General features: G+C 39.3%; 66 protein-coding genes and 1 riboswitch (1 of these 67 only partly in view). Of the genes, 57 read left to right on the forward strand and 9 right to left on the reverse strand.

Translation table 11 applies throughout. The features are described from left to right. The first annotated feature begins 4 nt into the window (after positions 1-4). Together AAGS61_RS02375 and AAGS61_RS02380 are read left to right on the forward strand one after the other, a co-directional pair. Positions 5-769 carry a metallophosphoesterase gene (locus AAGS61_RS02375; protein ID WP_391366875.1) on the forward strand — a complete coding sequence of 255 codons (765 nt, stop codon included), beginning with the start codon at positions 5-7 and terminating at the stop codon, positions 767-769. 220 nt (positions 770-989) lie between these two features. Continuing rightward, entirely contained in the window at positions 990-1,946 is a 957-nt protein-coding gene (locus AAGS61_RS02380) for a YpdA family putative bacillithiol disulfide reductase (RefSeq protein WP_391366877.1), read from the forward strand. Positions 1,947-2,008: 62 nt separating this feature from the next. Here the strand turns inward: AAGS61_RS02380 and AAGS61_RS02385 are convergent, their stop codons facing one another. Next, a complete protein-coding gene (locus AAGS61_RS02385) occupies positions 2,009-2,977 on the reverse strand; it encodes an asparaginase (protein WP_391366878.1) in 969 nt (322 codons plus the stop codon). Between the two features lie 89 nt (positions 2,978-3,066). Here AAGS61_RS02385 and prsW point away from each other — a divergent pair, with 89 nt between their 5' ends. The 34 genes from prsW (at position 3,067) to AAGS61_RS02555 (ending at position 32,385) form a co-directional block, all read left to right on the forward strand. Further along, on the forward strand, positions 3,067-3,741 hold the full coding sequence (gene prsW / locus AAGS61_RS02390; RefSeq protein WP_391366880.1) for a glutamic-type intramembrane protease PrsW: 675 nt from the start codon (positions 3,067-3,069) through the stop codon (positions 3,739-3,741). A gap of 95 nt (positions 3,742-3,836) precedes the next feature. Next, complete coding sequence (gene sleB / locus AAGS61_RS02395; RefSeq protein ID WP_391366882.1) at positions 3,837-4,601, forward strand: spore cortex-lytic enzyme; 765 nt, start codon at positions 3,837-3,839, stop codon at positions 4,599-4,601. Between the two features lie 9 nt (positions 4,602-4,610). Further along, positions 4,611-5,861 carry a PepSY1/2 domain-containing protein gene (locus tag AAGS61_RS02400; RefSeq protein WP_391366884.1) on the forward strand — a complete coding sequence of 417 codons (1,251 nt, stop codon included), beginning with the start codon at positions 4,611-4,613 and terminating at the stop codon, positions 5,859-5,861. An 81-nt stretch (positions 5,862-5,942) separates the two neighbouring features. After that, on the forward strand, positions 5,943-6,599 hold the full coding sequence (locus AAGS61_RS02405; protein WP_391366886.1) for a flagellar brake protein: 657 nt from the start codon (positions 5,943-5,945) through the stop codon (positions 6,597-6,599). Between the two features lie 150 nt (positions 6,600-6,749). Then, positions 6,750-7,424, forward strand: a complete 675-nt coding sequence (gene cmk / locus AAGS61_RS02410) for a (d)CMP kinase (protein ID WP_391366888.1) — start codon at positions 6,750-6,752, stop codon at positions 7,422-7,424. A gap of 105 nt (positions 7,425-7,529) precedes the next feature. Then, complete coding sequence (rpsA, locus tag AAGS61_RS02415) at positions 7,530-8,675, forward strand: 30S ribosomal protein S1 (RefSeq protein WP_391366889.1); 1,146 nt, start codon at positions 7,530-7,532, stop codon at positions 8,673-8,675. A 160-nt stretch (positions 8,676-8,835) separates the two neighbouring features. After that, complete coding sequence (gene der / locus AAGS61_RS02420; RefSeq protein ID WP_391366891.1) at positions 8,836-10,146, forward strand: ribosome biogenesis GTPase Der; 1,311 nt, start codon at positions 8,836-8,838, stop codon at positions 10,144-10,146. Between the two features lie 21 nt (positions 10,147-10,167). After that, on the forward strand, positions 10,168-11,181 hold the full coding sequence (locus AAGS61_RS02425; RefSeq protein WP_391366893.1) for an NAD(P)H-dependent glycerol-3-phosphate dehydrogenase: 1,014 nt from the start codon (positions 10,168-10,170) through the stop codon (positions 11,179-11,181). Positions 11,182-11,299: 118 nt separating this feature from the next. Continuing rightward, positions 11,300-11,551, forward strand: coding sequence for a DUF2768 domain-containing protein (locus AAGS61_RS02430; RefSeq protein ID WP_391366894.1), 252 nt, complete (start codon positions 11,300-11,302; stop codon positions 11,549-11,551). Positions 11,552-11,571: 20 nt separating this feature from the next. Further along, on the forward strand, positions 11,572-12,324 hold the full coding sequence (locus AAGS61_RS02435) for a hypothetical protein (RefSeq protein WP_391366896.1): 753 nt from the start codon (positions 11,572-11,574) through the stop codon (positions 12,322-12,324). Positions 12,325-12,430: 106 nt separating this feature from the next. Next, positions 12,431-13,909: a stage IV sporulation protein A gene (gene spoIVA / locus AAGS61_RS02440; RefSeq protein ID WP_391366898.1), complete on the forward strand. Its 1,479-nt coding sequence runs from the start codon at positions 12,431-12,433 to the stop codon at positions 13,907-13,909. 200 nt (positions 13,910-14,109) lie between these two features. Next, entirely contained in the window at positions 14,110-14,382 is a 273-nt protein-coding gene (locus AAGS61_RS02445) for an HU family DNA-binding protein (RefSeq protein ID WP_036154459.1), read from the forward strand. 164 nt (positions 14,383-14,546) lie between these two features. Beyond that, positions 14,547-15,116: a GTP cyclohydrolase I FolE gene (gene folE / locus AAGS61_RS02450; RefSeq protein ID WP_391366900.1), complete on the forward strand. Its 570-nt coding sequence runs from the start codon at positions 14,547-14,549 to the stop codon at positions 15,114-15,116. A 59-nt stretch (positions 15,117-15,175) separates the two neighbouring features. Further along, entirely contained in the window at positions 15,176-15,397 is a 222-nt protein-coding gene (mtrB, locus tag AAGS61_RS02455; protein WP_391366902.1) for a trp RNA-binding attenuation protein MtrB, read from the forward strand. 87 nt (positions 15,398-15,484) lie between these two features. Next, positions 15,485-16,219 (forward strand): heptaprenyl diphosphate synthase component 1, encoded by a 735-nt coding sequence (locus AAGS61_RS02460; protein ID WP_391366904.1) that lies wholly within the window; start codon positions 15,485-15,487, stop codon positions 16,217-16,219. Positions 16,220-16,250: 31 nt separating this feature from the next. After that, positions 16,251-16,955 (forward strand): demethylmenaquinone methyltransferase, encoded by a 705-nt coding sequence (locus tag AAGS61_RS02465; protein WP_391366906.1) that lies wholly within the window; start codon positions 16,251-16,253, stop codon positions 16,953-16,955. Between the two features lie 19 nt (positions 16,956-16,974). Further along, positions 16,975-17,949 carry a heptaprenyl diphosphate synthase component II gene (hepT, locus tag AAGS61_RS02470; protein ID WP_391366908.1) on the forward strand — a complete coding sequence of 325 codons (975 nt, stop codon included), beginning with the start codon at positions 16,975-16,977 and terminating at the stop codon, positions 17,947-17,949. An 87-nt stretch (positions 17,950-18,036) separates the two neighbouring features. Further along, the gene (gene ndk / locus AAGS61_RS02475) at positions 18,037-18,453 is read left to right on the forward strand and encodes a nucleoside-diphosphate kinase (protein ID WP_391366910.1); all 417 of its coding nucleotides are present in this window, start codon (positions 18,037-18,039) and stop codon (positions 18,451-18,453) included. Between the two features lie 209 nt (positions 18,454-18,662). Continuing rightward, positions 18,663-18,914, forward strand: a complete 252-nt coding sequence (locus AAGS61_RS02480) for a hypothetical protein (RefSeq protein ID WP_391366912.1) — start codon at positions 18,663-18,665, stop codon at positions 18,912-18,914. Positions 18,915-19,024: 110 nt separating this feature from the next. Further along, the gene (locus AAGS61_RS02485) at positions 19,025-19,795 is read left to right on the forward strand and encodes a CheR family methyltransferase (protein ID WP_391366914.1); all 771 of its coding nucleotides are present in this window, start codon (positions 19,025-19,027) and stop codon (positions 19,793-19,795) included. Positions 19,796-20,072: 277 nt separating this feature from the next. Then, positions 20,073-21,254, forward strand: a complete 1,182-nt coding sequence (aroC, locus tag AAGS61_RS02490) for a chorismate synthase (protein WP_391366916.1) — start codon at positions 20,073-20,075, stop codon at positions 21,252-21,254. Between the two features lies 1 nt (position 21,255). Continuing rightward, complete coding sequence (gene aroB, locus AAGS61_RS02495; protein ID WP_391366918.1) at positions 21,256-22,344, forward strand: 3-dehydroquinate synthase; 1,089 nt, start codon at positions 21,256-21,258, stop codon at positions 22,342-22,344. Next, positions 22,341-22,706: a chorismate mutase gene (gene aroH / locus AAGS61_RS02500; protein ID WP_391366919.1), complete on the forward strand. Its 366-nt coding sequence runs from the start codon at positions 22,341-22,343 to the stop codon at positions 22,704-22,706. The genes aroB and aroH overlap by 4 nt, the downstream gene beginning before the upstream one ends. 14 nt (positions 22,707-22,720) lie before the next feature. Then, the gene (hisC, locus tag AAGS61_RS02505) at positions 22,721-23,821 is read left to right on the forward strand and encodes a histidinol-phosphate transaminase (protein WP_391366921.1); all 1,101 of its coding nucleotides are present in this window, start codon (positions 22,721-22,723) and stop codon (positions 23,819-23,821) included. Continuing rightward, positions 23,818-24,915 carry a prephenate dehydrogenase gene (locus tag AAGS61_RS02510; RefSeq protein WP_391366922.1) on the forward strand — a complete coding sequence of 366 codons (1,098 nt, stop codon included), beginning with the start codon at positions 23,818-23,820 and terminating at the stop codon, positions 24,913-24,915. Before hisC ends, AAGS61_RS02510 begins: the two co-directional genes overlap by 4 nt. A gap of 54 nt (positions 24,916-24,969) precedes the next feature. Beyond that, entirely contained in the window at positions 24,970-26,256 is a 1,287-nt protein-coding gene (gene aroA, locus AAGS61_RS02515; RefSeq protein ID WP_391366924.1) for a 3-phosphoshikimate 1-carboxyvinyltransferase, read from the forward strand. 114 nt (positions 26,257-26,370) lie between these two features. Beyond that, positions 26,371-27,615 (forward strand): tetratricopeptide repeat protein, encoded by a 1,245-nt coding sequence (locus AAGS61_RS02520; protein WP_391366926.1) that lies wholly within the window; start codon positions 26,371-26,373, stop codon positions 27,613-27,615. 13 nt (positions 27,616-27,628) lie between these two features. Then, positions 27,629-28,186, forward strand: a complete 558-nt coding sequence (locus AAGS61_RS02525) for a ReoY family proteolytic degradation factor (RefSeq protein ID WP_391366927.1) — start codon at positions 27,629-27,631, stop codon at positions 28,184-28,186. Between the two features lie 22 nt (positions 28,187-28,208). Then, positions 28,209-28,655 (forward strand): YpiF family protein, encoded by a 447-nt coding sequence (locus AAGS61_RS02530; protein WP_391366929.1) that lies wholly within the window; start codon positions 28,209-28,211, stop codon positions 28,653-28,655. A gap of 161 nt (positions 28,656-28,816) precedes the next feature. Further along, positions 28,817-29,320 carry a ubiquinol-cytochrome c reductase iron-sulfur subunit gene (locus AAGS61_RS02535; protein ID WP_391366931.1) on the forward strand — a complete coding sequence of 168 codons (504 nt, stop codon included), beginning with the start codon at positions 28,817-28,819 and terminating at the stop codon, positions 29,318-29,320. A gap of 23 nt (positions 29,321-29,343) precedes the next feature. After that, the gene (qcrB, locus tag AAGS61_RS02540; RefSeq protein WP_391366932.1) at positions 29,344-30,018 is read left to right on the forward strand and encodes a menaquinol-cytochrome c reductase cytochrome b subunit; all 675 of its coding nucleotides are present in this window, start codon (positions 29,344-29,346) and stop codon (positions 30,016-30,018) included. Positions 30,019-30,061: 43 nt separating this feature from the next. Then, positions 30,062-30,853 (forward strand): menaquinol-cytochrome c reductase cytochrome b/c subunit, encoded by a 792-nt coding sequence (locus tag AAGS61_RS02545; RefSeq protein WP_391366934.1) that lies wholly within the window; start codon positions 30,062-30,064, stop codon positions 30,851-30,853. A gap of 195 nt (positions 30,854-31,048) precedes the next feature. Next, positions 31,049-31,648 carry a DUF1405 domain-containing protein gene (locus tag AAGS61_RS02550; RefSeq protein ID WP_391366936.1) on the forward strand — a complete coding sequence of 200 codons (600 nt, stop codon included), beginning with the start codon at positions 31,049-31,051 and terminating at the stop codon, positions 31,646-31,648. A 62-nt stretch (positions 31,649-31,710) separates the two neighbouring features. Then, positions 31,711-32,385 (forward strand): zinc metallopeptidase, encoded by a 675-nt coding sequence (locus tag AAGS61_RS02555; RefSeq protein WP_391367311.1) that lies wholly within the window; start codon positions 31,711-31,713, stop codon positions 32,383-32,385. 55 nt (positions 32,386-32,440) lie between these two features. On the opposite strand, the gene AAGS61_RS02560 is transcribed toward AAGS61_RS02555, so the two are convergent. Then, positions 32,441-33,307 (reverse strand): YitT family protein, encoded by an 867-nt coding sequence (locus AAGS61_RS02560; RefSeq protein WP_391366938.1) that lies wholly within the window; start codon positions 33,305-33,307, stop codon positions 32,441-32,443. A 150-nt stretch (positions 33,308-33,457) separates the two neighbouring features. Between AAGS61_RS02560 and AAGS61_RS02565 the strand changes: the two genes are divergently transcribed. The 9 genes from AAGS61_RS02565 (at position 33,458) to AAGS61_RS02605 (ending at position 41,213) form a co-directional block, all read left to right on the forward strand. Further along, positions 33,458-33,793 (forward strand): nucleotide pyrophosphohydrolase, encoded by a 336-nt coding sequence (locus tag AAGS61_RS02565; protein ID WP_391366939.1) that lies wholly within the window; start codon positions 33,458-33,460, stop codon positions 33,791-33,793. Beyond that, positions 33,786-34,580, forward strand: coding sequence for a 4-hydroxy-tetrahydrodipicolinate reductase (gene dapB, locus AAGS61_RS02570; protein ID WP_391366941.1), 795 nt, complete (start codon positions 33,786-33,788; stop codon positions 34,578-34,580). The genes AAGS61_RS02565 and dapB overlap by 8 nt, the downstream gene beginning before the upstream one ends. 13 nt (positions 34,581-34,593) lie before the next feature. Then, positions 34,594-34,998 carry a methylglyoxal synthase gene (gene mgsA, locus AAGS61_RS02575; protein ID WP_391366943.1) on the forward strand — a complete coding sequence of 135 codons (405 nt, stop codon included), beginning with the start codon at positions 34,594-34,596 and terminating at the stop codon, positions 34,996-34,998. Positions 34,999-35,028: 30 nt separating this feature from the next. Next, positions 35,029-36,165, forward strand: a complete 1,137-nt coding sequence (bshA, locus tag AAGS61_RS02580; protein WP_391366944.1) for an N-acetyl-alpha-D-glucosaminyl L-malate synthase BshA — start codon at positions 35,029-35,031, stop codon at positions 36,163-36,165. After that, positions 36,162-37,343, forward strand: a complete 1,182-nt coding sequence (locus tag AAGS61_RS02585) for a CCA tRNA nucleotidyltransferase (protein ID WP_391366946.1) — start codon at positions 36,162-36,164, stop codon at positions 37,341-37,343. Before bshA ends, AAGS61_RS02585 begins: the two co-directional genes overlap by 4 nt. Positions 37,344-37,510: 167 nt before the next feature. Further along, a complete protein-coding gene (locus AAGS61_RS02590) occupies positions 37,511-37,711 on the forward strand; it encodes a hypothetical protein (protein ID WP_391366948.1) in 201 nt (66 codons plus the stop codon). A gap of 970 nt (positions 37,712-38,681) precedes the next feature. Then, complete coding sequence (locus AAGS61_RS02595; RefSeq protein WP_391366950.1) at positions 38,682-38,915, forward strand: hypothetical protein; 234 nt, start codon at positions 38,682-38,684, stop codon at positions 38,913-38,915. 257 nt (positions 38,916-39,172) lie between these two features. After that, positions 39,173-39,709: a DUF6143 family protein gene (locus tag AAGS61_RS02600; RefSeq protein ID WP_391366952.1), complete on the forward strand. Its 537-nt coding sequence runs from the start codon at positions 39,173-39,175 to the stop codon at positions 39,707-39,709. A 520-nt stretch (positions 39,710-40,229) separates the two neighbouring features. Beyond that, entirely contained in the window at positions 40,230-41,213 is a 984-nt protein-coding gene (locus tag AAGS61_RS02605; RefSeq protein ID WP_391366954.1) for a biotin--[acetyl-CoA-carboxylase] ligase, read from the forward strand. Between the two features lie 55 nt (positions 41,214-41,268). Here AAGS61_RS02605 and AAGS61_RS02610 read toward each other — a convergent pair whose 3' ends face one another. Further along, on the reverse strand, positions 41,269-42,885 hold the full coding sequence (locus AAGS61_RS02610) for an ABC1 kinase family protein (RefSeq protein WP_391366956.1): 1,617 nt from the start codon (positions 42,883-42,885) through the stop codon (positions 41,269-41,271). A gap of 228 nt (positions 42,886-43,113) precedes the next feature. Between AAGS61_RS02610 and AAGS61_RS02615 the strand changes: the two genes are divergently transcribed. The 4 genes from AAGS61_RS02615 (at position 43,114) to panD (ending at position 45,755) form a co-directional block, all read left to right on the forward strand. Beyond that, positions 43,114-43,350, forward strand: a complete 237-nt coding sequence (locus AAGS61_RS02615; protein WP_391366958.1) for a glutaredoxin family protein — start codon at positions 43,114-43,116, stop codon at positions 43,348-43,350. Between the two features lie 314 nt (positions 43,351-43,664). Continuing rightward, the gene (panB, locus tag AAGS61_RS02620; protein ID WP_391366960.1) at positions 43,665-44,504 is read left to right on the forward strand and encodes a 3-methyl-2-oxobutanoate hydroxymethyltransferase; all 840 of its coding nucleotides are present in this window, start codon (positions 43,665-43,667) and stop codon (positions 44,502-44,504) included. After that, positions 44,501-45,367 carry a pantoate--beta-alanine ligase gene (panC, locus tag AAGS61_RS02625; RefSeq protein WP_391366962.1) on the forward strand — a complete coding sequence of 289 codons (867 nt, stop codon included), beginning with the start codon at positions 44,501-44,503 and terminating at the stop codon, positions 45,365-45,367. The genes panB and panC overlap by 4 nt, the downstream gene beginning before the upstream one ends. A 4-nt stretch (positions 45,368-45,371) precedes the next feature. Then, entirely contained in the window at positions 45,372-45,755 is a 384-nt protein-coding gene (panD, locus tag AAGS61_RS02630; RefSeq protein ID WP_391366963.1) for an aspartate 1-decarboxylase, read from the forward strand. Positions 45,756-45,846: 91 nt separating this feature from the next. On the opposite strand, the gene AAGS61_RS02635 is transcribed toward panD, so the two are convergent. Genes AAGS61_RS02635 through AAGS61_RS02650 form a run of 4 tightly spaced genes read right to left on the reverse strand, consistent with a single transcriptional unit; the run spans position 45,847 to position 48,505 of the window. Next, positions 45,847-46,680: an energy-coupling factor ABC transporter ATP-binding protein gene (locus AAGS61_RS02635; protein WP_391366965.1), complete on the reverse strand. Its 834-nt coding sequence runs from the start codon at positions 46,678-46,680 to the stop codon at positions 45,847-45,849. Then, positions 46,681-47,472, reverse strand: a complete 792-nt coding sequence (gene cbiQ, locus AAGS61_RS02640) for a cobalt ECF transporter T component CbiQ (protein WP_391366967.1) — start codon at positions 47,470-47,472, stop codon at positions 46,681-46,683. A gap of 3 nt (positions 47,473-47,475) precedes the next feature. Beyond that, entirely contained in the window at positions 47,476-47,760 is a 285-nt protein-coding gene (locus tag AAGS61_RS02645; protein WP_391366969.1) for an energy-coupling factor ABC transporter substrate-binding protein, read from the reverse strand. A 1-nt stretch (position 47,761) separates the two neighbouring features. After that, entirely contained in the window at positions 47,762-48,505 is a 744-nt protein-coding gene (locus tag AAGS61_RS02650; RefSeq protein ID WP_391366971.1) for an energy-coupling factor ABC transporter permease, read from the reverse strand. Positions 48,506-48,631: 126 nt separating this feature from the next. Then, positions 48,632-48,810: riboswitch (cobalamin riboswitch) on the reverse strand. A gap of 189 nt (positions 48,811-48,999) precedes the next feature. On the opposite strand from AAGS61_RS02650, the gene AAGS61_RS02655 reads away from it, so the two are divergent. Beyond that, the gene (locus tag AAGS61_RS02655) at positions 49,000-49,611 is read left to right on the forward strand and encodes an FBP domain-containing protein (RefSeq protein ID WP_391366973.1); all 612 of its coding nucleotides are present in this window, start codon (positions 49,000-49,002) and stop codon (positions 49,609-49,611) included. 69 nt (positions 49,612-49,680) lie between these two features. Further along, positions 49,681-50,604 carry a nuclease-related domain-containing protein gene (locus tag AAGS61_RS02660; protein ID WP_391366975.1) on the forward strand — a complete coding sequence of 308 codons (924 nt, stop codon included), beginning with the start codon at positions 49,681-49,683 and terminating at the stop codon, positions 50,602-50,604. 98 nt (positions 50,605-50,702) lie between these two features. On the opposite strand, the gene AAGS61_RS02665 is transcribed toward AAGS61_RS02660, so the two are convergent. After that, positions 50,703-51,890 carry a PLP-dependent aminotransferase family protein gene (locus tag AAGS61_RS02665; protein WP_391366977.1) on the reverse strand — a complete coding sequence of 396 codons (1,188 nt, stop codon included), beginning with the start codon at positions 51,888-51,890 and terminating at the stop codon, positions 50,703-50,705. Between the two features lie 382 nt (positions 51,891-52,272). On the opposite strand from AAGS61_RS02665, the gene asnB reads away from it, so the two are divergent. The 3 genes from asnB to AAGS61_RS02680 all read left to right on the forward strand — a co-directional run bounded on the left by asnB (position 52,273) and on the right by AAGS61_RS02680 (position 55,556). Next, positions 52,273-54,183: an asparagine synthase (glutamine-hydrolyzing) gene (asnB, locus tag AAGS61_RS02670; RefSeq protein WP_391366979.1), complete on the forward strand. Its 1,911-nt coding sequence runs from the start codon at positions 52,273-52,275 to the stop codon at positions 54,181-54,183. Further along, positions 54,152-55,108 (forward strand): C39 family peptidase, encoded by a 957-nt coding sequence (locus tag AAGS61_RS02675; RefSeq protein WP_391366981.1) that lies wholly within the window; start codon positions 54,152-54,154, stop codon positions 55,106-55,108. Before asnB ends, AAGS61_RS02675 begins: the two co-directional genes overlap by 32 nt. A 286-nt stretch (positions 55,109-55,394) precedes the next feature. Beyond that, positions 55,395-55,556 (forward strand): hypothetical protein, encoded by a 162-nt coding sequence (locus AAGS61_RS02680; protein WP_391366983.1) that lies wholly within the window; start codon positions 55,395-55,397, stop codon positions 55,554-55,556. 32 nt (positions 55,557-55,588) lie between these two features. Here the strand turns inward: AAGS61_RS02680 and AAGS61_RS02685 are convergent, their stop codons facing one another. Next, positions 55,589-56,239 (reverse strand): DedA family protein, encoded by a 651-nt coding sequence (locus AAGS61_RS02685; protein ID WP_391366985.1) that lies wholly within the window; start codon positions 56,237-56,239, stop codon positions 55,589-55,591. Positions 56,240-56,326: 87 nt separating this feature from the next. On the opposite strand from AAGS61_RS02685, the gene AAGS61_RS02690 reads away from it, so the two are divergent. From AAGS61_RS02690 to AAGS61_RS02700, 3 genes are all read left to right on the forward strand, one after another. Further along, the gene (locus AAGS61_RS02690) at positions 56,327-56,827 is read left to right on the forward strand and encodes a DUF1648 domain-containing protein (RefSeq protein ID WP_391366986.1); all 501 of its coding nucleotides are present in this window, start codon (positions 56,327-56,329) and stop codon (positions 56,825-56,827) included. Between the two features lie 137 nt (positions 56,828-56,964). Next, positions 56,965-57,114 (forward strand): 50S ribosomal protein L33, encoded by a 150-nt coding sequence (rpmG, locus tag AAGS61_RS02695; protein WP_129729751.1) that lies wholly within the window; start codon positions 56,965-56,967, stop codon positions 57,112-57,114. Between the two features lie 13 nt (positions 57,115-57,127). Continuing rightward, on the forward strand, positions 57,128-57,174 hold the 5' end (the start) of the coding sequence (locus AAGS61_RS02700; RefSeq protein WP_391366988.1) for a hypothetical protein. It continues 1,222 nt past the right edge of the window; the window shows 47 of its 1,269 coding nt (coding positions 1-47); it begins with the start codon at positions 57,128-57,130; its stop codon lies off the right edge, out of view.

A 57,174-nucleotide genomic window follows, 5' to 3' on the forward strand; every position in this document is an offset into this window, starting at 1 on the left:
CTAGATGACCTGGATGTATGGCGTATTTTGCATCTTGCTTCTTTTTGTGCTCTATATGGTCAAAGAAGCACATGAAAACAATATTCGCACACATGCGGTGCAAGCTACAGGGAATGAAGATCAATTTGCTGTGTTCTTTATTTCGGATGTCCATAATCGGCGGATTTCCACGCATATGCTGCAACAAATAAAGCCGGTAGAAGCTGTGATTATCGGTGGGGATTTTGTAGATAAACGTGTGCCATTAAAGCAGATAAAGGAAAACTTACAAAAGCTTAGGAAGCTGGGACCCATCTACTTTATTTGGGGGAATAACGACCGAGAAGTAGGAGAAGAACAGTTGCGGTCATTATTGGCTCAGTATGATGTAACCGTTGTAGAAAATGATGCGGTGTTATTGCCAAACAGGGCAAATCCGACATGGATTAGCGCAATTGATGATACATCGACACGCGCTTATAGCTTTGAAAAGGCACTTGAAAAATGTCAGGACGGGGATATTACGCTGTTTGTTTCACATAACCCTCAAGTTTTTTATAAAGCCTATCCGTTGCATAAACCGACATTAATGATGGGGGGACATTTACACGGTGGACAAATTCGATTAGGTCCATTTAGTGTGCATCCGCACGGCTCATTTTCCATACGAAAAGGTGTACCTACTTTAGTAAGTAACGGGTACGGGACAACGCTTATCCCACTTCGTTTGATGGCCAAACCAGAGTGTCATATCATTACGATCACATGCCAAAAAGCTGATTGCATATAATGCGACAGCTTTTTTAGATAGGAAAAAGTTTCGGGAATATGCGCAAAGAGGTGTCTTTCTAAAAGCACATAGTATGAGGAATAAGTATACTTGTTTGGATAGGTTTAAATTTCCAGTTAAAAAATGTTGTTTAACGTACAAATCGTCGAATAGGCTCGAAATAGAGAAAGAAAAGCGGTACACTAAGAGTAATTGGATTGTTAGAAGGAAGGTTTTATTCATGGAAAAAGTAGATGCAATTATTGTCGGCGGAGGCCCATGCGGATTATCGGCAGCAATTGAGCTTCAAAAAATAGGATTAAAGCCAATTGTCATTGAAAAAGGAAATATTGTTAATGCATTATACAATTATCCGACACACCAAACGTTTTTTAGTACAAGTGAAAAATTAGCGATTGGCGATGTGCCATTTATTATAGAGGAGCGCAAACCGCGTCGAAATCAGGCGCTTGTGTACTATCGTGAAGTAGTAAAAGCGAAAAATATCCAAGTAAATCGCTTTGAAAAAGTGAACGGTGTAGAGAAAAAAGGTGACCAATTTATTGTTTCTACGACAAAAGGGCAATATGAAACACCTTATGTAGTCATTGCGACAGGTTATTACGATCACCCGAATTATCTCGGTATTCCAGGCGAGGATTTGCCGAAAGTGCACCATTACTTCAAAGAAGCGCATGCATTTTTTGATACGGATGTGGTCGTAATTGGCGGCAAAAATTCAGCTGTTGATGCTGCGTTAGAGTTGAACAAAGCAAGTGCCCGTGTAACGGTTGTGTACCGAGGGAGTGAGTATTCACCTAGCGTCAAACCGTGGATTTTGCCAGAGTTTGATGCGTGTGTTCGCAGCGGGGAAATTACGATGCACTTTGAAAGTCATGTCACAGAAATTTACGAAAATCAGATCGTCATTGACGTACAAGGTGAGAAGAAAATCGTGAAAAATGACTTTGTCTTTGCGATGACAGGCTATCATCCGGATCATGATTTTATTCGTGAAATGGGTGTGAACATCGATCAAGAAACGGGACGTCCGTATTTTAATCCTGAAACGATGGAAACAAATGTAGAGAACTTGTTTATTGCTGGGGTCATTGCAGCAGGGAACAATGCCAATGAAATCTTTATCGAAAACGGTCGCTTCCATGGGGATTTAATTGCTAAGAAAATTAATAGGTAAATCGAGTCGTGGATGTTTTATGGAGCATCCACGACTTTTTATTTCCACTACAGCGATGTGTTTTAGGCGAAAAAGAGTTTTAAGTCAATCGGTGTATGGGCTTGATTGATGCCGATTAAGAGCTTCAAACGGGCTTTTTGCCCATTAATGCCGTTTGCAAAAATGACACCAGCATCCTCTAATTGTTTACCGCCACCTTCATATCCGTAAATTCCTTCTGCGATTCCGTTAAAGCATCTTGAAACGAGGACGACGGGGATTTGCTGTGCTAATAGCTTTTTTATCGTATTCGCCACAGCTGGCGGCACATTTCCTTGGCCTAACCCTTCAAGTACTAACCCATCGTACCCCGCTGTATGAACCGCTTCAATAAGATCAGCTTCCATCCCAGCGTACACCTTTAATAATGCGACACGCTTTGTCATAGCCTCTAGTGGTACATATTGTCTTCTAACGGGCTGTTGCTGGATATGAATAGCTTTTTTTGTGACTAATCCAATCGGACCGTATTGTGGACTTTGAAATGTATTGACGCTAGAAGTTGACGTTTTCGTAATATTAAACGCTTGATGGATTTCGTCATTCATAACAACGAGCACACCTTTTTTACGTGCCTTTTCATCACAGGCGACACGTACGGCTTCTAATAAGTTATAAACACCATCTGCCCCGAGTTCATTAGAAGAACGCATCGCTCCTGTTAAGACAATGGGAAAGTCAAAATTCGTCGTTAAATCTAAAAAGTATGCCGTTTCTTCTAACGTATCTGTCCCATGTGTTATCACAACACCGTCAATTTTATAGAGCTGTGTTTGTGCTATAATAACATTACGTAATGCTAACATTTCAGTGGGCGTAATATGTGGGGAAGGTAAATTAAATGCTTCTACCTCGATGATGTGTGCGTAGGTTGATAGTGTTTCCTTTGCATCAACAATTGGATTTCGCTCGTTTGGCAAGACGGCACCTTCTGGACTCATTTGCATTGAAATGGTCCCGCCTGTATGAATTAATAAAATATTTTTTTTCATCAGAAAACCTCCTGTTTGCACTTTCTTGCAACTGTTTTTGTTATAATAGGAAAGATGAATTTGTTTTGAATGTAAGGAGGTAGTGACATATGTTCATATTGTTATCGGCTGCGATTGCACCAGGTCTAGCACTCCTGAGCTATTTTTATTTGCGTAATCAAATGTCTACAGAACCAAGACGCACACTCCTACACTCATTTATATATGGGGCGCTCATTACATTCCCAATCATGTTCATTCAATTTGTACTTGAGGAAGAACAAACGTTTTCAAGTTCGTTTTTTACAACCGTCGTATTTACAAGCGCAATTGAAGAGTTTTTTAAATGGCTTGTCATTTTTACGGCTATTTTGCGCCACGTAGAATTTGACGATCCATATGATGGCATATTATATGGTGCTGCTGTGTCATTAGGGTTTGCGACAGTAGAAAATATTTTATATTTACTATCATTTGGTATTGATAAAGCGTTTCTTCGCGCCTTGTTACCTGTATCGAGCCATGCGCTATTCGGTGTTGTAATGGGCTATTATTTTGGCAAAAGTAAGTTTTCAAAAGATGATAAGCAAATCGAATATTTACTGCTTGCACTTATAGCGCCTATGATACTGCATTTTAGTTATAACACAATTTTAACGCTTAAAGGCAATCTTATGTATCTAGTAGTGCCGTTTATGTTGTTTTTATGGTGGTTTGGCCTAAGAAAAGTGAAATTGGCGCATCGTCATTTAGTCGTGCATTTATATGAAAATAATAAAATGTAACTAGCTTTTGTTAACAAAATTCGTTAGCAAAAGCTTTTTTTGTGTATAAAATGTTTCTCCTTTTCCATCCTACCTAGAAAAGGAGTGATATATGGATGATGAAAAAATGGTTGTTCATTTTAATATTATGTTTCGGTGTAGTGCCGATACAAACGAATGCTTTTTCGTCACAAGTTGTAGAGCGTGGTGCGTTTGGTGATGATGTCATTGAATTGCAAGCGAGGTTGCAATATATCGGGTACTATAAAGGGAAAATTGATGGGATTTTCGGCTATGGTACGTACTGGGCATTGCGTAATTTCCAACAAGACTACGGTTTAAAAGTAGACGGTCTTGCAGGTTCAGAAACAAAAAAAGTACTGACAAATAACTCGAAGTATTATCAAGCATTTGTGCAGGAACAAATGAATAAAGGGACGAGGTTCACCCATTATGGTGGCATCCCACTGGAGCAACAAGTGCAACAAGGAACGAAAAATAGTCAAATTCAATTGCCTAATAAATACTCGGAGCAAGATTTACAACTCATGGCGAATGCCGTTTATGGTGAATCGCGTGGTGAGCCGTATGAGGGGCAGGTGGCAGTAGCTGCGGTTATTTTAAATAGGCTGGAATCAGATGAATTTCCAAACACTATTTCAGAGATTATTTTCCAACCTCGAGCTTTTACAGCCGTAGCGGATGGTCAAATTTGGTTAACGCCAAATGATCGGGCTAAACAAGCAGTGTTAGATGCGATGAATGGGTGGGACCCTTCAGAAAATGCGCTTTATTATTTTAACCCCGAGACAGCGACGAGCCCATGGATTTGGACGCGGCCTCAGATCAAACAAATCGGCGAACATATTTTTTGCTATTAGAGGTGTAATATGAAAAATACATTATATTTATTAGGCATTTTGTCCTTTGCTTTAGTGCTGTATACGATCCATCTTTCACAAGAGAATGGGGAATTAAAACAAGCCGTCCATGCACAATATACAAGTGAATTAGCAAGTGCGTCAGAAAAATTGAATAACCTATCGAAGACCGTACTGCAAGCACAATTGTTTCAAGATGAACAAGCGCGTTCAGAAGAAATGGATTCCATTTGGCGATTAAGTAATGAGTTACGTAATTCCATTACTAAACTGCCGATTCAATCGGAAGTAGCAAGTGAGCTTTTAAGTTATTTAGGTAAGATGGGTGAGCAAGCGAAGCGAGGGACCGAAGCGGATTGGGAAGGTATTTCGCAAAATATGAAAATGTTATCTGAAGACTGGACTGTAGCAACAGCTCGCTATTTTGCAGCAGACAGTGATTATAATACATGGCAAGATCATGTACTGGATGAAGTCAATTCGCCATTTAAGCAAGTGTCTACTACTGTGAAAAGTTATCGTGAAGCGAACTTCCCTATTACCGCGAGTGAGTCAGATTATCAGAAAAAACGCGAACTGGCACATATAACAGATAAAGATGTGACAAAAGAACAAGCGGTGAATAGAGTACAGGAGTTATTTCCAACGATAGATGGTGCGACACTGACTGTATCCATGAATGCAGACGATGCTGCCTATCCGTTCTATCATATTCAATTTGTGCGAGGCTCTCGACTTGGTTACGCGGATGTAACAAAAAAAGGTGGGCATTTGCTGTCCTTTTTATTGGAGCGTCCAGTGAATGAGCAAAGTATTAGTCAACAACAAGCACGTGATACGGCAACACAATTTTTGAAACAAGCAGGTTTTACGGATGTTGTTTATACGGAAGCACGAGAAAATCATGAAGCATGGCATTTCGTATTTACACGACAAGCGGGCGATGCACTTGTCTACCCAGATAGTATCCAATTGAAAATTGCGAAAGATAATGGCGAAGTGTTAGGTGCGAACACAATGGAATATATACAAAAGGAAACAATTCCAGATACAAAGCCTACTCCTTTGAATGCAGATGAATATTTTACGGATCGAGTGACTGTTGAGGATACAAAACTAGTTTATACGGAAAATGCGGGATATGAATTAGTGCTTTGCTATGAAATGACGGTGCGGGTGAATAATGATACAAATGATACATTTCGCGTATTAATTGATGCAAATACACATGATGTTATCCAAACAGAGAAATTAATCTAATGAAACAATACCTTCCCTTATAGAAAAAATTGCAAATTCGTGCCATAATAGGGGTATTATTTGTGATTTGAGGGGTTAGACATGGAACTTAAAATTGGCACGATGTTAATATTAGAACCAACTTATACCGAACGCTTAGAGAAATTTCGTTGTAAAGTGTTAGAGCAAACAGACGGTGTTATTTACATCGATTATCCTGTTAATACGATTACGAAGAAGACGGCTTTTTTAATAGACGGTGCACAGTTTCGAGTGACATTTAACAATGAGTCAAAACAAAGCTTTGCATTTAATACGGAAGTATTAGGGCGTAAAGCAGGGAATATCCCCATGATTATGTTAGCCTATCCGCAAGATGAAGAAGTGATTAAAATTCAACGGCGTGAATATGTACGTGTCGAAACACCTGTGGACATTGCAGTGGAGTATGATGGGGTTTTCACACAATTCATTGCGGCAGATATTAGTGCGGGTGGCGTGTTATTAAATTTACGAGAAGCCGTTAACTTTAGCGATGGTGATACGGTTCACTTAACGATTGTGTTGCCGTATATGAATGGGGAAATCCGTTATGTACAGACAGATGCACTAGTTGTGCGCATTTTTGAGCGGGATGAACGTACATTTGCATCGATGCAATTTACAGATACGGATGATTTGGATAAACAATATGTTGTGCGCTTCTGCTTCGAACGACAACTGCAAATTCGCAAAAAGGAATTAAATGAAAGCCTATAGTCACCAGCGATGGTGGCTTTCTTTTTTAGGAAAATGGTTCTTCCAGTTCATCAATACGTTTCATTAATGATGTACGTACAACTAGAGTAGAAGTGCATGAAAATTTATATGAATATGGTACAATGGTGGAGGAAAGTAGGGATTATACTGATGGCTAAAAAAATTCAAATTGCAATTGATGGTCCAGCCGGAGCTGGTAAAAGTACAATCGCGAAAATTGTCGCAGAAAATTTAGGGTTTACATACATTGACACAGGGGCAATGTATCGTGCAGTAACGTATAAAGCCATAGAGACAGGCATACAATTAGAAGACGCAGTAACATTAGAAGAAATGCTTCGTGAAACGGAAATTAAATTACAACCTTCAAATGAAGGACAACTTGTGTTTGTGGATGGGAACGATGTGTCAGATGCCATTCGTTCGAATGAAGTAACAGCTCATGTTTCACAAGTGGCAGCGTATGCTAATATTCGTGAGATTTTAGTAGGAATGCAAAAACAATTAGCTGCTGCGGGTGGTGTCGTAATGGATGGCCGTGATATCGGAACGTATGTATTACCAGCTGCTGAATTAAAAATCTTCATGTCTGCTTCAGTGGAAGAGCGTGCTCGACGCCGTCATTTAGATAACGAAAAACGCGGTATCTCATCATCGATTGAAAAACTGAAAGAAGAAATTGCGCTTCGAGATAAAATGGATAGCGAGCGAGAAGCTTCGCCACTGATTCAAGCAAAAGATGCACTATTTTTAGATACGACATCGTTAACGATTGACGAGGCTGCTACTGCTATTTTAAACTTAGCAAAAGAAAAAATGGTGTAATTACCAGTTCGATTACATGAAATTTCTGAAAACAAAGGGAAAATTTTTGTTTTTATGATTGTTTTCGAATAAAATAAGAATGGAAGATGCAAAGGAGGGTTACATATGTCTGAAGAAATGAACTTAGGTGTAAATGAAGGATTTCAAGAAGGAGATATTGTAAAAGGTGTTGCTGAGCAAGTAGATGAAAAATCAGTAACAGTTTCAATAGAAGGTGCTCCATTCGATGGAATCATCCCGATTAGCGAACTATCAAGCTTGCACATCGAAAAAGCTTCTGACATCGTATCAGTAGGTGATACGCTTGAACTAATAATTACGAAAGTTGAAGAGGAAAACTACGTATTATCGAAACGTAAAGTAGATGCTTTACGTGCGTGGGATGACCTTATTCAGAAGTTTGAATCGGGTGAAGTGTTCGAGGCAGAAGTGAAGGATGTAGTGAAAGGCGGCTTAGTCGTTGATTTAGGCGTGCGTGGCTTCGTTCCTGCATCATTAGTAGAAGATTATTTTGTAGAAGATTTTGAAGATTATAAAGGCAAAAAGATGAGCTTCAAAATTACAGAGCTTGATAAAGAAAAAGGACGTTTAATTCTATCTCACCGTGCAGTAGTAGAAGAGGAAAAAGCGTCGAAGAAACGACAAGTCATTGATTCGGTTAAAGAAGGCGATGTGTTGCAAGGGAAAGTGCAACGTTTAGCGAGCTTTGGTGCTTTCGTTGACTTAGGTGGCATCGATGGCTTAGTGCATATTTCACAAGTAGCACATGAGCATGTAGAGGATGTATCTACTGTATTATCAGAAGGGCAAGAAGTGAAAGTGAAAGTGCTGTCAGTTGACCGCAACAATGAGCGTATTGCTTTATCGATTAAAGAAACAATCCCTGGCCCTTGGTCTGGTATTGAAGAGAAAGCAAAAAAAGGGTCTGTTTTAACGGGGAAAGTAAAACGTTTAGTCACGTTTGGTGCCTTTGTAGAAGTGTTCCCTGGGATTGAGGGGCTTGTGCACATTTCGCAAATTTCACACAAGCATATTAACACACCTCACGAAGCTTTAAAAGAAGGGCAAGAGGTACAAGTGAAAGTACTTGATGTGAATGAAGCGGAAAAACGCTTATCGCTCAATATGAAGGACTTACAAGCAGACGCAGAAAAAGAAGAAGCGTTCGACTATGAATTACCAACAGAAAATACGGGTTTTTCATTTAGTGATGTAATTGGTGATCAGTTAAAGAAATTCACACAAAAATAATACTGTAAAAATAAGGCGGGCTATTTGCTCGTCTTATTTTTATCGGATGAATATGTGTTTAGAGGCACTTTCACCGTTTTGAATGTTATGAAAACATGCTATAGTGTGAAGATTGGTGTATAATACAAAATCGAGAAGAAGTTTGGAAGGATGATAACAGATGACAAAACCAGTAATCGCCATCGTTGGTCGTCCGAACGTAGGTAAATCGACAATTTTCAACCGTATTGTTGGAGAACGTGTATCGATCGTGGAAGATATTCCAGGTGTGACACGTGACCGTATTTATAGTTCGGCAGATTGGTTAGCACATGAATTTAATATTATTGATACAGGTGGAATTGAAATTGGTGACGAGCCGTTTTTAGAGCAAATCCGCCAGCAAGCTGAAATTGCCATTGATGAGGCAGATGTCATTATCTTTATGACAAATGGTCGTGAAGGTGTGACAGCAGCAGATGAGCAAGTGGCAAAAATTTTATATAAGACAAAAAAACCAGTTGTACTAGCTGTCAACAAAATCGATAACCCCGATATGCGTGAAATGATTTATGATTTTTATTCACTAGGATTTGGGGAGCCGTTCCCAATCTCAGGTTCACATGGCATTGGCTTAGGGGATTTACTTGATGAATGTGCAAAGCATTTCCCGAAAGAAGATGAAAATCAATACGACGAAGATGTCATTAAGTTCTCGTTAATTGGTCGTCCAAATGTAGGGAAATCTTCATTAGTAAATGCTTTCCTTGGACAAGAGCGTGTAATTGTATCGAATATTGCCGGTACAACGCGTGATGCGATTGATACACCATACACGTATGAAGAACAAGATTATGTCATTATTGATACAGCAGGGATGCGTAAAAAAGGGAAAGTGTACGAGTCCACAGAGAAATATTCTGTCCTACGTGCGCTACGTGCAATTGAGCGCTCCGATGTTGTATTAGTTGTCTTGAATGCGGATGAAGGCATTCAAGAACAAGATAAAAAAATTGCTGGCTATGCGCACGAGGCAGGGAAGGCAATCGTTATCGTTGTAAACAAATGGGATGCTGTTGAAAAAGATGAGAAGACAATGAACTTCTATACACAACAAATTCGCGAGCATTTCTTATTTTTAGATTATGCACCGATTGTTTTTGTATCAGCGAAAACAAAGCAACGTGTACATCAAATTTTCCCGATTATCCAACGTGTAAGTGAAAATCATGCAATGCGTATTCAATCATCGATCTTAAATGAAGTGATTGAGGATGCTGTAGCGAGAAATCCGGCACCAGCAGATAAAGGTCGCCGCTTACGTTTATATTACACGACGCAAGTTGCTATTAAGCCACCAACGTTTGTCGTATTCGTCAATGAACCAGAGTTAATGCATTTCTCTTATGAGCGTTTCCTAGAGAATCGTATTCGTGAAACGTTTGATTTCGAAGGGACACCAATTCGTTTAATTACACGTGCACGTGATTAATTCGATAAAGGGGATAGAACGATGGAATATGTAACGGTATTAGGGGCAGGCTCTTGGGGAACAGCGCTTGCAGTTGTATTAGCGGAAAATGGGCATAATACGCTGTTATGGACGCACCGAGCAGACCAAGCAACAGAAATAAATGAACAACATACGAATAAAAAATATTTACCAGAAACGATTTTGCCGACGAATTTACGTGCTACAGCTTCTTTAGAAGAAGCTGTAGCCCATGCACCGACAATTGTTGTAGCGGTGCCGACAAAAGCTATTCGTGAAGTATGTAGCAATATGTCAGATTTACTGCATACGGCTAAATTATTAGTGCATGTGTCAAAAGGAATTGAACCGGATACATTGTTGCGTATTTCGGAGTTGATAAGAGAAAGCGTGAAGGCGGAGTTCATCGAAGACATTGTTGTCTTATCAGGGCCTTCGCATGCCGAAGAAGTTGTATTGCAACATCCGACGACTGTGACAGCGGCGTGTACGTCAATCGATGCGGCAAAAAAAGTGCAAGATTTGTTTATGAGCAATTATTTCCGCGTTTACACAAACGATGATATTATCGGTGTAGAAATCGGTGGTGCGTTAAAAAACGTCATTGCACTTGCTGCAGGGATTACGGATGGTTTAAACTACGGTGATAATGCCAAAGCAGCGCTCATTACGCGCGGTTTAGCTGAAATTACAAGGCTCGGTGTCAAAATGGGCGGTAATCCATTTACATTTGCAGGGTTAACGGGTATGGGCGATTTAATTGTGACATGTACAAGCGTCCATTCACGTAACTGGCGTGCAGGCCATATGCTCGGTCAAGGGTTAAAGTTAGATGAAGTGTTAGCTAAAATGGGCATGGTTGTAGAAGGGGTTCGTACAACGAAAGCGGCCTATCAATTAGCCCAACAATATGATGTACCGATGCCGATTACAACTGCTTTGTACGAAGTGTTGTTTAACGATAAAGAAGTAAAAGTAGCAGTCGATGAGCTCATGATTCGTATGAAAAAATCAGAAATCGATGAGTTACGGTAAATTTTAATAAAATGTTCACAAACAGGGAGGTGCAAATGTGCGCCTCCTATATTTTTATATGGAAAAACGGTATAATGACTAACAGTGTGAAAGAAATGTGAAAGGCGGTTTTTCTGTAATGCCATTATTAGATATGTCTGCATTTGTATTAAATGCGCGTGGGCCGTTAGCGAATATGCCCGCCCTTGATGTTATGTGGGTATCATTTTATTCGATTGGGCTAATGATGCTTTCGGTTATCATGGTTTCAGCTGTTCGGAAGTGGGTACATAATGCATTCTTTTCGATTGCTTTAAGATTTATTGCGTTTGCAATGTTCTTTATAGGCACGGTTTTAATGGTGCTCGTTGTAGCAACGTGGCCAGCGTAATAAATGGAAGGGGAAAAATGATGAAAAAGTCCTTAGTATTTTTCTTAGTAGTAGTAGCTTCTGTTCTGTTATCTGCGTGCGGTGCTGTTTATACGAATGATGAACAACAACGAGTGCAGCAAACACCAAATCCAGATGCGCTTAATGCGGTACAACGTGCAATCAATGAATATCAAGAAGCTACCGGTGTATTGCCGATTAAAAATAGTGAAGAAAATACCGATATTTTTGTGAAGTATCAAATTGATTTTATGAAATTAACAAATGGTGGCTATCTTGCAAAAGCACCAGATAATGCGTATGAACAAGGTGGTATTTTTACATATGTCCTTTGGAATGTAGAAGAAGCGCCAACAGTGAAATTGATTGATTTACGTATGACAGAACGTATTCGTGAAGTCAATTTACGTTTTGTCTCTACAAAATATCCACAATTTAAAGATCGTGTCGCAGACTATGTGTATACAATCAATTATAAAAATATTGGTTATAGTCAAGAAGTAGCGGTTAATAGTCCCTATACAAATAATTTATTGCCATTAGTTGTATCAAGCGAAGGGGATGTATATGTAGACTATTCACTTGATATGCAGCTTTTTATTAATGAAAAAGATTTGACACCAACACCGGGTGAAGATATTCGCTATTTACTAGCGGATGAATACCCTGTATTACCAGCTTATTCTTTACCATATACGGTAGATGAAAATAATGAAGTAACTTTTATGTATGACCCAGTAAAGGCAGAAAAAGAAGAAAAGCAACAAAAATAAGAGAATAGTGAAAAATAAAATAGACGCTTCTCGCAAATTTTGTGAGGAGCGTTTTTCATATTTTAATAAAATGTTCATACAATGGTAATACGTAAAGGGGGAGCGTATGTCAGAACAAGTATTTAAACAGTTAGCTGAACGTACTAATGGAGATGTATATATCGGTGTTGTAGGGCCTGTACGTGTCGGAAAATCCACGTTTGTCAAAAAAGTAATGGAAATGATTGTGTTGCCGAATATTGCATATGAGGATGAACGAAAACGTGCATTGGACGAGTTACCACAAAGCTCGCCTGGTCCTGTTATTATGACGGCAGAGCCGAAATTCGTGCCTGCTCAAAGCGCACACATTACAATTGGTGAAAACGATTTAGCGTTCCGTATTCGATTAGCGGATTGTGTAGGGTATGTGATTGATGGGGTAAAAGGTTATGAGGATGAAAATGGGCCGAAATTTGTGCAAACACCATGGCATAATGAGCCTATTCCATTCGAAGAAGCAGCTAAGATTGGAACGGATAAAGTCATACGTGATCATGCGAATATCGGCGTCGTTGTGACAACGGATGGCACGGTAAACGGGATTAAACGTTCTGCTGCTGAAGTGGCAGAGCAACAAATCATTGAACAATTACAGGAGATTGGAAAGCCGTTTGTCATTGTGTTAAACAGTACAGTGCCAGGACATGAAAACACGATGCGCTTGCGTAATGAACTATTGGAAAAATATAATGTACCGGTGCATGCAGTGTCAATTGAGCAACTCACAAAAACAGATATTATGTACATTTTACAAGAGTCGCTCTATGAATTTCCAGTGGAAGTCATTGATGTAGAAAAGCCAGACTGGTTAGATGTATTAGAAGACGCACACCCGATTCATGTGACGTTGCAAGAAGCAATTGATCATATGACGACAACGATTCGAAAAATCCGTGATGTAGAGCATGCGACAAAAGTACTTGAGCAGATTGATTTTGTGGAAGCGTGTGACTTACAAGAAGTAGACCCAGGCCTTGGGGTAGCGACGATTCGTCTCGCTATAAAAGGTGAAACATATAAAGCGGTATGTAATGAATGGTTAACAGAACCAATCGATACGAAAAAAGACTGGCTGTTATTTATTAAGGAGTCTGCACAAGCTAAAGAAGAACAAAAACGCTTTAAAGCCGCGATTGACAATGCTCGAAAAGATGGGTACGGGGTCACATTGCCAACAATTGATGAATTTGAGCCAAGTGAGCCAGAATTAATTCGTCAAAATAATTTCTATGGTGTGCGGATGAAGGCGAGTGCAGCATCTTATCATATTATTCGTATTGACATGGGGACGGAATTTGCGCCATTAATTGGCTCGGAATTTTACAGTCAGCAATTATTAAAAGATTTAAAATATGCATTTGAAAATGACCGAGAAGCGTTATGGAGTACACAGCTCTTCGGTACACCGCTTCATGAATTATTAAAAGAAAGTATTAGTTATAAAATGCAATCTATTCCACAAAATGCAAAAGAACGTATGCGTTTAACAATTGAACGTATGGTAAATGAAGGGGAACGAGGAATTGTAACGTTTGTGATTTAGTTATAATTTATAAACAAATAATTGAAAATTCCGAAAGAACAGCGGCGAATTTGGTTCATTTGTCCTGTTCTTTTTGTTTTGGTCACAAAAAATAGCAGGAACTTAAAAAATACGGATAAATACAGTTGCAGTGCGATTTTTCTTATGTTACTCTTTTTACATGATTTAGGTTCATGACCCTTTGAGAGGAGGTGAATGGTGTGAATAAAACAGAATTAGTAAACTCTGTTGCTGAAGCTGCAGGTCTTTCAAAAAAGGACGCTTCTAAAGCAGTTGAAGCTGTATTTGATACAATTCAAGATGCTCTTGCAAAGGGTGACAAAGTACAATTAATCGGTTTTGGTAACTTCGAGGTACGTGAACGCGCAGCTCGTAAAGGTCGTAACCCACAAACAGGTGACGAAATCGAAATCGCGGCTAGCAAAGTACCGGCTTTCAAACCAGGTAAAGCGCTTAAAGATGCTGTAAAATAATACACATCCGTAGTTACATAGAGCAGCTCTCCATTGTTATGGGAGCTGCTCTTTTTGCTAGTTAGTACATAATTTTTATCGTTAGAGTAAGCTGTTTTGAACTTATAGACCGGATGTGCTACGATTCATGTGTTAAGTTGAACGAAGAAATGTAGGAGGCAACAATGTCGAACGTTGATTTAAAAAAGATAGAAGAAGCAGTAAAAATGATTTTAGAAGCAGTAGGGGAAGACGTAAATCGCGAAGGGTTACTAGATACACCAAAACGCGTTGCAAAAATGTATGCCGAAATGTTTAGCGGATTGCAAGAAGATCCGCGTGATTATTTCAGTACAGTATTCCATGAAGATCATGAGGAGCTTGTGCTCGTAAAAGATATTCCGTTTTACTCCATGTGTGAGCATCATTTAGTGCCGTTTTATGGGAAAGCGCATGTTGCTTATATTCCGAAGGATGGGAAAGTAGCAGGGTTAAGTAAATTAGGACGTTGTGTAGAGTCTGTAGCACGTCGCCCGCAATTACAAGAGCGCATTACATCAACAGTAGCAGATACAATTATGGACATGTTAGATCCAAAAGGTGTATATGTTGTTGTAGAGGCGGAACATATGTGTATGACCATGCGCGGTTTAAAAAAGCCAGGTTCAAAAACCGTTACTTCCGTAGCACGTGGCGTATATGAAACAGATGATATTAAACGACGCGAAATCATTTCCTTTATTCAAATGTCTTAATTGGCACAAAATTGTGTTATGATAGCTAAAGAAAAATGTTCGTATGAGGTGAGTAAAGGATGACACAACCTGATTATATAATTATTGAAGCGCAAGAAGACGGTGTACATGTAATCGGTTTAACACGGGGAACGGATACAAAATTCCATCATTCTGAAAAGCTAGACGCAGGTGAAATTATGATTGCACAGTTTACAGAGCATACATCAGCAATGAAAATCCGCGGAAAAGCAAAAATTCATTCAGCACATGGCGTAGTCGAGAGTGGCTTGAAAAAGTAATATATTTACGACCTTGAATGTGATACAACACCAAGCTGGCTATGCTATAATGAAGCATAGTTACTTTAGTGAAATGGAGTACTATTTATGGATGCAACAACTATTAGCCAAGCTGTGGAGCAATTAAAAACAACAATTTTAGACAGTATTCGGCATAATGTATTACTAAAATACACTGGCACGCCGTTGTTAAATGAACAACAGCTATTTTTTTTGCTGCTTCCAAAGCTAAATGGTGAAGCTTGGGATGACGAAGTGACAAAGAGTGCCGTAACAGTAGGGATCGTGCATTCGTCACTTGCAGAGCACGATAAAATTTATGCGACAAATGCCGTGTCGAAAGAGCAACAATTAACCGTTTTATCAGGTGATTATTATAGTGGTCGCTATTATCAGTTGTTAGCACAAACAGGTAATATTGAGTTAATTCGAAAATTATCCGAAGCCATTGTAGCGCGTTGTGAACAGGAAATGACCGTCTATGAACACGAGAGACGTACGTTCCAAGAATGGATTCACAGTATCGCTACAATTGAAACAGCGTTAATTGAACGATTCTTTTCCGTGTATCAGTACGATTCCTATAAACAAGTCATGCAGCAAGCATTAACGATTGCACGCCTCAACAGAGAGTTAGTAGGCGTATCACAAGGAGCGTCTTCGCTGTATATAGAGCGCATGGCAATGAATCTTGAGGGACAACCCATTGCACAAGTACTTGAACAGGAAATTACTGAGCGTAAACGGGCATTAAATGTAACACTTGCAACAAGCACATATAGTGAGACACTACAACGAATCATTGTTGAAATGGTATCTTAATTGTTTGTTGACAAAGAAAGGTTTTGAAAAAATGGCGAAATCGAAAGAACAACATGTACATGAAGTATTTGAACAAATTTCAGGTAATTATGACAAAATGAATTCAGTCATTAGTTTTCAAATGCATAAGCTATGGCGCAATGATGTCATGAAACGGATGGATGTAAAAAAAGGTTCAGCTTGTTTAGATGTATGTTGTGGTACAGCTGACTGGACGATTGCTTTAGCGAAAGCAACTGGTGGAGATGGTATCGTTAAAGGTGTGGACTTCAGTGAAAACATGCTAAGCGTAGGCAAGGAAAAAGTGTTGCCGTATGATTTTGTTGAGCTGATTCATGGAAACGCGATGGACTTACCATTTGAAGATAATACATTCGATTATGTAACAATTGGCTTTGGTTTACGCAATGTACCTGATTACATGCAAGTGCTACGCGAAATGAATCGCGTACTAAAGCCTGGTGGCATGGCGGTATGTCTCGAAACATCTCAATCTGAAATTCCAGGGTATCGTCAATTGTTCCGTCTTTACTTTAAGTACATCATGCCATTATTCGGGAAGCTGTTTGCGAAAAGCTATAAAGAGTATTCTTGGTTACAAGAATCGGCGGATGATTTCCCGGGTATGAAAAAGTTAGCATCGATGTTTAAAGAAGCTGGATTTGTCAATGTCACATATAAAGGATATAGTGGCGGCGCAGCAGCGGCGCATATCGGTTTTAAAAAAGAAATTTAGTGGGAGAAGGTTTGTTCACGTGGAAAAGATGAAGTTAAAGTTACTCTATGCTGATTTAAAATCAGATATAGATGTCATCGAAAAAGAATTAGAAATAGCGTTGAACTCGTCTTCACACTTGTTAAATGATGCCTCTCTCCATCTTCTGCAAGCTGGTGGTAAACGAATTCGCCCTGTATTTGTCCTGCTCAGTGCCAAATTTGGGCAATATGATATCGAGCGTGTCAAGCATGTCGCCGTCCCATTCGAGTTGATTCATATGGCGTCACTTGTGCATGATGATGTCATTGATAATTCGGATATGAGAAGGGGAGAGCTGACAGTAAAAGCGCAGTGGAACAATAGAGTGGCCATGTATACGGGCGACTTTATTTTTGCGCGTGCGCTTGAGTATGTTACAGCAATTGAACAACCGCGCGTTCATCAAATTTTAGCACGTACAATGGTTGAAATTTGTAACGGCGAAGTGATTCAAATTGAAGATAAGTTTCGTTTAAATCAAAATATCAAAGATTATTTCCGCCGTATTAAGCGTAAAACAGCGCTACTGATTGAATCGAGCTGTGAATTAGGAGCCATTGTAGGTGGCGTAGATCCAGAAAATGTTCGTCGTTTAAAACGTTACGGTTATTTTGTTGGGATGAGCTTTCAAATCGTCGATGATATTTTGGATTTTACCGCAACGGATAAAGAGTTAGGAAAACCAGCTGGAAGTGATTTATTACAAGGGAATATTACACTGCCAGCGTTACTTTTAAAGGATGACCCACAAGTGCGTCCATATATTGATAAGATTGTTGCAGGTCAATTAACAGAAGCAGAACGTAAAGACATGCTAAAAATCGTTCGTAAATCAAATGCCATCAAAGAAGCATCAAAAATTAGCGATAAGTATTTACAAAAAGCGTTAAAAGAAGTGGCGGCATTGCCACATCATCCGATGAAGAAAAAATTACGTGATATAGCATTATTCATCGGTAAACGTAAATTTTAGCTAATACTTGCACGTATAATATTATTTTGGTAATATTTATCGGTAGGTGAAAAAAACCTGTATCGAATTTGAAGGAGTGTTTAAATAATGGCTATCGAAAAAACTTTTTTAATGGTTAAGCCTGACGGTGTTGAGCGCCAAGTAATCGGTGACATCATTGACCGTTTTGAGCGTCGCGGTTTCACAATGCGCGGAGCTAAATTTATGAACGTATCTCGCGAATTAGCGGAAAGCCACTATGCGGAGCACGCTGAGCGTCCATTCTTCGGTGAATTAGTAGATTTCATCACTTCTGGCCCAGTATTCGCAATGGTATGGGAAGGCGAGTCTGTAATCTCTCTAGCTCGTATTATGATTGGTGCTACAAAGCCATCAGAATCTCAACCAGGTACAATCCGTGGTGACTATGCAGTAACTGTATCTCACAACGTAATTCACGGTTCTGACTCTTTAGCTTCTGCTGAGCGCGAAATCGGCCTTTGGTTCGGTGAAGAGTTAGCTTAATTTTTAACTAATAATACGTAAATAGCTGTCACATCGATTGTGATAGCTATTTTTTTTATGTTATTATTTCAGAAAAATGAAACAATTATATGGTATGCTTATATGTGATAGAAAGAATGAATGGAATGTTTTGGGCAGTGGTTACCGCCGTTGCGATAGGATGAATGCTGACAGATTCATTTATAAAAAATAGAACATAAGGAGTGGAAATGGTGGGGGGATTTATTATAGCCATTGTTTCGATTATCGTTGGAGGTGCAATTCCTCTTTCGGCAATCTATTTAAATCATAAAAAGTCTACAATGAAACTTCAATTGCAGTTAGCGGAAAAGGAAATTAAACTGGAAGAATTAAGGCTTCAAACGATTGCTGAAGAAACACAAAAAATGCGCTTAGAGCTAGAACAATCAAAGCAAACATTACTTGAATCGACAAAGCAAATCGATTATACAAAGCCGTAAGTGATAAAAAAACGTATCTATAGGATGATTTCATATAATACCTATTTCTGTCATGCGTATTTTCAGCTATAATAATTGTACTATGCATCAGAAAGGGAAGATGTGAGACGATGTCAGATTATGAACAATTTATCCAAGGCATTAAACGTAAAACAGGAATTGACTTAGCACTCTATAAAGAGGCGCAAATGAAACGTCGTTTAACGTCTTTATACGAGAAAAAAGGCTACAAAAACTTTGTGGAATTTTTAGCGGCGCTTGAAAAAGACCGCGATTTAATGAATGAATTTTTAGATCGTATGACGATTAATGTGTCAGAGTTTTATCGTAATGGTAAGCGTTGGGAAGTATTGCAAAATAAAATTTTCCCTAAGCTTTTGCAAACGAATAAAAGACTTAAAATTTGGAGTGCAGCCTGTTCTACAGGTGAAGAGCCGTATAGCTTAGCGATGGTGTTATCACAGCATCAGTCTCTATCGCAAATTAGCATTTTAGCTACGGATTTAGATGAAAATGTCATTCAAAAAGCGAAGCTCGGTTTGTATCCAGAGCGCTCGTTAGCAGAAGTGCCAAAAGATGTACAAGCTAAGTATTTCCGACAAGAAGGACAGTTTTATAAAGTAAACGATGAAATTAAACGTACCGTTACATTCAAAAAGCACAATTTATTAAAGGATACGTATGAGTCTAATTTCGATCTCATTGTTTGTCGAAATGTCATGATTTACTTTACTGAGGAAGCAAAAGATCAAATTTATGAGAATTTCAGCAAATCTTTACGCCCAGGTGGTATTTTATTTGTAGGGTCAACGGAGCAAATTTTTAATCCGGCCCGTTATGGGTTTGAAGTGGAAGATACATTTTTCTATCGAAAAAAATAATGAAATCGTTCGTCAAAGCAATGTATGTAGCTTGCAAAATAATCAAGAATGTACAATCATATTGCCCAATCGGCGCTTTTCGCATAGACGAAAGGCGTTGTTTATTTAGTAGTACATGAGATTGTTCTATAAGAGCTGCATGCATTTTGTTACAATAAGAACGTTCAGAATATTCGTGAATAAAGAAGTTTATTTCGATAATCGTACTGTATTTTCTAGATAGATATGTTATAGTGAAAAATACATACTTTAGCGAGTTGAAGGGAGAAAGTGTTTTATGCGTTATTTAACAGCAGGTGAGTCTCATGGACCACAATTAACAACTATTATTGAGGGGCTACCATCCCTTTTACCAATTACAGCAGAGAAAATTAACTATGATTTAAAACGACGCCAAGGTGGACATGGTCGCGGACGCCGCATGCAAATTGAAACAGATACGGTAGAAATCGTAGCAGGTGTACGTCATGGTCAAACATTAGGATCACCGGTTGCGCTGGTTGTCACAAATGATGACTGGAAGCATTGGACGAAAATTATGGGGGCAGCACAATTACCAGAAGACGTGGATCCAAATGAAATCAAGCGTCAAATTTCACGTCCACGTCCAGGTCATGCCGATTTAGTAGGTGGGATGAAATACGGTCATCGCGATCTTCGTAACGTGTTAGAGCGCTCCAGTGCACGTGAAACAACAGTACGTGTAGCCGTTGGTGCAGTAGCAAAAGCATTATTAAATGAACTAGGGATTTCCGTTGTGTCGTACGTAACAGAAATTGCTGGCATTAAAGCAGATGTATCGAAGGTAGCGGGTAAATCAGTCGATGAAATTCGTGCGATTGTAGAGGAAGATCCATGTTACACGGTGGATTCTGAAGCATCGGCAAAAATGGTCGAGGCGATTGATGAAGCAAAGAAAGCTGGAGACTCTATCGGTGGTATTGTAGAAGTTATCATCGAAGGCTTACCAGCAGGGATCGGCTCTTATGTGCATTATGACCGTAAGTTAGACGGGAAATTAGCACAGGCGATGCTTTCCATTAATGCATTTAAAGGTGTAGAGTTTGGGATTGGCTTTGAAGCAGCGCGTCTTCCAGGCTCACAAGTACATGATGAAATTATTTGGGACGAAGAAAAGGGCTATACACGTAAAACGAATAATCTTGGTGGTTTAGAGGGCGGTATGACAACGGGGATGCCAATTGTTGTACGTGGTGTAATGAAGCCAATTCCAACCCTTTATAAACCATTAAATAGTGTAGATATCGAAACAAAAGAAGTGTTTAAGGCGAGTGTCGAGCGAAGTGATAGTTGTGCAGTCCCAGCAGCATCTGTTGTAGCAGAGCATGTGATTGCATGGGAAATCGCAACAGCTATCGTGGACCAATTCCATAGCGACCAGCTACCACAGTTAAAAGCGCAATTAGATGCGATGCGTGCGTACACAAAGGAGTACTAAGATGAATATTCCAGTACGAGCAGCTTCACATCAGTATGAGGTAGTGATTGGCAACGGGATGTTAAAAGCCGCCTTGGAAAGCTATAAGGCGTTATTTGATCAAGCCGATAAAATCATCGTGTTAACCGATCAACACGTGTGGGCGGCACAAGAAGGCTATTTCAAGTCTTCTTGTCCGTACGACTTCCATGTCTTTGTTATGCCAGCAGGGGAAGCGTGTAAATCATTTGAAAACTTTAATGCGGCACAGACATTTCTATTAGAACAAAAATGTACACGCAAATCGCTTGTCATTGCTTTTGGTGGCGGTGCAGTAGGGGACTTAGCAGGTTTTGTTGCCGCGACGTACATGCGCGGTATTCCGTTTATTCAAGTGCCGACAACGATTTTAGCGCATGATTCAGCAGTCGGTGGTAAGACGGCGATCAACCACACGCTAGGTAAAAATATGATTGGTGCTTTTTATCAACCAGAAGCAGTACTGTACGATACACAGTTTTTAGCGACACTCCCTATTCGTGAAGTACGTTCAGGAATGACAGAAGTGATTAAACATGCGATGATTTCAAATCCACAATGGTTACAGGAGATCATGCAAAAAAACATCACGGCACTGGATGAGCCAACATTGGCAGATTATTTAGCGAAAGGCGTACAAGTAAAAGCCAAAATCGTAGAAGAAGATGAAACGGAACAATCGGTTCGTAAGTTTTTAAACCTCGGTCATACTTACGGTCATGCAATGGAAGCAGCAGCAGGTTATGGGGGCTTAGCGCACGGTGAAGCAGTGATGATTGGCCTTGTGTATTGTTTGTTATTAAGTGAACGTTACGGTCAGATCACACGGGAATTTACCGTTGATTTTTACAAATTTGCACGCAATAACGGTTATCCGTTTAGTGCAGTACATGATTATACATTTGAAGAACTAACAGATTATTTATTAAAAGATAAAAAAGCAGATTACGGGGAATTACAATTTGTTTTACTAGAAGAGATCGGTAAACCGTATGTAAAGAAAATTGAACTTTCGGAATGTAAGGAAATCGATGCAGCATTACGACAATTATTAACGGAGGTGCACGAATGATTCGCGGTGTTCGAGGGGCAACAACAATTCAATCAGATACAGCTGAACTAGTATGGAGCGAAACGGCATCACTTGTGTTAGAAATGGTAAAAGTAAATCAGATTGACCCAGCAGACATCGCTTCGGTTACTATTTCAACAACGACTGATATTAAATCAGCATTTCCAGCAAAATCAGTACGTTCGATGGCAGGATGGCAATACGTACCGATTATGTGTATGCATGAAATGGATGTGCCAGGCGGCTTGCCGCTTTGTATTCGTGTTCTGATGCATGTCAATACGGATGTAGTACAAAAAGATATTCAGCATGTATATTTAAACGAGGCAGTGAAATTAAGACCGGATTTAGTTCGTAAATAGAGGAGTCGGTAAGGATGAAATGGAAACAACAAATTCACGGAATGAAAGCATACCAACCAGGTAAACCAATGGAAGAAGTAAAGAAAATGTATGGCTTAGATGAAGTAGTGAAGCTTGCGTCAAATGAAAATCCATTTGGCAGCTCACCAAAAGTAAAAGCGTTTTTACAAAGTGATGCATCGAATCATGCAATCTATCCAGATGGCTACGCACAAAACTTACGTACAGCGGTAGCAAATCACTTAGGTGTAAAAGAGACAGAATTAATTTTTGGTAACGGTTCGGACGATTTAATTGCCATTATTACACGTGCATTGTTGTATCCAGGCGTTAACACAGTAATGGCAGACCCGTCATTCTCTCAATATTGGCATAATGCTGAAATCGAAGGGGCAGAAGTACGTAAAATTCCTTGTGTCGATGGTCGCCACGATTTAGAGGCGATGTTAGCGGCAATCGATGACAATACATCTGTCGTATGGGTGTGTAGCCCAAATAACCCGACAGGTACCATCGTAACAGATGCCGAATTACAACACTTCTTAAAGCAAGTACCATCTGATGTACTTGTTGTATTAGACGAAGCGTATATCGAGTACGTAAATGATCCAGCACATGAGCCGACATTAAAATATTTCCGTGAATATGAAAATGTGATTTTACTTCGGACATTTTCAAAAGCGTACGGTTTAGCTTCATTCCGCGTTGGCTACGGTATTGCGCAAGAGCAAGTCATTGCTAAGTTAGATCCAGTACGTGCACCATTTAATAACACAATTTTAAGTCAAAAAGTAGCTGTCGTCGCACTTGAGGACCAAGACTATATCGCACAATGCTGTGAAGCAAATGAAAAAGGCAAGGCACAGTATGTTGCTTGGTGTGAAAAACACGGTTTACATTACTACCCTTCGCAAACAAACTTCGTATTATTTGAAGTAAAAGCGGATAGCAATGTTGTGTTTGAAGAAATGATGAAGCGTGGCTTTATTATTCGCAGTGGTGCAGCACTTGGCGCACCAGGCTATATTCGTGTGACGATTGGTACGGAAGAACAAAATGCTAAATTTTTATCGCTGCTTGAAGAAGTCTTAACAGAACAAGGTGTGTTTGCATGACACGTAATGTTCTTGTCATTGGATTAGGGTTAATTGGCGGTTCTGTCGCATTAGCCCTCCAAAAAGCACCACAAACAAAAATTTACGGGTTTGATGCCCTCCCGCAAACGAGAGAGTTGGCAAAAACCTTAAATGTCGTACATGAAATTGTAGAAAACCCTGCACAAGTTGCGGATAAAATGGACTTTATTATTTTTGGTACACCTGTCAGTGCTACATTAACGTGGATGGAGCAATTAAAGGACTGGGTGCTAAAAAAGAATGTGATTGTGACAGATACAGGTAGTACAAAGGCGTTAATTATGAAAAAGGCTGAGGAACTGAAGGAAATGGGCATTACCTTTATCGGCGGACACCCAATGGCTGGTTCACATAAAAGTGGTGTAACCGCTGCAAAACCATATCTTTTTGAAAATGCGTATTATATGTTAACGCCGTTTGAAGATGAAAAGCCTGAAACAATCGAGAAGCTGGAACATTTATTGAAATATACAATTGGAAAGCTTGTCAAGGTTGATGCTACAGAGCATGATCATATGACAGCTGTTGTGAGCCATTTCCCGCATATTGTGGCAGCATCGCTTGTGCATCAGCTACAGCTTGAAAACGCACAGCTCCCGATGACAAGATTGCTTGCTGCTGGTGGTTTCCGTGATATTACACGTATCGCATCGTCCAATCCGATTTTATGGCGTGATATTACCTTACAAAACCGCGGGGAGCTAATTGACCAGCTAGAACAGTGGACGGCTGAAATGAACCGTGTAAAGTCGCTTTTACAAGATGGTAGTCAAGATATGATTGAACAATATTTTGCGGTGGCAAAGCAAGTGCGTGATGCTTTACCAACATCAGCTGGTGCACTATTTGTACCGTACGATTTATATGTCGATATTCCAGACTATCCAGGGGTTATTTCCGAAGTAACAGGGTACTTAGCAGAAGATAATATTAGCATTACGAATATTCGTATTGTCGAGACACGAGAAGACGTCTTCGGTATTTTAGTCATTAGCTTTAGTTCAGCGGATGACCGTGAGCGTGCGGTAAAATGCATTGCTAGAAGAGCTAATTTTGAAACATATATTTCATAAAAGGCAAAAAGCATAATCGCTTTTTGCTCTTTTTCACAAGGAGGTTTCTGCACTATGAAGGTAATAGATTACAATCGTCCAAGTTTGCGTGGGACAATTCAAGTACCAGGGGATAAATCCATTTCACATCGTTCCGTTATGTTTGGTGCTATTGCAGAAGGCACAACGACGGTTGAAGGCTTCCTACTAGGGGAAGATTGCTTAAGTACAATCGACTGTTTCCGTAAGCTTGGGGTTCAAATTGATGTAGATGGGACAAATGTCAAAATTGAAAGTGCAGGCATTGATGCTTGGGAAGAACCGAAAGAGGTGCTATATACGGGAAATTCGGGGACAACAACGCGCCTAATGCTTGGTATATTATCTGGCACCAACCTACATACGATTATGACAGGTGATGCGTCTATCGGAAAACGTCCAATGCGCCGCGTGGTCGATCCGCTTCGCCAAATGGGTGCACAAATTGCAGGGCGTGCAGGTGGTCAATATACACCACTTGCTATTCAAGGAACAGCACTACAAGCGATTGATTATACAATGCCTGTTGCAAGCGCGCAGGTGAAGTCTGCTATTTTACTAGCTGGCCTTCGTGCAAAAGGCACAACGATTGTACGTGAATCAGAAGTGTCGCGTGATCACACAGAGCGCATGCTACGTCAGTTTGGAGCGAAAGTAGACGTAACAGATGGTGTCGTATCATTTGAAGGTGGTCAAAAGCTAGTAGGTACCCATGTAAAAGTGCCTGGTGATATTTCATCCGCGGCCTTTTTCTTAGTAGCTGGAGCGATCGCAAAGGATAGTGAAGTTGTTATAGAAAATGTCGGTGTGAATGAAACGCGTGATGGTATTATTGATGTACTAACGGCAATGGGTGCTAATATGAGCCTGATGGTAGAAGATGAAACGGCGGCAGAACCAACTGCAACAATTACAATTCGTACGTCTCATTTACATGGCACAGTTATTGAAGGCGCGATTATTCCTCGTTTAATCGATGAAATTCCGATTCTAGCTTTACTCGCAACGCAAGCGAATGGACAAACGATTATAAAAGATGCGGAAGAATTAAAAGTAAAAGAAACCGATCGCATTACAGCTGTTGTCACAGAGCTAAAAAAATTAGGTGCTAACATTGAAGCAACAGATGATGGGATGATTATTAATGGACCGACACCATTGCAGGGGGCTTCCTTAAAATCGTACGGTGACCATCGGATTGGGATGATGGCAGCAGTCGCAGCACTAATAACGGATGAGCCAATCCAATTAGATGATGCCGAATGTATCGCTGTGTCCTATCCGACATTTTTTGAGCATGTACATTCATTAATCGTAAGATAATTCGAATGAATGAGTTATTTCTAAATACTATTTGAAATAACTCATTTTCCTTGTTTAGCGTGTTATAGTCCTGTAGCATAAGGAATAATAAAGATAGAAAAGGTGAACGCTAGAATGAAGGAAATGTTACAGGCAATTCAAGAAGGGGATTTGCAGCGTATTAATGCATTTTTAGAAACATTTTTAATGAACGAGGCACCAGGGGAGCAATACGAAGTAGCCGAGCTGCTCATGCAGTATGGTTATTTAGAAGAAGCGAATCGGGTGCTGGAGCATTTAGCCTTTTTATTCGCAGATGAAGCGCAAATTATTATTGATCGCGCCAATGTGTGTATGGAAATGGGCAATGAGGATGAAGCGCTTGAATTGTTATTATCGGTACCAAATGATGCACAAGAATATCCACAAGCCTTACTGGTGATGGCAGATTATTATCAAATGCAAGGGTTGTTTGAAGTAGCAGAAAAGCGAATCAATGAAGCGCTGGAGCTATTGCCAAATGAACCATTACTACAGTTTGCGAAGGCAGAATTATTATTTGAGACAGGCCGTTTTATAGAAGCTGCTCGTATTTATGAAGAATTGTACGAGCAAGAGAAGCAATTTGCGGGTATTTTGCTTGCGGCACGTTTAGCGGAAGTATACCGTGCAGGCGCTGCGTATGAAACAGCACTTGACTATTATATGGAGGCACTTGAAGAAGAAGTAACGCCAGACTTATTATTCGGCTCAGCATATGCAGCGTTTCAATCAGCAAAGTATGAAACGGCCATTACGCAGCTAGAAGATTTAAAAGAACTGGACCCAGACTATTTTGCAGCCTACTTATTGCTTGCACAAAGCTATGCGATGCTAGAAGATAATACACGTGCTTATCAAACGATTCAAGAAGGTTTAGCGCGGGATGAGTACGATAAGTCCCTTTATTTATTTGCGGGGAAAATGGCGTTGAAGAACAACTTGCCAGAAGAAGCTGAATCTTATTTACAACAGGCCATTGCTTTAGATCCAGAATATATGGAAGCAATCCTTGTCTTAATCGCTATTTATGCACAGCAGGAACGCTATGACGCAGTAATCGATTTATTTGAAAGTGTGCAAAAAGAAGGTTTTGACTGGGGAGCCCTTTACCCTTACGTAGCAGAAGCGTATGATAAAGAGGAGGCGTATGATAAAGCATATGAAATTTACAAAAGCGCATATAATGAGTTTAAAGAAGATGTAGCGTTTTTGGAGAAATATTGCTACTTTCTTTTAGAGGATGGGAAGCGCGATGAAGCATATGTGGTAGCAAAACAGCTCGCTCTTTTAGAACCAACAGAGCAGGAGTGGCAAAATCTATTAGAACGTTTTGAATAAAGGGGGGAATAGGATGACTTCTTCCATCCCAGTATTAGAGAAAAAGACTTTTATTCGATGGTTTTTAAAAAATCATCAACTAAAGAGAAGAGAATGCGTGTGGATTTTAAATTATTTATTAAGCAATGATCGTCTACTTGAACAGGTCCATTTTGTAGAAGAAGCACATTATTGTCCGCGGGCAATGGTGATGTCTTCCGTCGAACATAATGGCGTACCATTTCGCTTTTATAAAGGGAATGTTATGACAAGTGATGCAGAAAAGTCGTTTCATGATTTACGCTTGAATCCAGATGAAAGTATTTATATTCAAATTAATTTTCCAAATATACCTCCACACCTTCACTACTTAGCGGTGCTTGAGGAAAACCCTTATATGCCAAAAACTCTTCATATAAGTGAAAAAGACCGTATCATTGCGGAACAATTATTAAAAAACAGTATGGCAGCATTTCAAGAAGAAAAAATTTTACGAGATATTGATGAAGCACTTGACGCAGGGGATAAAGAACGCTTTTTTGAATTATCCAATTTATTGCAAGCGCTAAAGCATACGTCATCACAACAATGAGTTTTGGAAGGAAGAAAGATCAATGTTTTTTAATGTTAAAGATATGGAGCAAATTCACGCCCAAAAACAGTTTATTGATACAGTGATTGTACCGTTACTCAGTTTAGAGTTTGCTGATGAACGTAGTAAGCAAAGTAGTTCTGCTGCAGAGTTTTTAATGTCACTAACAGCGTTTATCGAGCAACAATTTAAAGGACGCCTATTAGTGACACCACCGTTTTCCTATATAGAGTCTTTAAAGGAAACGGTTAGCCCTGAAGCGATTGCAGCAGAACTACAATCAGCAGGCTTTAAACATATCTTTTTTGTGACTTGTGATCATCATTGGACAACTATGAGTGATTCACTCCAAGTCGTTTGGTTACCAGCCATTCCGTTAGAATCAATGGATAAAGCAGTGAAGCAAAGGATATTAGAAGATCAATTAAAACAAGTGATCCCGACCTTTACAAAAGTGTGGACAAGCTAGTAGAAGATTGATTCATTAAATGTTCACAATCCTTACTAATTCTGGGCAATGCTATATTGACCAACCTATTTTATTGATATATCATAGATATGTCCTAGTTATTACTATTTGTAAAAGTATGTCCGTTGGACTGACCTTTTAAGTTAGAGGGGGGAAAAGGATTGAGTAATAATCGAGTTACACGACGCCAATTTTTAACGTACACAATTACAGGTGTAGGTGGATTCATGGCGGCTGGTATGTTAATGCCAATGGTACGCTTTGCAGTGGATCCATTATTACAGACAAAAGAAGAAGGAGACTTCATTTTAACTGGTCAGAAAATTGCGGATTTATCAGATCAGCCAGTAAAAGTTGACTTCTCATTCGAGCAAGTTGATGCTTGGTACAAGTCTGAGGTAACAGATGCAGCTTGGGTTTACAAAGAGGGCGATACTATTGTTGCACTTTCACCAGTATGTAAGCACTTAGGTTGTACAGTAAACTGGGCTGGTGACCCTGAACAACCAACTCGTTTCTTCTGTGCATGTCACGCAGGTCGTTATGAGAAAAATGGTGTAAACGTTCCAGGTACACCACCAACAGCAGCTTTAGACCAATATGAAGTGTCTGAAAAAGATGGTTTCTTAATGCTTGGGAAAAAAATAGCAAATACTTTTGCATAATTAAGTTAGGGGGTACGACATCAGTGCTAAATAAAATTTATGATTGGGTCGATGAACGTTTAGATATCACTCCTATTTGGCGTGATATTGCCGACCATGAAGTGCCAGAGCACGTTAACCCTGCACATCACTTCTCAGCATTCGTTTATTGCTTTGGTGGTTTAACGTTTTTCATCACAGTAATCCAAATCTTATCTGGTATGTTCTTAACGATGTATTACGTTCCAGATATTGAGAATGCTTGGAGATCAGTTTATTATTTACAAAACGAAGTAGCTTTCGGTGAAATCGTTCGTGGTATGCACCACTGGGGGGCTTCATTAGTAATTGTAATGATGTTCTTACATACGCTTCGTGTATTCTTCACAGGTTCTTATAAGAAACCTCGTGAGTTAAACTGGATGGTTGGTGTAGGGATTTTTGGTGTAATGATGGGATTAGGTTTCACAGGTTATTTACTTCCTTGGGACATGAAAGCATTGTTCGCAACTAAAGTAGGTATTGAGATTGCAGCATCTGTACCATTCCTTGGTGAATACATCAAGATTCTTTTAGCAGGTGACTCAACAATTCTTGGTGCGCAAACGTTAACTCGTTTCTTCGCAATCCACGTATTCTTCTTACCTGCAGCTTTATTCGCACTATTAGCGGCTCACTTTATCATGATCCGTCGTCAAGGTATTTCAGGACCACTATGATTTAAACACAATGTCTTTTATGATTTTTTAAGGAGGGGACACTATGCAACGCGGAAAAGGCATGAAGTTTGTCGGCGATTCGCGTATTAAAGCGAATAACCGTATGCCGAACAAGCCTAAAGATTATTCCGAGTATCCAGGAAAAACAGAAGCTTTCTGGCCTGACTTTTTATTAAAAGAGTGGATGGTAGGAGCAGTTTTCTTAATTGGTTACTTATTATTAACTGTCGCGCATCCATCACCACTTCAAGCGCCGGCAGACCCAACTGATGCATCTTACATTGCATTACCGGACTGGTACTTCTTATTCATGTACCAATTATTAAAATACTCTTACTTCTCTGGTGCTTATAACGTACTTGGTTCTGTAATTGTTCCAGGTTTAGCATTCGGTGCATTATTATTAATGCCATTCTTAGACACGTCAAAAGAACGTCGTCCATCAAAACGCCCAATCGCAACTTCACTTATGTTGTTGTCGGTAGCTTCTATGGTTTACTTAACTTGGGAATCTGTAGATGCAACTAACTGGGATAAAGTAAATACTCAAGGTCAAATTACTGATAAGCATTTAGGTTTACTTCCTGCAGTGGAAGTAGATACTGAGTCTGATGGCTACTTAATTTATGAAGCAAACGCTTCATGTATTGGCTGTCACGGTGGTGACTTAACGGGCGCTTCTGGTCCGATGTTATTAGGTAACACATTAACAGCGGAAGAGGTTAAAGAAGTAGTGACGAACGGTCGTGGCGGTATGCCAGGCGGTATGTTCGAAGGTACTGAAGAAGAACTTAACACTTTAGCTGAGTTCATCGCAAACCTAAAAGAACAGTAGTATATACAAGAGGGTCAGTTCGCTGACTCTCTTTTTTTTAACGGATAGGGAAGTATAAGTTTTATGAATGACAGTATAAAAAATAAGTACATATTTTGACGGGAGTCGTGTTTTTTCTAGCAATTGATACATAAATTTTTTAAAAAAAGATGAAACTTTAAACGAGATCATTCGTATTAATGAAGGAGAACAAGCATGCAGACATTTATGGTGAAAGGTTGGTATCTTTTAACACATCGGGCATTTTTAACGCTCTTGCTCATCATTAACTTTTTAGGTACGGTGTACGGTTACTATTGGTATAAGGGGCAACTTGCTAGTACTGAGCCAATCTTTTATATTTTTGTTCCAGACAGTCCTACAGCTAGTTTGTTCTTTTGTCTTGCGATTATCGGGTGGCTTTTAGGGACACACTTTAAGTTGATGGAAGTGTTAGCATTAATCACATTAGTGAAATATGGGTTGTGGGCTGTTGTGATGAACTTGCTGACATTCGTGGAGCTCGGTTCACTAAGTCCAGAAGGGTGGATGCTTGTCTTTTCACACTTTATGATGGCCGTCCAAGCGATTTTGTATATCCCTAAATATACATTTGGATTTGGTCATGTGGTCATCGGTGCCATTTGGACATTGCATAATGACGTCATTGATTATGTATTTGGACAAATGCCGGTATACCGTGTGCTAGATCAATATGCAGACAAAATTGGCTACTTTACATTTTGGCTATCGATTGCATGTATAATACTCGCCTATGCCGTTGTGAGCAAGCGCAAACATTTGCAAGCACGGTAAAAAGTAGATAGTATTATATACGAAATATTTTATAGAGAGGGAGAATACTATTGGGTTTAGGCATGTACATTGTATATTTTGCTGTCATTATGCTATTACCATTATATGCACAAATGAAAGTAAAAAGTACGTATAACAAATTTGCTGAAGTGTCATCTCAACGCGGTATGACAGGTGCGCAAGTCGCGCGTATGATTTTAGATCACCACGGTTTAACGGATGTACGCGTTGTACCCACACAAGGGGTACTATCTGACCATTACAACCCTGCAACAAAGACAGTAGCACTGTCGGAAAGTAACTATTACGAGTCATCTTTAGCAGGGATTGCTGTAGCTGCACACGAGGTTGGTCACGCAATTCAACATAAAGAAGCTTATTTATTTTTAACGTTACGTGCGAAGTTAGTACCAGTTGCTAACATTTCATCAAATATGTCATGGATTTTTGTCATGATTGGTATTTTTGCGTCAAGTACAGGGTTCCTGTTACTAGGGATTGTTTTATTATTAGCGGGTGTCATTTTCCAAGTTGTTACATTACCAGTAGAGTTCGATGCATCGAAGCGGGCAATGAATGAAGTGGTATCTCTTGGCATTATCGGCAATAATGAAGAAGTAGGTGCGCGTAAAGTATTAAATGCAGCAGCTATGACTTATGTGGCAGCGGCATCAGTAGCTGTGCTAGAATTATTACGTTTAATCTTAATCTACACAGGTATGCGCTCAGAAGACTAATAGTAAGAAACGGTGCGAGAGAAGGTTCTCTGCACCGTTTTGTTTTATAATAGTATTAATGCAGAGGCTGTTTTTGATCATCTAACGTAAATCCTTCACCAGCCACTTCTCTCACCTCTACGATAGACACAAACGCATGTGGGTCGATAGTTTGGATCATGGATTTTAAACGGACAATTTCATTTCTTGCGACAACACAGTATAAAATGTCTTTGTTTTCCTTAGTAAAATGACCACGTCCATTCATTACGGTCACACCGCGTTCCATTTTTTCTACAATTACGTTTGCGATTTCATCTGAGTGATTGGAAATAATGAGTGCACCTTTCGCAGAATAGGCACCATCTTGTACAAAATCGATGACACGTCCGCCAATATACACAGCGACAAGTGTATACATCATCGAACGAGCGTCTAAAAATGTTGCCCAAGACACGAGAATCACAATTGTATCAAAGGCAAACATCGTTTTTCCCATCGTCCATCCGAAATATTTATTAGCTAGACGTGCTAAAATGTCTACGCCACCTGTTGTACCGCCGAAGCGGAAGACAATCCCAAGACCAATTCCGATAAATACGCCGGCAAAAAGCGCGACAAGCAATTTATCATCTTGTAAATGCATTTGAAATTCGTATGCTTGAAAAACTTTCAAAAACATGGAAACAGCGATAGTACCAATCACTGTATAAATAAAAGTACGGCGCCCTAGCAACTTCCATCCAAGAATAAACATCGGAATATTTAATATAATGTTTAATATTGCGGGGTCCCATCCAAATGTAAAGTATAAAATTAGCGTAATACCACTAAAGCCGCCTTCACCAAGCTCATTTTGCATATTAAAGTGGACAAAACCGAAACTAAAAATCCCTGCACCTAATAATATAGCTAAAATATTTTTTATTTTAATACCTTGCATAAAAAATCCTCCCTCTTCTTTTGATTTGATAAATAATTCAGAAAACTATTAAAAATTTGCGCACAAATACAGTATGCTCATTATGTTTCATTTTTCATGTTTTGACAACAAGGTGACATTTCCTATACGATAGATTTGAGAGGTGAATGCATGGAACAGCAATCTTTGAAGCAGTTACAAAGCAGAGTAGATGCTTACATTAGTCAGTTTGAAGAAGGGTATTTTCCACCATTTGAAATGTTGGCACGTCTGACAGAAGAAGTGGGGGAGCTGTCACGTGAAGTGCAGCATGTGTACGGATATGCCAAAAAGAAGCAAGCTGACAATAATAACATGGAAAAAGAATTAGGCGATATACTCTTTACACTAATCTGTTTTGCAAATGCACATCAAATTCAACTTGAAGATGCATTACTCCAAGTATTAAATAAATTTGAAACGAGAGACAAAGATCGTTGGACACGAAAGGAAGAAAAAAATGATTAAAGTAGCAATTGCCGGTGCACGAGGGAAAATGGGGATTGAAGCAGTACATACAGTGATGAAGCGAGAAGGGATGCAGTTAGTTGCTGTACTAGATTATAAAAAAATGGGTTCCACATTAGCGCATCTTGACGTATTTCCAGAAAGTTACGATGTGCCCATTTATACGGATTTTGCGCAGCTTGTAGACGATACGCAGCCAGATGTGTTAGTCGATTTAACGAATCCTCATTCGGTATATGAACATACAAAGCAAGCGTTAGAGCTAAATGTACGTCCTGTCATCGGCACAACGGGTTTTACAGATGAGCAATTAGCGGAGCTGACAGAACTAGCAGCAAGAAAACGAATCGGGGCAATCATCGCACCCAATTTTGCGATTGGCGCTATTTTAATGATGAAATTTGCCCGTGAAGCGGCTAAATATTTACCGGATGTTGAAATTATTGAAATGCATCATGATAAAAAGCTTGATGCGCCAAGTGGTACAGGGTTAAAAACAGCACAAATGATTGCGGAAGTGCGCCAAGCAAAAATCCAAGGGCATCCGACAGAAAAAGAAACGCTTGCAGGGGCACGTGGCGCAGATTATGACGGCATGAAGATCCATTCTGTACGCTTACCTGGTTTAGTAGCACACCAACAAGTATTATTCGGTGGAGAAGGACAGTTGCTGACAATTCGTCACGATTCATTAAACCGTGAATCCTTTATGAGCGGTATTTCCTTCTGTATTGAAACAGTTATTACGATGGAATCATTAGTATACGGTCTAGAAAACATTATTTAAGTGAGGGAAAATTATGAATATCGCATTAATTGCACATGACCAAAAAAAAGATAACTTAATACAATTTGCTATTGCTTACCGTCATATTTTCGCACAACATGAGTTATTTGCCACAGGTACGACAGGGCAAAAAATACATGAGGAAACAGGATTGACGATTACACGTTTCCGTTCAGGTCCATTAGGCGGTGATCAGCAAATTGGTGCAATGATTGCGAACAATGAAATGGATATGGTGTTTTTCTTCCGTGACCCTTTAACAGCTCAACCACATGAGCCAGATGTAACAGCATTAGTTCGTTTATGCGATTTATACCATGTGCCGCTTGCTACAAATATGGGCACAGCGGAAATTTTATTAAAAGGTTTGGAAGCAGGATTAGTCGATTGGCGACTCATTCAAGAAAGACGGGGATAAAAATTGACTGAAAGAAAGGACGTAAAACGGATGCGAAAATTAAAAATTGGTATTACGTGTTATCCGACAGTGGGCGGTTCAGGTGTTATTGCAACAGAATTAGGGAAGATGCTAGCAGAAAGAGGGCATGAAATTCACTTCATTACATCGAGCGTACCATTCCGATTGAATAAAATTTATCCTACCGTTTTTTTCCATGAAGTTGAAGTAAATAATTATTCTGTTTTTCAATATCCACCTTATGATATTGCATTAGCGAGCAAAATGGCTGATGTGATTAAAGAGGAAAAATTAGATGTACTGCATATGCATTATGCGATTCCCCATGCCGTTTGTGCCGTTTTAGCACGTGATATGTGCGGAGAAAAGATTGGCATCGTGACAACGCTTCACGGTACGGATATTTCTGTTCTTGGGGAGGATTCCACATTAGCACCAGCTATTAAATATGGTATTGAGCATTCTGATATCGTCACAACGGTTTCGGATGCATTAAAAGCAGAAACATATGAACGAATCGATACGACAAAGTCCATTGAAACGATTTATAATTTTGTCGATGAAGATGTTTTTTATCCAATGGAAAGTAGCGATTTAAAGGCGCAATTTGGCATTCATGAAAATGAACGCGTGTTAATTCACGTATCGAATTTCCGTAAAATTAAAAACCTCCCGGATATTATCAATGCTTTTATGAAAGTACGTGAAGCAATGCCGGCCAAATTATTGCTCGTTGGCGATGGACCAGAAAAGCATCGTATTATGGAGCAAGTAAAGGAATCACCGTATAAAAGTGACGTGTTATTTTTAGGGAAACAAGAAAATATTGCAGAGTTATTCTCAATGAGTGATTTAAAATTATTATTATCAGAAAAAGAATCATTTGGTCTTGTCTTACTGGAAGCGATGGCTTGTGGTGTGCCTGGCATTGGCACAAATATCGGGGGAATTCCGGAAGTCATTGATCATGGTGTAAATGGCTATCTTGTTGAACTTGGTGATGTCGATATGGTCGCGCACTATGCGATCGAGCTACTAAGCGATGAGGAAAAACTAGCGACATTTCGTGCCAATGCATTAAAAGCAGTACAAACAAAATTTAAGTCTGAAGCAATTATTGAACAATATGAAAAGTTATATGAAAGACTGGCGGCAGTTAGAGTATGAAACAACAGTGGAATGCAGCAAAGCAAGTAATTAGACAACTAGAACAGGCAGGTTTTGAAGCTGTATTTGTTGGGGGAGCAGTACGTGATTTATTGCTCGCTCGCCCGATTCATGATATAGATGTTGCCACAAGTGCAATGCCTGAAGAAGTGAAAATGGTTTTTGCAAAAACGGTTGATATCGGAATCGAACATGGTACGGTGCTTGTACTAGATGCAGGAGAGCCCGTCGAGGTGACAACGTACCGCACAGAAGGGACATACGCGGATCATCGCCGACCTGATGATGTGATGTTCGTTCGCTCATTAGCAGAAGACTTAAAGCGGCGCGACTTTACGATGAATGCCATTGCCATGGATGCGAACGAACAACTCATTGATTTATACAATGGACAGCAAGATATTACGGAAAAAACAATTCGGGCGGTAGGCAATCCATTAGAGCGGTTTGCAGAAGATGCGTTAAGAATGTTACGAGCTGTGCGCTTTTCAGCACAGCTTGGTTTTACGATTGAACAAGTAACACTTGAAGCAATCAAAGCGCATGCGCAAGAAATTACGTTTGTAGCTCGTGAACGGATTGCGGCAGAATTTGAAAAAATGTGGGTAAGTGAATCGGTGAAAAATGGGATTGATGCACTAGTTGCAACAAACCTAGCCGATTATTTACCAGGAAATATTACGAAACATCAAGAGAAGTGGACGAGCTTTCAAACAAAGCAGGCTGTAGTTGGCTGGGCGTATTTATCTTTTGTACATAATGATTGGCAAGAGATTGTAAAAGGCTACCGCTTATCGAATAAGCAAAAAGTGTTTATTCAACAGACTCTAGCGGCTTATGACAAGTTACAGCTAGGATGGCAACCATTAGATTATTTTGAATATGACGTTGAAGTATTGGAAACGGCCTATGATTTTGTAGGGTGGCAAGGAAACCGCCTACCGTTTCCAAAAGAACAAATCCATGTGACAAAAGCGAATCTTCCCATTCAAACGAAGCAACAGCTTGCAGCAAACGGGCATGATTTTATTCAGTGGAATGAAGGGAAGCGCGGCCCTTGGTTAAAAGTAGTGATAGACCAAGCGATTGAAGCGGTCCTATCAGGCAAATTGCAAAATGATTACCAACATATAAAAGATTGGTTTATCCATGAGTTTGAGGAGAATCGGATGATTTAAAAGGTTTCTTAATTTAAATGGCAAGCGATCGAAAAATGACCTATTTCAAACGGTTATTCAGTAGGTCGCTTGTTTTTCTTTTTCTGTACCCTTCTATTTGTTATTAAAAAAGTATGGGTGACAAACATTTCCATTCGCACTATGATTAGTGTGGGGGGAGGTGTATTATGGGGTCTGTAATTTTACATTTATCTAATGGTGAAAAAATCGAAATGGCCGATAGTTTAGAAGAATTTAAAGATGAGTATTTAGACGAAAAGGGGTATTTTAAATTTGGGTATATCGAAATTGAATTAAATGATATAAAAGGTGAGCCATCTTTTTTAGTATTTACAGATCAAATCGTAGCTGTTTTAGAAGAAAAATAAGTCACATTAAATTTCCTGAAAATATATTTTTACACGAGTGTTAATTTACCTTTTATTGTTAAATGGAGCATTCGAATACGTTGATTTCCGCTACGGCTGACTCGCTTTCTGCAGGCACGGCTTCAACTAATTCATTTCGGCTATTGCCGAAATAAATGGATTTTCAGCTCGGGGCAATATGATGTTGTTCACAAAGGCGTTGCGCTCGTGACGTGGCGACTTTAGCCTTTGATCTTTCTCCTGCAGGAGTCGAGTCGCCTCCGCTCCAATCAACGAGCAAGTACCTTTTATCAACCATTCCATTAAAGAATCACGCTAATTACGTACCGATATTTGTATAAGCAACACATCTGATATTTTTAAATACTTTTAGTGAGTTTAGCTTATAATGATGTATCCTGCTAGATAAAACTAACAATCGCTATAAATGAATACATCTGATGAAAAAGCTGTTTGCTAACAGATGTATTCATAGCGATTATATTACAATATTAACTCAACGGTTGAACAGAGTAAAATTTGTAATTTTGTGTATCAAGTATGTACAAAATGAGTTTAATTTAAACGGGTATTAGTTGAATATTTTAACATTTTCCTAAAAGAAGTCTTTCCTCTTCAAGCGAAACGGTAAGGGGAGATGAATTTCGATTAGTGATAGCCAAACTTTTATAAAATGAAAAGGTAATCTAGGATGAAAATTAAACTTTTAACATGGATACTATTCCTTCCTCTCTGCTTATTTTTTGTTGTAATGTTTTATATTGAAGTCTCACTCTATTCTCTTTTACCATCAAGTCAAGGTGGAATGAGTTTGTGGATGAGATTTAAGCAAGTTTGGTATCATTCCGTATCGTTTTATAGCTTCCTGTTGTTGATGTTCTTTTGGTGTTATTTAAGGTTTTTACATAGAGGAGAATAAAGGGCTTATTGTACGGGCATGGCAAGTAAATAAACTTCAAGGAGGCTATTTATGAAAATAGTAGAAGTAAAAAATGAGGATAAAGTAATCATTGACGGCTTTAAATTTTATGGTCATATTGAAGAAAACCAATTTTGCGCTGCATGTAAATTTAATTTAGTATATTACGAAGATTTTGATGCTTATTTTTGTCCTAAATGTAATCGTTGGACAGAATCACCATGCAGTGACCCTGATTGTAAATATTGTTCTAATCGCCCAGAGAAACCATTAGCGTATAAATAGTCCGTTTCGGCACGGTCCGATAGTTGGCTTTGGATTAGCCTAATGTTGGACTTAAGATCTTACAGGGGAGAAAATAGTTGAACAATCTAAGGGGGAAGTTTGTTCTGAAATTTACGGGAAAATAACTTTTTAGATTTATTTGGCACCACCAGAGTGTCTAAAATGCGGAAGGTATCTATGTTCAGTATTTTTTAGTATATTCGTCCATCCATTCTTACTAAATCTACATAAAGTATAGAAAGGAGTGAGATGTTTATATGCAACAGTTTAATGATAATCGGTTTATTGAGGCTGTTAACATACCTAATCCATTATATCAATCTTTAAAAGGGAGATATTTTGTTGGGCAAACTGAAATAATTCGTTTTGGACAAGGGAAAAATGCTTGGGGGAAATTAAGTAACCCTGCCCATTCAGATGTAGATTTATTTGTAAATGCGTTTACTGTTACTAATTATTCTAACCAACCTTTTGTTGCTGAAATTTGGTTTAATCCAATAACTCCTGGGAAATCAATGATTTCGAATAAGGTGGCATCTGCAAATACAGCACTTACTCCACTTCCCAAGCCAGAAGTGAAAATCACATTTGCAGAACTTGTTCAAGGGGTTCCTAAAAAGGGGGTAAATGTATTTAAGCGAATTGTAGCGCCCAAAAGTACTTTGGTAAGTGATGAGGATGGAAAATTTATTTTTTCATCAGGTGGGTCATTTGTTATTTTTTTAGTTTCACCAGATGATGAAACGGTTGAAGCAGAAGTGGCGTTCGGGTGGTTTGAGAAAAACTGTAAATAATAACCGATTGCAATACAAAAGAATGAAATAAGCTATTTTCTTTGTAGAGGATACAGATAACTTAAAGAGTTTTCTAAGAACGAAAGATTTAGTGTGGAATCATTTTTAAAATGAATGGATAGATCATTGTTTTGATGTTGTGAACATTTTTGGTTCATCACTAAAATTTGGCGATGATAAGTTATTAAATAAAGTGATTATTGATTGGAGTGTAGCTAACGACATTCGCCTTTTACTACAGATACAGGGCAAAGGGTTTGTTAAATATTAAAAATCATTTATGGAGTAACGGTTACCCTTAATCTAATCCATGATTATATAATAAAATAAAAAGACTACTCCGTAATGAATTGGGGTAGTCTTTTGCATACAATAAGTGACGGAAAAGAGACTAATTATGATTTTTTATAGTATTTAATAGTAAATCGTTACAGTTAATTGTATGATTAATACTATTAAATCAAGGTTTTAGCTATGAAAAAATAGCGATAGTAAATTATATAAAAGGATTGGTTGTTACATGACTGTTTCAATAAAAGATAAATTATTAACAAGATTATTACAAGCAAATGGAAATCCGCTATCTGGTCAGCAGCTTGCGGATGACTTTGGCGTTTCGAGGACAGCTATTTGGAAGCACCTTCAAGTTTTGCAAGAGGAAGGTTATACACTGGAAACAGTTAAGAAAAAAGGATACATACTAACAGGGATGCCTGACAGAATGGATGCTGCACGTATTCAGACATTTTTACAAACGAAGCGAATTGGTCAAACGATTCATCATTTTGAGCAAGTGGAGTCGACACAGCTTATTGCACATGACCTTGTACGTCAACATACATCAGACGGCACAGTCGTTATTGCAGAGCAACAAACGGCGGGGCGAGGACGCATGTTACGTCCGTGGGAATCGACGGAAGGGAAAGGGGTTTGGATGACTGTCATTTTAAAGCCAGATGTGTTACCACACCAAGCGCCACAATTTACACTTGTTGCAGCGGTGGCGGTAGTGAATGCGATGAAGGCGATGTTCTCATCGTTTACCCCTGAAATTAAGTGGCCAAATGATATTTTAATTAACGGTCGCAAATGTACAGGCATTTTAACAGAAATGGTAGCCGAGGCCGACCGTGTACAAGCACTATTAATCGGGATTGGTATTAATGTAAACCAGCAAATAGATGATTTTCCAGAAGAGCTACAGTCGATTGCGACTTCGATGGCGATGGCACATGGAGAGCCAATTGACCGCGCGTTATTTATTGCTAATGTGCTTGATTTTTTAGAGCATTATTCAAACCTTTATATACAGCATGGATTCCAACCGATTAAGGCCCTTTGGGAAGAAGCATCGGGCACGATTGGCAAGCAAGTACGTGCGACAACATTGCGAGAAGTAATCGAAGGAGAAGCCATTGGTATTACAGATACAGGCGTTTTGCAAATTCGTACAGCAGACGGTGAAGTAAAAGGCGTGTACTCGGCAGATATTGAGCTAACTTAAAACGAAAAGGGGGTGCCGCATCATAGTATACGGCACCCCTGTAGTGTATAAAAATTTACGCTTTTTTATATAGAAGGAGAGCAATGAGTGCTACGCCGCTTGTAGTATAGAGCAGGGCTGTATCATCTACCGATACAGCGAAAAATGCGCTGATTGTTGCGATGATCGTCATGAGACCAGTAAACATTCTTGTTTGATGACGGGCGCGCTCTTTTTTTTGTTCTATATCGCGCTGTTGCATATAAAGCCGCATACGTGTCGGCTCCTCTAAATAATTGGCAAGCTTTGCGGGTAAATCTCGCAATGGTAAAATCGCATTTTGTGCGATACGTAGTAGCTCTTCTTTGGATAGTCGTTCATTTGTCGTTTCTTTCTGTTTTTTCGCCCATTCGATGACGCGTGGCTTAGCAAGCGCAAATAAGTCAACCTTTGGATCGAGCACGTAAATCACACCGACAAACGTTGAAATCGCCCGTCCTAAAAAAGCAAATTCAGCAGGCATTTGTACAGGTTCTTTCCGTACAATCGTTTTTAAATCTTCGAGCAAACGTTCCATGACGAAGCTATCCACTTGTTTAAAATCATTAGATTCATAAGCCTCCACAAGACGGCGAATCGCATCTGCTAATAGTTGTCGATTGGCATGCGGGAGTAAAAAATGTAATGCTTCTAAACTATCAAGCACTTGGTCATAGTTTTTAAAAATAATGCCTTCCACAAGCTTTGACACGTACTGCGCTTGTGCGGGTGTGATGCTACCGACCATACCAAAGTCAATGAGTACAATGGTGCCATCAGGTTTTAGTAAAATATTTCCGCCGTGTGGATCAGCATGGAATTGCCCACCTTCCAGCACTTGTTCTAAAAAGAGATGAAAGACCCGTGCTGCAAGCTGCTGTCGATCAATTTGGTGAGTGTTTAAAAAAGCAATATCCGTTACACGAGAGCCTTCAATCCATTCCATTACGAGTACACGGCGAGTTGAAAGTGCCTCGTTATAAATCGGAAAGTGAACGCCTTTCATGTGAATGAATCGCTCGGCAAAGCTCCGTCCATGACGTAGCTCCTGCAAAAAGTTTAATTCTGCTCCAATTACTTGTACCATTTCGCTATACAAAACATCAAAATTGATTTGCTTCGCGAAAGACGTGAAATGTTTAGCGAGCCAAATGACGATTTTCATTGCTTTAAAGTCCACGCGAATAATGCGCTCGATGTTCGGGCGTTGGATTTTAATTGCCACTTCTGCCCCGTCCTTTAGAACCCCTTTATACACTTCACCAATGGAAGCTGACGCAACAGGCTCCTCTGATAAAAAGGATAAAAAATCGTGATACGATGTATTCCATTCCTCTTCTAATAAAGCAATGGCCTGATTTTTAGGCACAGGCGGTACGCGGTCTGTTAGTCCTTCTAGCTCTTGGATGAAGGAAGCAGGCATAATATCGGCACGTGTCGATAAAAATTGCCCGACTTTAATGAGTAGCCCACCAAGCGATAAGGCGGTTTTCTTAAATTCAACTGCCTGTTTCGTGACAAGCTGTTCCCACTTTTTTTGGATAGTAGGAGAAAACCTTCCTTGATAGCGTTTTTGAAAAAGGGTTACTTGTGTAAAAAACTTAATGGCCATCCAAACGATGCGGTATATACGGTAAATAGCTAAGCGTTTCAAACGAATCGTCCCCTACGTTATGTATTGTGTTCTGTTGTAGTTTCATTATATGGGTTTGGAAAAATTGTGCCAAATAATGTAACTTGTGAGATATGTATAGCTCGATTGAATTTGACTAAAATGTGAACCTTTATGAATAGATATTTCACGATACTTTTCTGTTGTATTTATATACCTATGGTGGTATATTATAAATACCGTATAGGGTATATAAAAGGAGGAATTAATATGACACCACAAGTAACAGTTTATTCTACAACGACATGTCCGTATTGCGACATGATGAAAAACTTTTTAGATGCACAAGGGATTTCCTATCAGAATGTGGATGTGCAAAAGGATCCAATCGCTGCAGCAAAACTTGTTCAAACGACTGGACAAATGGGCGTTCCACAAACGAATGTAAATGGTGAATGGGTACTTGGTTTTGATCCGAACCGTGTGATGCAAATTTTAGGTAGATAACCAAATGGACAATTGCGTTTCTTAGTAAGCGTGATTGTCCATTTTTTAGCCATATAGTAAAAAAAATTTTAAAAAAAGTATGGTCATAATTTGCTAATAAAACTGTACGTCTATACGTAAAGTTGCTATATTAGTAATGGACAGTATCACATGTGAACTGTACCTGTAAGTAAAAATTTTCAAATAGTCTGCCTTGATCTTTTTAGACAGGGACGGAAGAAAACGAAGCGTTACAGTAGACAATCACGCGATCCTTCTGCCCAATTTTGGATGAGAAGGCTTTTGTTTTCTTCGGAGTACTGAAGGAGGAACAAATGAAAAAAACAAGCGATTTCTTAAAAATGAAGCAGCAAGGGGAAAAAATTGTCATGATTACAGCATACGATTACCCAGCTGCAAAGTTCTCAGAAGATGCCGGTGTCGATATGATTTTAGTTGGTGATTCATTAGGGATGGTTGTACTTGGCTATGATTCTACGATGCCGGTAACAGTAGAGGATATGATTCACCATAGTAAAGCCGTTCGTCGCGGTGCAAAAGATACGTTTATCGTCGTCGATATGCCATTTGGTTCTTATCATGGTGATGTCAATGAGACGTTGAAAACAGCGGTACGTATGATGCAAGCAACGGGTGCGGACGCATTAAAAGTAGAAGGTGGCGACGAGGTCATCAATGTGATTCAAAAGTTAACAAACGCTGGTATTCCAGTCGTAGCTCACCTCGGTTTGTTGCCGCAATCAGCAGGGGTACTTGGTGGTTATAAAGTACAAGGAAAAACAAAAGAACAAGCTGAAAAATTAATTCAAGATGCGTTACTTGCAGAGCAGGCAGGTGCTTGTGCAGTCGTGTTAGAGTGTATTCCGCATCAATTAACAGCAATCGTTTCAGAAAAACTAACGATTCCAACAATCGGTATTGGGGCAGGACCACAAGCAGATGGTCAAGTGCTTGTATTCCATGACTTATTGCTATACGGTAAGCATCATATTCCGAAGTTTGTCCATGGCTTTGCACATGTTGGCGAGGAAGTGGCAAAGGGCATTACAGGCTATACACAAGCGGTAAAAACAGGCGTGTTCCCAAGCTTACAGCAAAGCTTTACGATGAAAGAAGAAGAGCTTGATGCTTTATATGGAGGCGTAACAAAATGATCGCAACAGCTACAAAAATTGTGACTACAATTGCGGAGTTAAAAGAGATTGTACGTAAAACAAAGCAAGCAGGTAAAACAATTGGCTTAGTACCGACAATGGGGTATTTGCATGAAGGGCATTTAACACTCGCTACACATGCCCGCGAAGAAAATGATCTTGTCATTATGAGTATTTTTGTTAACCCAACACAATTTGGACCAAACGAAGATTTTGAATCGTACCCACGTGATTTACCGCGTGACACGCAACTTGCTGAGTCGGTAGGGGTAGATGTGATCTTTACGCCTTCTGTGGAAGAAATGTACCCAACAGATGGAGGCATTTATATTCGTGCAGGTCGTCAAGCAGAGATTTTATGCGGTGCGAGCCGTCCAGGACATTTTGACGGTGTATTGCAAGTAGTAGCAAAGCTATTCCATTTAGCAGAGCCGAATCGTGCGTATTTTGGCCAAAAAGATGCACAACAGTTAGCGATTATTTCGACAATGGTACGTGATTACAACTTCCCGTTAGAAATTCGTTCGGTACCGATCGTACGAGAAGCAGATGGTTTAGCAAAATCAAGCCGTAATGTTTATTTAACGGAAGAGCAACGTAAGCAAGCAGTTGGTTTATATAGCGGTTTAAAATTCGCGAAAGATGCGATTTTATCAGGGAAGCCAATGGGCATTGCGATGATGGCAGCACGTGATCATATTGAGCGTGAAACGGGCGGTACAATCGATTACTTAGAATGTTTAGCGTATCCCGATTTAACGCCGATTGATGGTCAAACGACAGATGTGCTTTTAGCAGTAGCTGTATATATTGGCAAAACACGTCTAATCGATAATTTGATGTTTAGCTTAAAGGAGAAATGAACAAATGTTTAAAACGATGATGAACGGTAAAATCCACCGTGCCACTGTGACACAAGCGGATTTAAATTATGTAGGTTCTATTACAATTGATGAAGATATTATGGATGCTGTTGGGATTGAAGCAAATGAAAAAGTAGCAATCGTTAACAACAATAACGGTGCCCGTCTTGAAACATACGTGATTAAAGGTGAGCGCGGATCAGGTGTTGTCTGTCTAAACGGTGCGGCTGCACGTATGGTTCAGCCTGGTGATATTGTCATCATCATTTCCTATGTGCTTATGGATGCAGAAGAAGCGAAAAACCACGTACCAAAAGTAGCGATTATGGATGAAAACAATCGCATTAAAGAAATGATTAACTACGAACCAGAAGCAACAGTAATGTAAACATATAATTAAGGAGCTATCCCATTAAGTAGGGGTGGCTCCTTTTTAAATGAAAAAAACAGCCAGAGAATTATTTCTCCAGGCTGTTTCGTTACAATTGCATCAAGGCAAAGAGCTGTTCCTTTGTTTGCGGAAGGGGTGTGCCTAATGGGATTTTTCCAGATTGCTTTAACGCTTCTGTTAACTCGACAATCCAAGGTGTTTCAATATGCGTTTGTGCTAGTAAATCACGGTTTGTAAAGAGCCCCTGTGCATCCCCTTCGTATAACACTTTCCCTTTATGTAGCACAATATAATAATCTGCCCAGCCATAAATAAAATTAATTTGGTGTGTAGCATAAAGGAAGGTACGATTGTCTTCATTTAATTGCGCCAAATACTCCATCAGTTGTGTAGAGAAATAGTAGTCGAGACTACTTGTTGGCTCGTCTAAAATAAAGACTTTTGGATTCATCGCATACACACCAGCAATCGTAACGCGCTTTTTTTGTCCACCACTTAAAAAATGAATCGGTCGGTGAGCTAGTGGTGTTAGTTCCGTTAAGGCAAGCGCTTTATTCACTTGCTCTTCAATATATGGAGCATCCCAGCCAAGATTTAACGGACCAAATAAAACATCTTGTTTGACAGTAGCAGCAAATAACTGATTGTTCGCATCTTGGAACAGGAGTCCTACTTGTTGGCGTAAATTTTTCAAGTCTGTTTTTTTATACTGTAGTGGCGTACCCTGAAAGGAAATCGTGCCACTTGTCGGCTTGATGAGCCCCATGAGCAGTTGAAAGAGCGTTGATTTCCCTGAGCCATTTTCCCCTAAAATTCCAATTTTCCGGTTCATCGGAATCGTGAGTGACAAATCCTCCAACGCTTTTGTCCCATCAGGATAGCAATAATCTACATGTTGTAACGTAAAATAAGCGTTGTTCATTTAAAGTCCTCCTTGTAGCCACATAATGCCAATAATACTACTACCATAAAGTCCTAGTATCCATGCCATTTGCTTGTTCCACTGCTTATGCTCACAAAATGCTATAGGTACAATAAAGCAATCAATGGTACGTGCATGCATCGCAAGTGTGAGCTGCTCATTTCGTACAAGAAGCGATTGTAGCATGGCCACAATTAAAGAGCTTAGCGAACGAAAGCTAACTTTTATGCCCGTATAGCCTAGTCGTGCCTGTTGCGCTGTGTAAAGTTGCTGTGCACAGCTTAAAAATAAAAAAATGAAACGATACGTTAATTCGATGAGTTCTATTAAAATCGCTGGCACATGGAGCTTTTGAAGCAACTGGCTCAACTCGTAAACAGGCGTTGTAAGAATTAAAAAATACAAGCTTGTAATTGCACCAGATGCGGTAAATAAAATCGTAATGGCACGTTTGACATCAGATTCCAGCAGAAAAATGTTGAAGTTGCCAATCGAATGGTACCAAATCACATCAACCGGCATCGCAGGCGCAGTAGAAAATGACAGGACAATTGCTATGACACCTGTCACACTAAAACCGAGTGGTGTGATCAGTAATTTACTATAAACACTAACAGGAATACGAGCCATGCCTACAATCAGAACACTCATTACCGCAATTGTCCAGCAAGCAATGGCAATATCTCTCGTGATTGTCACAATCAATAATGCGCAAACGGCTAATAATGCTTTTTGTGCTGCGGGTACATGAGCAAGTCGGTTAATATAGGCGTATTGGTCAATCGCTATCATGGATTATTCATTTTTTGAAGGATTCGCACGACCGCGCATAAATCCAACAAAGTAGCCGATAATCGCAGCTCCGATTGCTGCTTGTAATACGAATAATAAGCTTTCAATTTCTCCGCTTGGTGGCTCCCAAATTGCATGAAACCAAGGCTCATAATCCGTTGCAATTTCTGTAATTGCTTCTTCTGCTTCCCCGTCAGCCCCACCAAATTCAGCATCTTGTAGGAAAATAATCGGGAAAATCGCTAATGCAACGACAATCGCTAATAATAATAGATTTTTCTTTAGCATCTTAATTCTCCTTCGGTTGTAAAATACGTAAGCTTGTTAATTCACGCACATTGTATTTTTGTAAGAAATTCATGACAATCACTGTCAGTAAGCCTTCACTAATTGCTAAAGGAACTTGAGTTAAAGCAAAAATGCCGCCAAATTTTTGGAAAGAAGCGACAAAGCCACCAACTTCAGCAGGGAAAGCTAATGCTAATTGAATCGATGTCATCACATATGTACCAAGATCGCCTAGCGTTGCTGCTAAAAATACGGCAATGGAGAAAGACAGACCAAGCTTTGTCGCACCCTTGTAAACACCGTAAGCAATAAATGGTCCAACGACTGCCATGGAAAAAATATTAGCGCCAAGTGTTGTAAGTCCACCATGTGCAAGTAGCAATGATTGGAATAATAAAACGATTGTGCCCATGACACTCATCACTAGTGGTCCAAATAAAATAGAACCAAGTCCTACCCCTGTTGGATGTGAACAGCTTCCTGTAACAGATGGAATCTTTAATGCCGATAAAACGAAAGTAAATGCTCCCGATAAAGCAAGTAACATTTTACTATCCGGATGTTCTTTGACAATTTTTTGAATCGAACGTAAACCAAGAATTAAGAAAGGTAAGCTGATAGCGAACCAGAAAATCGCCCAAGCAATCGGTAAATACCCCTCCATAATATGCATGGCATATGCTTGTTTCGGAATAAATAGTAGAACGATGCCGAAATAAAGCAATTTAGTCAATAGGTTTTTCATGTTTCATTCTCCTTTTGTTATTTTATGACGAAAAAGTGCATAAAAAAATACACTTTCTAGGAGAAAAGTGCACGATGAAAAAAGCAACTAAGCGTTGCTTCTATTCGTACCTATCCTCGTAGGTTGAATGGCGTTTAATTTTTGGCAGGTCTCCTGGCTTATCATCAACGCTTCTCACACCTTCCCGTTTAAAAACAGTGGCTGTGTTGTGAGTCACTCCGAAATTACAGTTGCGGGACAGCATCGGCCTTTCACCGATTTCCCTTTTAAGCTAAATCTATAGCACCAAAAATCATTCAGTTGTCGTCATTGAAAAATAGTCTAACAGTTTTGAAAACTTTTTTCTAGTTCTTTTTTGGTTACTAAGAGAAATATGTACTAGAATGACATATTCGGAAATAGGAAACGCTATTGAAAGAAATGTTTGAATACAAGCTAACTATTATTTCCCCTCTACCCAAAAAACGTAGTAAAATGAGGGCGGAGGGATAAACATGAACGTATTTCAAATGCATTTAGTTGAAAAGCAAACAATGAAATTATTAAATAGTATCGCAACAACAAAGGATGAAAGCGTATTAAATGCCGTACGTGGTGTAATCGATACAACATTAACAGAGGCGGATGTACCGCGCTTTATTATTGATGATGTGTTAGTCGTGAAAGAGCGCCAACAGCTTGAGCCATTTATGACGTTTGTTAAATTAAACGTAGCGCCATTTCCTGACATAACAGAGCAAGTAGTGAAGCGTCTATGGAAAAAAGATAAAAAAGTGAAGGCGCCAAAAATAACAGATCCTCTTGTAACATTTGTGTCATGGGATGATACAACAACGCGTTCACGTTATTTTGTGTATGAGCAAGAAGGCCAATTAGTAGGTGTCAAAGGTGTCCTTGCTATGGAAAAAACGCAAGGGATTTGTGCCCTCTGTCAGCAACATAAGGATGTGTCCCTTTTCACCACAAAGGAAAAAGGCAATGTTGAGGGAACGTATAAAACCTATAGTCAGTATATTTGTGCGGATACAATTAGCTGTGAACGAAATATTGATTCAGCCGAAAAGTTGCAAAGCTTTATGGAAACCGTAAGACCAAAAACGCGCTAAATTTTTATTTTCGATGAAAGTAGTGATACCACGTTTATTTTGTGCTACGCTCGCCATGAGGTGGTTGTCTTGATTTTAATTGAACGGGATGAATCATTTAAAATAAGTACATTACAAGCAGGTGTTCGGCGCGGCTTCATCGAGCTTCTTGATTCACTATACCGAGCACAATCAGGTCTAGTAGGTGAGCAGTATGTAGACCGGATGTGGCATGATTTTCAGCTGAAGGAGCCATATTATTTACTCCATAATTATTGCATTAGCCAGCATCAAATTGACACTATGTTTATTTGCAGTCGATTTCTATTAATTGTAGAGATTAAAAACATCAGTGGACGTATCACGTTTGAAGAAGAGAAATCACAGTTTTTACGTGAACGGGAAGATGGTACGATAGAAAGTTTTCGAAATCCGATTGATCAAGTAAGGCGCCATGTACGCTATATAGATCACTTAATCGATGCACGTTTGCCTATTTTTTACGTGGTTGTATTTGCTCATACGCGGACGATTATCGGTCGTATACCTGATGGAGAATCTATATTTAAACTAAGTGGATTGGAAACGTTTGTGCGAAAATTGCTAGCACAGTGCCCTGAAAAGTTTAATCCAGTTCATCTCGAACAGTTTGCGCTGTCGCTTGCAAGGAAGCATCAAGTTCGTAAGGAAACAGTGCAAATAGATATTTCACGTGTTATGCCAGGTGTACTGTGTTCCAATTGTACAAAAGTGATGACGTTTCAGCATGGGAAATTTAGTTGTGGAAGATGCAATCGAAGTGGACTAGAGGATTTTTATGTAGGGTTAGCTGATTACCGGTATTTGATTTCAGAATGGATATGTAATCAGGAGTTGCGGAGATTTTTTCATATTTCTTCTGAAGATGCGGCGAGAAGGCTTTTGAAAAACTTAGCATTTGATTTTACAGGAAGATATAAAGATCGAAAGTATAGAATTTGTTTAGAAAAATTGAATTCGCGGGTAAATAGATGAAAATCGCGGGTAAATCTATACTTTTCGCGGGTATTTCATCAAAATTTGCGGGTAAATCTAAAATCCCTGCTTCTACACAAGAAGCAGGGATTATTTCATTAGCTATTCACTTTCGAATATTGATGAAGAATCTTTCCTAAGCGTTTAATGCCTTCTTCAATGACTTCAGGTGTTGAGTTCGTATAGTTTAAACGGAATGTATTGATATTTTCGGGGTGCGTATAGAACGGATCCCCTGGAACGAACGCTACTTTTTCTTCCATTGCTTTTTCAAACAATTCAAGTGCACGTACGCCTTTTTCTAACGTTACCCAAATGAACATACCGCCGTCTGGTTTTGTATAGCTCACTGTAGGTGGGAAGTATTTCTCGATTGCAGCTAGCATCGCATCAGATTGTTCGCGGTATAAGTTAATAATTTTATCGACATGCTCTTGATACTCATTGTTCGTTAAATAATCATGAATGACATATTGCGAAAAAATATTGGTGTGTAAGTCTGTCGCTTGCTTGGCTGTTTCAATATGTGCCATCAGTTCTTTATTTTTCGTCACAATCCAGCCAAGGCGCATACCAGGTGTGACCGTTTTAGAGAATGAACCTAGTAATATAGAATTCTCTAAGCGACCGCCGCCGATATAAGGTAATGTCTCACCACGGAAACGTAACTCCCCGTATGGATCATCCTCAATGAAGGCTGCGTCATACTTTTTCACTACTTCATAAATCGCTTCACGCTTCTCGCGAGAATACGTAATCCCTGTTGGGTTTTGGAAGTTCGGTACTGTATAGATGAATTTGACGTTTGGATTTTGTAATTGCTTCTCCAACTCTTCTACATTTAAACCATCTTCTTCTAGCTTAACAGAATAGAAGGTAGGCTCTGCTAATGTAAAGGCTTGAATAGCACCTAAGTAACCGGGTGCTTCCATAATGACACCGTCACCTTTATTTAATAACACTTTACCGATGATCTCTAAAGCTTGTTGTGAACCTGTTGTAATGAGGATATCATCAGGTGCAATATCAAGACCATAATTTTTCTTATATTTCGCTGCGATATATTCACGTAAAGGTAAGTACCCTTGTGTTGTAGAATATTGGAAAAGCTTTGTGCCATGTTCGTCAATAGATCGGTTAATGGCTTCTTTTAACTTGTCAGTCGGAAATGAAATAGGGTTCGGTAAACCACCAGCAAATGAAATGACATCCGTTTCACCTGTGACCTTTAAGATGTTACGAATGAATGACGATGGAGTATTTAAAATCTTATTAGAGTACTGCATAACGTATCGTTCCTTTTCTTTCTAGTATATTTCGGGAGAACCCCTTAGTTGCTTCAGTATTACTCGATAATATCAGATAATTCCAACAAATAAAACCGTTAAAAGGCAAGATTTATTGCAGCATCCGAGCAAAAAGCGGTTTTATGCTTAAGGTCGCAGATTCGTAAAGCTTCACAGCAATAAAAAGCATAAAAAAGAATACGTCCTCATTTCATAATATATGTGCCATTTTCAGGTGAACTTGAAACATTGGAACTACTTGTGTTTTGTTGGGTTTTAAGCGGTTTTGTGATATATTCTATAAGTAATCGACAACATACTGGAACAACGAATAGCAAATGCATATGTACTTTGCTATAGATAAAAGGAGAAATTTTAATATATGTGTGGTTTTATCGGCTATATAAATGGTACACATCCCATTAATCATAAACAAGTCATCGAAAATATGATGAATACAATTATTCACCGCGGTCCTGATAGTGGCGGAATTCATGCGGATGACAAAGTAACACTCGGTTTCCGTCGTTTAAGTATACTTGACTTATCGGACGTAGCTAATCAGCCACTTTACAGTGAAGATGGGAATATCGTTTTAGTGTTTAACGGTGAGATTTATAACTTTATGTCCATTCGTAAAGAGTTAGAAGCGAAGGGCTATCACTTCAAAACAAATTCAGATAGTGAAGTGTTACTACATGGCTACGCAGAATACGGTTTTGAACTTGTACATAAACTGCGTGGAATGTTCGCATTTTGTATTTGGGATCAAAAGAATGACTTACAATTTATCGCACGTGATGGCTTTGGTATTAAGCCGCTGTACTATACGCAAAATACCACAGATGAAACAATCATTTTCGGTTCGGAAATTAAATCATTTTTACCGCACCCATCCTTTATAAAAGAATTAAATAAAGATGCACTACGTCCATATTTAACATTCCAATACTCCGCGATGGATGAGACCTTCTTTAAAGGGGTTTACAAGTTGCCACCAGGTCACTTTATGGTTATTAAAAATCGTAAAATCCAACAAATCACAAAGTATTGGGATAAAAAATACAGTGCCTCAAAAGGTTCAATAGAAGAAACAATCGCGAATATTCGTGAAACAGTAGCTGAATCTGTAAAAGCGCACCAAATTTCAGACGTAAAAGTAGGTTCGTTTTTATCTGGCGGGATCGATTCATCGTATATTGCGGCACTGCTTAAACCAGATAAGAGCTTCTCAGTTGGTTTCTCTGACTACGAAGCGATGTTCAATGAAACACATCATGCGAAAGAGTTATCGGATATTTTAGGCATTCAAAATGAGCGTAAATATGTATCGGCAGAAGAATGTTTTGACGCACTACCAAAAATTCAGTGGCATATGGATGAACCACAATCTAACCCATCGTCTGTACCATTGTATTTCCTATCTGAATTAGCACGGAAAGATGTAACAGTCGTGCTATCTGGTGAAGGGGCCGACGAAATCTTTGGCGGCTATGAGTGGTATAAGCCATCTGCGAAAATGCAAAAATATGAGCAAATTCCATTAGGCTTACGTAAAGTAATCGCGGGGGTTGTAGAGGCATTACCGAAAAATGCTTATACAAACTTCCTGAAAAAAGGTGCACAAACAATTGAAGAGCGTTTCATCGGAGAAGCGGTCGTGTGGGACGAACAAGACGCGCTGGATGTATTAAAACCAGACTATAAAAAAGGTCCATCTGTACACGATATTACAAAGCGTGTGTATGCAGAAGTGCCAAATGAAGATGATGTGACAAAAATGCAATATTTAGATTTAAGTTTATGGTTACCAGGCGATATTTTATTGAAAGCTGATAAGATGAGTATGGCGCACTCAATTGAGCTTCGTGTACCATTCCTTGACAAAGAGGTTATGGAAATGGCGAAAAAAATTCCAACTGAGCACCGTGTAAACGACATCGATACAAAATATGCACTTCGTCAAGCAGCATTAGAGGAATTACCTGAAGAATGGGCAAAACGTAAAAAGCTTGGTTTCCCTGTGCCAATTCGTCACTGGTTCCGTGAAGAGCGCTATTATAACTTAATAAAAGAAGCATTTACAGCTGAGTATGCCAAAGAGTTCTTTGATACAGACAAGCTTGTATCATACTTAGATGCACATTATGCAGGTGACAAAAACTATGCACGCTATATTTGGACAGCCTACGTATTTTTAGTATGGTATAAATGCTTCTTCATCGACGATAATAAGTGGACTACATTGAAAGGAACGAGCCATGATGAAGTGGCGTCTACCACTCATAATTAGTTCGAGTATGTTATTAATTGCTTGTGGGGAAGAGCTTTCTCCCGTCAGCAGTTCAGCTAAAATGGTTGTATTACCCGTTGAGTATTATAGCGGTGCAGCTGTTAGCGATGTATTAGTTGAGTTATATGATGCAACGGGCAACCGTATTGGTGCAGAAGTAAGCTATGGCGGTGAAGCGGTATTTGGAGACTTGCAATCAGACGAAATGTATTCCGTTCGGATTGGGGCAACGGATTATATGGATGATAAGGCATTTATAAGTGAGAAATCCATTGTCTTTGATTCGACTAATCCATATGTTGTTGTGGAGACGAATGCAGTAAATCATCAGCAAGCGCTAGCTGTACCTGTAGTGAAGCAAAATCCACAATTACCACACGGATGTGAAATTACATCACTGACGGCGGTTTTAAACTATTACGGTGCCGATGTCGACAAAATGACAATGGCGAACAACTATTTACCGAAGCAATCGTTCAAGACAGAAAATGGTGTGAAGTATGGTCCAAATCCAGATGTTTCGTACGCGGGCAATCCAAGTGAGCAGCAGGGGACGTATGCATTTGCAAACCCGATTGTAAAGGCAGCACAAGATTATATTTCTAAGTTTGATATGAATTTGATCGCTCATAATATTAGCGGTAGTACAGAGGAAGACATTGAAATGTATGTGAATCTTGGCATTCCTGTGATTAGTTGGGTAACGCTTGATTTATCGGAGCCGCGTACAAAAGGTGGCTGGATTATCACGGGGACCAACACATTCCATCATATGTATATAAACTTACATGCAGTTGTTCTTGTAGGTGTTGGCGAGCATGAAGTAGAAGTAATGGACCCATTAAAAGGCATCGTAAAATTAAATAAACAACAGTTTTTCGCAAGCTACAAATCCCTTGGTGAGCAGGCTGTTGTGCTCTATTAAAGCTACGCAATTGCGTAGCTTTCAGACTGTAGACAAACGCTCGCATACTGCGTTGGTTGCCTCGCTCGTCCCCTCATGAACTAGGGTTCTATTCGGGTCTTCGCTCGACTGCCCGCCTTGTCTGACAAGCGTTTTCAAAACAGTCTGGGATTCCCTACTTTTAATTGATCATTCAAAATAAATATAGACAAAGTTGAAAAATCAACTTTGTCTATATGCTAAGCTACGCAATGTTGCGTAGCTTTTTTATGGTACAATCACATTACATAGCAAAGGAGGAATATATATGTTATTACCACAACAAATTACAGCAACATTTCATGAGTTAACGGAGGAAGAGGCAAAAGCATTGCTTGTCGAAATCTTTATTGCACGCAATTATGGCAACCAAGAGATGATTATGAAAATAAATGAAATGGTGGAGCGACTAGGTATCGCACAAAAATAAGCGCCCCCTCTAAGGTGGCGCCTAAAGCCCCGTTAAACGAGCTTGCGATTATGAAGCATTTGTTTAAAGTATGCATAAATAGTAGGAACTAGTACGAATGCAGAAATAAGCAATAGCGTAAACATTAAGTTATCAGCAACCCATTGGATATTGCCGAGTGCATAGCCAGCAAACAGCCAAACACACGTCCATAAGAGGGCACCCATCATATTAAAACGTATAAACTTTGCATACGGATATTTTGTATAACCAGAGATAAATGGTGTCATTGTACGCATTAGCGGTACAAAGCGACTAAAAGTTAAAGCTATCCGATCATAGTTTTCTATAAATACTTTTGCACGTGTAATGGCGCTTTCAGGGATAAAGCGAAAAAGATTTAATTTTTCTTGCGATACATTACCGAGAAGTTTACCGATTAAATAGTTGTTACTATCGGCTAATGTTGTGGCAACAAAGTATACAAGAAACAATGTAAGCACATCTAATTTACCGATTGCGGCTACCGTTCCGCTCGCAAATACGAGTGAATCGCCGGGTAAAAATGTAAGTACAATAAATGCGGTTTTCGTAAAGACGACCGCAAATAATAAAAGGTAAATATAGACGCCAAATTTTTTTATATAGTAATACAATTCCGTATCAATCATACGTAAAAATTCAATGACCTCTGCAAATGACATGTAAAAACCTCATTTACTATAAATTACGTCTTATTATAGAGAGAGATGGAAGCAATTACAAATAAAACTCACTTAAGGGGAGAAGAGATGCTGCCAGAAAGACCGAAATTACATATCGAGAAAACAGGAATTGAAAAATTCGCAAACATTATGGGTCTTGCCAGTATTTTAGCGATGATTTTATTTATTATTTTCAATTGGAATGCTTTACCCGACACAGTACCAACGCATTTTAATGGGGCTGGCGAAGCCGATGCATGGGGCTCAAAGCTTTCTTTATTAATATTACCAGCGATTGCAATTGTATTACATCTTTTTATGGGAGTTGTAGAGCGAAAGCCACATACCCATAACTATCCAGCTCGTCTGACGGAAGAAAATGCACCTCAATTTTACATGGAGAGCCGTAACATTGTAAATTTAACGAAAAATGTATGTACAGCGATGTTTGCCTATATCGTCATTCGTTCGATATTAGTCGCTCTCGGTGAAGCAGATGGGCTAGGGATTTTAGGGATGGTTCTATTTTTTATAGTATTAGCATTTGTGATCATTCGTGGTATGGTGCGTATGTCAAAAATAAAATAGCAGGATTTTAACACAGTACAAATCCGTACTGTGTTTTTTATGCGCTTTAAAAGTAATGATTACGATTTATGTTGACAAAGTAAAAACCTCACGTTACTATATAAAGCGTAACTATTACTATTTAAGGAGTGTATCAATTGAGAGTAAACATTACATTAGCATGTACAGAGTGTGGCGATCGTAACTACATAACAACAAAAAATAAGCGAAATAACCCAGAGCGTATCGAGTTGAAAAAGTATTGCCCACGATTAAAGCGCGTGACATTACATCGTGAGACAAAATAGGAGGGACAATACAATGAGTCATTGGAAACGTCGATTATTACCAATGTCAGCTGCCTGTGT

The organism is Lysinibacillus sp. KU-BSD001 (assembly GCF_042920265.1).
Taxonomy (GTDB): domain Bacteria; phylum Bacillota; class Bacilli; order Bacillales_A; family Planococcaceae; genus Lysinibacillus_B.

Bases quoted from the DNA above. Each gene is read 5' to 3' on its own strand.
- AAGS61_RS02465 (WP_391366906.1), top strand. From the start codon at position 16,251: ATGGCGAAATCGAAAGAACAACATGTACATGAAGTATTTGAACAAATT.
- dapB (WP_391366941.1), top strand. From the start codon at position 33,786: ATGATTAAAGTAGCAATTGCCGGTGCACGAGGGAAAATGGGGATTGAA.
- AAGS61_RS02605 (WP_391366954.1), top strand. From the start codon at position 40,230: ATGACTGTTTCAATAAAAGATAAATTATTAACAAGATTATTACAAGCA.
- cmk (WP_391366888.1), top strand. From the start codon at position 6,750: ATGGCTAAAAAAATTCAAATTGCAATTGATGGTCCAGCCGGAGCTGGT.
- asnB (WP_391366979.1), top strand. From the start codon at position 52,273: ATGTGTGGTTTTATCGGCTATATAAATGGTACACATCCCATTAATCAT.
- bshA (WP_391366944.1), top strand. From the start codon at position 35,029: ATGCGAAAATTAAAAATTGGTATTACGTGTTATCCGACAGTGGGCGGT.
- AAGS61_RS02520 (WP_391366926.1), top strand. From the start codon at position 26,371: ATGAAGGAAATGTTACAGGCAATTCAAGAAGGGGATTTGCAGCGTATT.
- AAGS61_RS02635 (WP_391366965.1), bottom strand. From the start codon at position 46,680: ATGAACAACGCTTATTTTACGTTACAACATGTAGATTATTGCTATCCT.
- AAGS61_RS02690 (WP_391366986.1), top strand. From the start codon at position 56,327: ATGCTGCCAGAAAGACCGAAATTACATATCGAGAAAACAGGAATTGAA.
- aroA (WP_391366924.1), top strand. From the start codon at position 24,970: ATGAAGGTAATAGATTACAATCGTCCAAGTTTGCGTGGGACAATTCAA.
- AAGS61_RS02560 (WP_391366938.1), bottom strand. From the start codon at position 33,307: ATGCAAGGTATTAAAATAAAAAATATTTTAGCTATATTATTAGGTGCA.
- AAGS61_RS02685 (WP_391366985.1), bottom strand. From the start codon at position 56,239: ATGTCATTTGCAGAGGTCATTGAATTTTTACGTATGATTGATACGGAA.
- AAGS61_RS02385 (WP_391366878.1), bottom strand. From the start codon at position 2,977: ATGAAAAAAAATATTTTATTAATTCATACAGGCGGGACCATTTCAATG.
- AAGS61_RS02485 (WP_391366914.1), top strand. From the start codon at position 19,025: ATGTCAGATTATGAACAATTTATCCAAGGCATTAAACGTAAAACAGGA.
- AAGS61_RS02435 (WP_391366896.1), top strand. From the start codon at position 11,572: ATGAAAAAGTCCTTAGTATTTTTCTTAGTAGTAGTAGCTTCTGTTCTG.
- AAGS61_RS02650 (WP_391366971.1), bottom strand. From the start codon at position 48,505: ATGAAAAACCTATTGACTAAATTGCTTTATTTCGGCATCGTTCTACTA.
- aroH (WP_391366919.1), top strand. From the start codon at position 22,341: ATGATTCGCGGTGTTCGAGGGGCAACAACAATTCAATCAGATACAGCT.
- aroC (WP_391366916.1), top strand. From the start codon at position 20,073: ATGCGTTATTTAACAGCAGGTGAGTCTCATGGACCACAATTAACAACT.
- AAGS61_RS02600 (WP_391366952.1), top strand. From the start codon at position 39,173: ATGCAACAGTTTAATGATAATCGGTTTATTGAGGCTGTTAACATACCT.
- AAGS61_RS02550 (WP_391366936.1), top strand. From the start codon at position 31,049: ATGCAGACATTTATGGTGAAAGGTTGGTATCTTTTAACACATCGGGCA.
- AAGS61_RS02530 (WP_391366929.1), top strand. From the start codon at position 28,209: ATGTTTTTTAATGTTAAAGATATGGAGCAAATTCACGCCCAAAAACAG.
- AAGS61_RS02430 (WP_391366894.1), top strand. From the start codon at position 11,300: ATGCCATTATTAGATATGTCTGCATTTGTATTAAATGCGCGTGGGCCG.
- aroB (WP_391366918.1), top strand. From the start codon at position 21,256: ATGAATATTCCAGTACGAGCAGCTTCACATCAGTATGAGGTAGTGATT.
- AAGS61_RS02380 (WP_391366877.1), top strand. From the start codon at position 990: ATGGAAAAAGTAGATGCAATTATTGTCGGCGGAGGCCCATGCGGATTA.
- mtrB (WP_391366902.1), top strand. From the start codon at position 15,176: ATGACACAACCTGATTATATAATTATTGAAGCGCAAGAAGACGGTGTA.
- AAGS61_RS02615 (WP_391366958.1), top strand. From the start codon at position 43,114: ATGACACCACAAGTAACAGTTTATTCTACAACGACATGTCCGTATTGC.
- AAGS61_RS02675 (WP_391366981.1), top strand. From the start codon at position 54,152: ATGATGAAGTGGCGTCTACCACTCATAATTAGTTCGAGTATGTTATTA.
- AAGS61_RS02545 (WP_391366934.1), top strand. From the start codon at position 30,062: ATGCAACGCGGAAAAGGCATGAAGTTTGTCGGCGATTCGCGTATTAAA.
- panC (WP_391366962.1), top strand. From the start codon at position 44,501: ATGATCGCAACAGCTACAAAAATTGTGACTACAATTGCGGAGTTAAAA.
- AAGS61_RS02525 (WP_391366927.1), top strand. From the start codon at position 27,629: ATGACTTCTTCCATCCCAGTATTAGAGAAAAAGACTTTTATTCGATGG.
- panB (WP_391366960.1), top strand. From the start codon at position 43,665: ATGAAAAAAACAAGCGATTTCTTAAAAATGAAGCAGCAAGGGGAAAAA.
- AAGS61_RS02510 (WP_391366922.1), top strand. From the start codon at position 23,818: ATGACACGTAATGTTCTTGTCATTGGATTAGGGTTAATTGGCGGTTCT.
- mgsA (WP_391366943.1), top strand. From the start codon at position 34,594: ATGAATATCGCATTAATTGCACATGACCAAAAAAAAGATAACTTAATA.
- AAGS61_RS02480 (WP_391366912.1), top strand. From the start codon at position 18,663: ATGGTGGGGGGATTTATTATAGCCATTGTTTCGATTATCGTTGGAGGT.
- AAGS61_RS02585 (WP_391366946.1), top strand. From the start codon at position 36,162: ATGAAACAACAGTGGAATGCAGCAAAGCAAGTAATTAGACAACTAGAA.
- sleB (WP_391366882.1), top strand. From the start codon at position 3,837: ATGATGAAAAAATGGTTGTTCATTTTAATATTATGTTTCGGTGTAGTG.
- der (WP_391366891.1), top strand. From the start codon at position 8,836: ATGACAAAACCAGTAATCGCCATCGTTGGTCGTCCGAACGTAGGTAAA.
- AAGS61_RS02400 (WP_391366884.1), top strand. From the start codon at position 4,611: ATGAAAAATACATTATATTTATTAGGCATTTTGTCCTTTGCTTTAGTG.
- AAGS61_RS02665 (WP_391366977.1), bottom strand. From the start codon at position 51,890: ATGCAGTACTCTAATAAGATTTTAAATACTCCATCGTCATTCATTCGT.
- AAGS61_RS02680 (WP_391366983.1), top strand. From the start codon at position 55,395: ATGTTATTACCACAACAAATTACAGCAACATTTCATGAGTTAACGGAG.
- AAGS61_RS02555 (WP_391367311.1), top strand. From the start codon at position 31,711: ATGTACATTGTATATTTTGCTGTCATTATGCTATTACCATTATATGCA.
- AAGS61_RS02425 (WP_391366893.1), top strand. From the start codon at position 10,168: ATGGAATATGTAACGGTATTAGGGGCAGGCTCTTGGGGAACAGCGCTT.
- AAGS61_RS02645 (WP_391366969.1), bottom strand. From the start codon at position 47,760: ATGCTAAAGAAAAATCTATTATTATTAGCGATTGTCGTTGCATTAGCG.
- AAGS61_RS02565 (WP_391366939.1), top strand. From the start codon at position 33,458: ATGGAACAGCAATCTTTGAAGCAGTTACAAAGCAGAGTAGATGCTTAC.
- AAGS61_RS02375 (WP_391366875.1), top strand. From the start codon at position 5: ATGACCTGGATGTATGGCGTATTTTGCATCTTGCTTCTTTTTGTGCTC.
- prsW (WP_391366880.1), top strand. From the start codon at position 3,067: ATGTTCATATTGTTATCGGCTGCGATTGCACCAGGTCTAGCACTCCTG.
- spoIVA (WP_391366898.1), top strand. From the start codon at position 12,431: ATGTCAGAACAAGTATTTAAACAGTTAGCTGAACGTACTAATGGAGAT.
- panD (WP_391366963.1), top strand. From the start codon at position 45,372: ATGTTTAAAACGATGATGAACGGTAAAATCCACCGTGCCACTGTGACA.
- AAGS61_RS02590 (WP_391366948.1), top strand. From the start codon at position 37,511: ATGGGGTCTGTAATTTTACATTTATCTAATGGTGAAAAAATCGAAATG.
- AAGS61_RS02405 (WP_391366886.1), top strand. From the start codon at position 5,943: ATGGAACTTAAAATTGGCACGATGTTAATATTAGAACCAACTTATACC.
- ndk (WP_391366910.1), top strand. From the start codon at position 18,037: ATGGCTATCGAAAAAACTTTTTTAATGGTTAAGCCTGACGGTGTTGAG.
- AAGS61_RS02460 (WP_391366904.1), top strand. From the start codon at position 15,485: ATGGATGCAACAACTATTAGCCAAGCTGTGGAGCAATTAAAAACAACA.
- hisC (WP_391366921.1), top strand. From the start codon at position 22,721: ATGAAATGGAAACAACAAATTCACGGAATGAAAGCATACCAACCAGGT.
- rpsA (WP_391366889.1), top strand. From the start codon at position 7,530: ATGTCTGAAGAAATGAACTTAGGTGTAAATGAAGGATTTCAAGAAGGA.
- cbiQ (WP_391366967.1), bottom strand. From the start codon at position 47,472: ATGATAGCGATTGACCAATACGCCTATATTAACCGACTTGCTCATGTA.
- folE (WP_391366900.1), top strand. From the start codon at position 14,547: ATGTCGAACGTTGATTTAAAAAAGATAGAAGAAGCAGTAAAAATGATT.
- AAGS61_RS02595 (WP_391366950.1), top strand. From the start codon at position 38,682: ATGAAAATAGTAGAAGTAAAAAATGAGGATAAAGTAATCATTGACGGC.
- AAGS61_RS02655 (WP_391366973.1), top strand. From the start codon at position 49,000: ATGAACGTATTTCAAATGCATTTAGTTGAAAAGCAAACAATGAAATTA.